Origin of the sequence: Zhengella sedimenti, assembly GCF_046506625.1 — a bacterium.
In the GTDB taxonomy this organism is placed as follows: domain Bacteria; phylum Pseudomonadota; class Alphaproteobacteria; order Rhizobiales; family Rhizobiaceae; genus Zhengella; species Zhengella sedimenti.
Window position 1 is genome coordinate 1 of record NZ_JBKFFP010000010.1, and the last position, 56608, is coordinate 56608.

The 56608-nt window shown below is 61.4% G+C and carries 53 protein-coding genes and 1 pseudogene (1 of these 54 cut by a window edge); 22 read left to right on the top strand and 32 right to left on the bottom strand.

Annotated features, from left to right (window positions below; genetic code table 11):
* Positions 1 to 290 precede the first annotated feature (290 nt).
* The 5 genes from ACLB6G_RS19215 to ACLB6G_RS19235 all read left to right on the top strand — a co-directional run bounded on the left by ACLB6G_RS19215 (position 291) and on the right by ACLB6G_RS19235 (position 3853).
* A complete protein-coding gene (locus ACLB6G_RS19215) occupies positions 291 to 602 on the top strand; it encodes a DUF736 domain-containing protein (RefSeq protein WP_154386590.1) in 312 nt (103 codons plus the stop codon).
* An 81-nt stretch (positions 603 to 683) separates the two neighbouring features.
* Entirely contained in the window at positions 684 to 878 is a 195-nt protein-coding gene (locus ACLB6G_RS19220) for a hypothetical protein (RefSeq protein ID WP_185910478.1), read from the top strand.
* A 158-nt stretch (positions 879 to 1036) separates the two neighbouring features.
* Positions 1037 to 1327, top strand: coding sequence for a hypothetical protein (locus ACLB6G_RS19225; protein WP_154386589.1), 291 nt, complete (start codon positions 1037 to 1039; stop codon positions 1325 to 1327).
* Entirely contained in the window at positions 1327 to 2712 is a 1386-nt protein-coding gene (locus tag ACLB6G_RS19230; protein WP_154386588.1) for a Fic family protein, read from the top strand. The genes ACLB6G_RS19225 and ACLB6G_RS19230 overlap by 1 nt, the downstream gene beginning before the upstream one ends.
* Positions 2713 to 2989: 277 nt before the next feature.
* A complete protein-coding gene (locus ACLB6G_RS19235) occupies positions 2990 to 3853 on the top strand; it encodes an exonuclease domain-containing protein (RefSeq protein ID WP_154386587.1) in 864 nt (287 codons plus the stop codon).
* Between the two features lie 571 nt (positions 3854 to 4424).
* Here ACLB6G_RS19235 and ACLB6G_RS19240 read toward each other — a convergent pair.
* The 4 genes from ACLB6G_RS19240 to ACLB6G_RS19255 all read right to left on the bottom strand — a co-directional run bounded on the left by ACLB6G_RS19240 (position 4425) and on the right by ACLB6G_RS19255 (position 9332).
* Positions 4425 to 6455 carry a DEAD/DEAH box helicase gene (locus ACLB6G_RS19240; RefSeq protein ID WP_154386586.1) on the bottom strand — a complete coding sequence of 677 codons (2031 nt, stop codon included), beginning with the start codon at positions 6453 to 6455 and terminating at the stop codon, positions 4425 to 4427.
* Between the two features lie 493 nt (positions 6456 to 6948).
* A complete protein-coding gene (traG, locus tag ACLB6G_RS19245; protein ID WP_154386585.1) occupies positions 6949 to 8880 on the bottom strand; it encodes a Ti-type conjugative transfer system protein TraG in 1932 nt (643 codons plus the stop codon).
* Positions 8801 to 9091, bottom strand: a complete 291-nt coding sequence (gene traD / locus ACLB6G_RS19250) for a conjugal transfer protein TraD (protein ID WP_154386584.1) — start codon at positions 9089 to 9091, stop codon at positions 8801 to 8803. Before traD ends, traG begins: the two co-directional genes overlap by 80 nt.
* Entirely contained in the window at positions 9084 to 9332 is a 249-nt protein-coding gene (locus tag ACLB6G_RS19255; RefSeq protein WP_154386583.1) for a TraC family protein, read from the bottom strand. The genes traD and ACLB6G_RS19255 overlap by 8 nt, the downstream gene beginning before the upstream one ends.
* Positions 9333 to 9579: 247 nt before the next feature.
* On the opposite strand from ACLB6G_RS19255, the gene traA reads away from it, so the two are divergent.
* Genes traA through ACLB6G_RS19280 form a run of 5 tightly spaced genes read left to right on the top strand, consistent with a single transcriptional unit; the run spans position 9580 to position 15553 of the window.
* Positions 9580 to 12882, top strand: a complete 3303-nt coding sequence (gene traA, locus ACLB6G_RS19260; protein ID WP_185910479.1) for a Ti-type conjugative transfer relaxase TraA — start codon at positions 9580 to 9582, stop codon at positions 12880 to 12882.
* A complete protein-coding gene (gene traF / locus ACLB6G_RS19265; protein WP_154386581.1) occupies positions 12879 to 13412 on the top strand; it encodes a conjugative transfer signal peptidase TraF in 534 nt (177 codons plus the stop codon). The genes traA and traF overlap by 4 nt, the downstream gene beginning before the upstream one ends.
* The gene (locus ACLB6G_RS19270) at positions 13333 to 14556 is read left to right on the top strand and encodes a conjugal transfer protein TraB (RefSeq protein ID WP_154386580.1); all 1224 of its coding nucleotides are present in this window, start codon (positions 13333 to 13335) and stop codon (positions 14554 to 14556) included. The genes traF and ACLB6G_RS19270 overlap by 80 nt, the downstream gene beginning before the upstream one ends.
* 11 nt (positions 14557 to 14567) lie before the next feature.
* Positions 14568 to 15170 (top strand): TraH family protein, encoded by a 603-nt coding sequence (locus ACLB6G_RS19275; RefSeq protein WP_154386579.1) that lies wholly within the window; start codon positions 14568 to 14570, stop codon positions 15168 to 15170.
* Positions 15167 to 15553, top strand: a complete 387-nt coding sequence (locus tag ACLB6G_RS19280; protein ID WP_154386578.1) for a thermonuclease family protein — start codon at positions 15167 to 15169, stop codon at positions 15551 to 15553. The genes ACLB6G_RS19275 and ACLB6G_RS19280 overlap by 4 nt, the downstream gene beginning before the upstream one ends.
* Positions 15554 to 15637: 84 nt before the next feature.
* Here the strand turns inward: ACLB6G_RS19280 and ACLB6G_RS19285 are convergent, their stop codons facing one another.
* The 23 genes from ACLB6G_RS19285 to traI form a co-directional block, all read right to left on the bottom strand.
* Positions 15638 to 18796: a DEAD/DEAH box helicase gene (locus ACLB6G_RS19285; protein WP_154386577.1), complete on the bottom strand. Its 3159-nt coding sequence runs from the start codon at positions 18794 to 18796 to the stop codon at positions 15638 to 15640.
* The gene (locus ACLB6G_RS19290) at positions 18793 to 21738 is read right to left on the bottom strand and encodes a DUF1156 domain-containing protein (RefSeq protein ID WP_246670855.1); all 2946 of its coding nucleotides are present in this window, start codon (positions 21736 to 21738) and stop codon (positions 18793 to 18795) included. The genes ACLB6G_RS19285 and ACLB6G_RS19290 overlap by 4 nt, the downstream gene beginning before the upstream one ends.
* A complete protein-coding gene (locus ACLB6G_RS19295; RefSeq protein ID WP_154386576.1) occupies positions 21735 to 22214 on the bottom strand; it encodes a DUF7680 family protein in 480 nt (159 codons plus the stop codon). Before ACLB6G_RS19295 ends, ACLB6G_RS19290 begins: the two co-directional genes overlap by 4 nt.
* On the bottom strand, positions 22211 to 25234 hold the full coding sequence (locus ACLB6G_RS19300) for an ATP-binding protein (RefSeq protein WP_246765470.1): 3024 nt from the start codon (positions 25232 to 25234) through the stop codon (positions 22211 to 22213). Before ACLB6G_RS19300 ends, ACLB6G_RS19295 begins: the two co-directional genes overlap by 4 nt.
* A gap of 88 nt (positions 25235 to 25322) precedes the next feature.
* Positions 25323 to 25457, bottom strand: coding sequence for a hypothetical protein (locus tag ACLB6G_RS19305; protein WP_256438744.1), 135 nt, complete (start codon positions 25455 to 25457; stop codon positions 25323 to 25325).
* A gap of 205 nt (positions 25458 to 25662) precedes the next feature.
* On the bottom strand, positions 25663 to 26487 hold the full coding sequence (locus ACLB6G_RS19310) for a hypothetical protein (protein WP_154386573.1): 825 nt from the start codon (positions 26485 to 26487) through the stop codon (positions 25663 to 25665).
* Positions 26484 to 27656 (bottom strand): DUF4417 domain-containing protein, encoded by a 1173-nt coding sequence (locus ACLB6G_RS19315; protein ID WP_154386572.1) that lies wholly within the window; start codon positions 27654 to 27656, stop codon positions 26484 to 26486. The genes ACLB6G_RS19310 and ACLB6G_RS19315 overlap by 4 nt, the downstream gene beginning before the upstream one ends.
* Positions 27650 to 27997, bottom strand: a complete 348-nt coding sequence (locus tag ACLB6G_RS19320; protein ID WP_154386571.1) for a hypothetical protein — start codon at positions 27995 to 27997, stop codon at positions 27650 to 27652. Before ACLB6G_RS19320 ends, ACLB6G_RS19315 begins: the two co-directional genes overlap by 7 nt.
* Before the next feature lie 5 nt (positions 27998 to 28002).
* A complete protein-coding gene (locus tag ACLB6G_RS19325; protein ID WP_246670854.1) occupies positions 28003 to 28572 on the bottom strand; it encodes an STAS-like domain-containing protein in 570 nt (189 codons plus the stop codon).
* 310 nt (positions 28573 to 28882) lie between these two features.
* Positions 28883 to 29095 carry a DUF6894 family protein gene (locus tag ACLB6G_RS19330; protein WP_154386570.1) on the bottom strand — a complete coding sequence of 71 codons (213 nt, stop codon included), beginning with the start codon at positions 29093 to 29095 and terminating at the stop codon, positions 28883 to 28885.
* Between the two features lie 181 nt (positions 29096 to 29276).
* Positions 29277 to 29903: a hypothetical protein gene (locus ACLB6G_RS19335; protein ID WP_154386569.1), complete on the bottom strand. Its 627-nt coding sequence runs from the start codon at positions 29901 to 29903 to the stop codon at positions 29277 to 29279.
* Entirely contained in the window at positions 29903 to 31210 is a 1308-nt protein-coding gene (gene trbI / locus ACLB6G_RS19340; RefSeq protein WP_154386568.1) for an IncP-type conjugal transfer protein TrbI, read from the bottom strand. The genes ACLB6G_RS19335 and trbI overlap by 1 nt, the downstream gene beginning before the upstream one ends.
* 10 nt (positions 31211 to 31220) lie before the next feature.
* Positions 31221 to 31682 (bottom strand): conjugal transfer protein TrbH, encoded by a 462-nt coding sequence (trbH, locus tag ACLB6G_RS19345; RefSeq protein ID WP_154386567.1) that lies wholly within the window; start codon positions 31680 to 31682, stop codon positions 31221 to 31223.
* Positions 31683 to 31684: 2 nt separating this feature from the next.
* A complete protein-coding gene (gene trbG / locus ACLB6G_RS19350; protein ID WP_246188832.1) occupies positions 31685 to 32506 on the bottom strand; it encodes a P-type conjugative transfer protein TrbG in 822 nt (273 codons plus the stop codon).
* Between the two features lie 41 nt (positions 32507 to 32547).
* A complete protein-coding gene (trbF, locus tag ACLB6G_RS19355; protein WP_154386565.1) occupies positions 32548 to 33210 on the bottom strand; it encodes a conjugal transfer protein TrbF in 663 nt (220 codons plus the stop codon).
* 29 nt (positions 33211 to 33239) lie between these two features.
* A complete protein-coding gene (gene trbL / locus ACLB6G_RS19360; RefSeq protein WP_154386564.1) occupies positions 33240 to 34415 on the bottom strand; it encodes a P-type conjugative transfer protein TrbL in 1176 nt (391 codons plus the stop codon).
* A gap of 3 nt (positions 34416 to 34418) precedes the next feature.
* Positions 34419 to 34679 (bottom strand): DUF2749 domain-containing protein, encoded by a 261-nt coding sequence (locus ACLB6G_RS19365; RefSeq protein ID WP_154386563.1) that lies wholly within the window; start codon positions 34677 to 34679, stop codon positions 34419 to 34421.
* Positions 34680 to 34683: 4 nt separating this feature from the next.
* A complete protein-coding gene (gene trbJ / locus ACLB6G_RS19370; protein WP_154386562.1) occupies positions 34684 to 35472 on the bottom strand; it encodes a P-type conjugative transfer protein TrbJ in 789 nt (262 codons plus the stop codon).
* Positions 35450 to 37885, bottom strand: a complete 2436-nt coding sequence (locus ACLB6G_RS19375) for a conjugal transfer protein TrbE (RefSeq protein WP_154386561.1) — start codon at positions 37883 to 37885, stop codon at positions 35450 to 35452. Before ACLB6G_RS19375 ends, trbJ begins: the two co-directional genes overlap by 23 nt.
* A gap of 3 nt (positions 37886 to 37888) precedes the next feature.
* Positions 37889 to 38188: a conjugal transfer protein TrbD gene (locus ACLB6G_RS19380; RefSeq protein WP_154386560.1), complete on the bottom strand. Its 300-nt coding sequence runs from the start codon at positions 38186 to 38188 to the stop codon at positions 37889 to 37891.
* Positions 38181 to 38552 (bottom strand): TrbC/VirB2 family protein, encoded by a 372-nt coding sequence (locus ACLB6G_RS19385; protein WP_154386559.1) that lies wholly within the window; start codon positions 38550 to 38552, stop codon positions 38181 to 38183. The genes ACLB6G_RS19380 and ACLB6G_RS19385 overlap by 8 nt, the downstream gene beginning before the upstream one ends.
* On the bottom strand, positions 38542 to 39525 hold the full coding sequence (trbB, locus tag ACLB6G_RS19390; protein WP_154386558.1) for a P-type conjugative transfer ATPase TrbB: 984 nt from the start codon (positions 39523 to 39525) through the stop codon (positions 38542 to 38544). The genes ACLB6G_RS19385 and trbB overlap by 11 nt, the downstream gene beginning before the upstream one ends.
* A gap of 28 nt (positions 39526 to 39553) precedes the next feature.
* On the bottom strand, positions 39554 to 40183 hold the full coding sequence (gene traI, locus ACLB6G_RS19395) for an acyl-homoserine-lactone synthase (protein WP_154386557.1): 630 nt from the start codon (positions 40181 to 40183) through the stop codon (positions 39554 to 39556).
* A gap of 210 nt (positions 40184 to 40393) precedes the next feature.
* On the opposite strand from traI, the gene ACLB6G_RS19400 reads away from it, so the two are divergent.
* Together ACLB6G_RS19400 and ACLB6G_RS19405 are read left to right on the top strand one after the other, a co-directional pair.
* Entirely contained in the window at positions 40394 to 41098 is a 705-nt protein-coding gene (locus ACLB6G_RS19400; RefSeq protein WP_185910480.1) for an autoinducer binding domain-containing protein, read from the top strand.
* A 252-nt stretch (positions 41099 to 41350) separates the two neighbouring features.
* Positions 41351 to 42580: a Fic family protein gene (locus tag ACLB6G_RS19405; protein WP_154386555.1), complete on the top strand. Its 1230-nt coding sequence runs from the start codon at positions 41351 to 41353 to the stop codon at positions 42578 to 42580.
* A 160-nt stretch (positions 42581 to 42740) separates the two neighbouring features.
* Here the strand turns inward: ACLB6G_RS19405 and ACLB6G_RS19410 are convergent, their stop codons facing one another.
* The gene (locus tag ACLB6G_RS19410) at positions 42741 to 43001 is read right to left on the bottom strand and encodes a WGR domain-containing protein (RefSeq protein WP_154386554.1); all 261 of its coding nucleotides are present in this window, start codon (positions 42999 to 43001) and stop codon (positions 42741 to 42743) included.
* Positions 43002 to 43616: 615 nt separating this feature from the next.
* On the opposite strand from ACLB6G_RS19410, the gene repA reads away from it, so the two are divergent.
* From repA to repC, 3 genes are all read left to right on the top strand, one after another.
* On the top strand, positions 43617 to 44804 hold the full coding sequence (repA, locus tag ACLB6G_RS19415; protein ID WP_154386553.1) for a plasmid partitioning protein RepA: 1188 nt from the start codon (positions 43617 to 43619) through the stop codon (positions 44802 to 44804).
* A gap of 75 nt (positions 44805 to 44879) precedes the next feature.
* The gene (gene repB, locus ACLB6G_RS19420; RefSeq protein ID WP_154386552.1) at positions 44880 to 45890 is read left to right on the top strand and encodes a plasmid partitioning protein RepB; all 1011 of its coding nucleotides are present in this window, start codon (positions 44880 to 44882) and stop codon (positions 45888 to 45890) included.
* Between the two features lie 166 nt (positions 45891 to 46056).
* Positions 46057 to 47373 carry a plasmid replication protein RepC gene (gene repC, locus ACLB6G_RS19425; RefSeq protein WP_154386551.1) on the top strand — a complete coding sequence of 439 codons (1317 nt, stop codon included), beginning with the start codon at positions 46057 to 46059 and terminating at the stop codon, positions 47371 to 47373.
* A 37-nt stretch (positions 47374 to 47410) separates the two neighbouring features.
* Here the strand turns inward: repC and ACLB6G_RS19430 are convergent, their stop codons facing one another.
* Together ACLB6G_RS19430 and ACLB6G_RS19435 are read right to left on the bottom strand one after the other, a co-directional pair.
* Positions 47411 to 47617 (bottom strand): hypothetical protein, encoded by a 207-nt coding sequence (locus tag ACLB6G_RS19430; protein WP_154386550.1) that lies wholly within the window; start codon positions 47615 to 47617, stop codon positions 47411 to 47413.
* Between the two features lie 115 nt (positions 47618 to 47732).
* Positions 47733 to 48656 carry a recombinase family protein gene (locus ACLB6G_RS19435; RefSeq protein ID WP_154386549.1) on the bottom strand — a complete coding sequence of 308 codons (924 nt, stop codon included), beginning with the start codon at positions 48654 to 48656 and terminating at the stop codon, positions 47733 to 47735.
* A gap of 162 nt (positions 48657 to 48818) precedes the next feature.
* Here ACLB6G_RS19435 and ACLB6G_RS19440 point away from each other — a divergent pair, with 162 nt between their 5' ends.
* A complete protein-coding gene (locus ACLB6G_RS19440) occupies positions 48819 to 49208 on the top strand; it encodes an MbcA/ParS/Xre antitoxin family protein (protein WP_154386548.1) in 390 nt (129 codons plus the stop codon).
* Positions 49205 to 49723 carry an RES family NAD+ phosphorylase gene (locus tag ACLB6G_RS19445; protein ID WP_185910482.1) on the top strand — a complete coding sequence of 173 codons (519 nt, stop codon included), beginning with the start codon at positions 49205 to 49207 and terminating at the stop codon, positions 49721 to 49723. Before ACLB6G_RS19440 ends, ACLB6G_RS19445 begins: the two co-directional genes overlap by 4 nt.
* A gap of 41 nt (positions 49724 to 49764) precedes the next feature.
* On the opposite strand, the gene ACLB6G_RS19450 is transcribed toward ACLB6G_RS19445, so the two are convergent.
* On the bottom strand, positions 49765 to 50784 hold the full coding sequence (locus ACLB6G_RS19450; protein ID WP_154386547.1) for an LLM class flavin-dependent oxidoreductase: 1020 nt from the start codon (positions 50782 to 50784) through the stop codon (positions 49765 to 49767).
* A 118-nt stretch (positions 50785 to 50902) separates the two neighbouring features.
* Complete coding sequence (locus tag ACLB6G_RS19455; protein ID WP_154386606.1) at positions 50903 to 51967, bottom strand: site-specific integrase; 1065 nt, start codon at positions 51965 to 51967, stop codon at positions 50903 to 50905.
* A 362-nt stretch (positions 51968 to 52329) separates the two neighbouring features.
* Between ACLB6G_RS19455 and ACLB6G_RS19460 the strand changes: the two genes are divergently transcribed.
* The 5 genes and pseudogenes from ACLB6G_RS19460 to ACLB6G_RS19480 form a co-directional block, all read left to right on the top strand.
* Positions 52330 to 53913 carry a Mu transposase C-terminal domain-containing protein gene (locus ACLB6G_RS19460; protein WP_246765472.1) on the top strand — a complete coding sequence of 528 codons (1584 nt, stop codon included), beginning with the start codon at positions 52330 to 52332 and terminating at the stop codon, positions 53911 to 53913.
* The gene (locus ACLB6G_RS19465) at positions 53910 to 54833 is read left to right on the top strand and encodes a TniB family NTP-binding protein (RefSeq protein WP_263008167.1); all 924 of its coding nucleotides are present in this window, start codon (positions 53910 to 53912) and stop codon (positions 54831 to 54833) included. Before ACLB6G_RS19460 ends, ACLB6G_RS19465 begins: the two co-directional genes overlap by 4 nt.
* Positions 54833 to 55252 (top strand): annotated as a pseudogene (locus ACLB6G_RS19470) (TniQ family protein); the annotation flags it as partial. The gene ACLB6G_RS19465 and the pseudogene ACLB6G_RS19470, both read left to right, overlap by 1 nt.
* A 245-nt stretch (positions 55253 to 55497) precedes the next feature.
* Positions 55498 to 56004 carry a hypothetical protein gene (locus ACLB6G_RS19475; RefSeq protein WP_246670852.1) on the top strand — a complete coding sequence of 169 codons (507 nt, stop codon included), beginning with the start codon at positions 55498 to 55500 and terminating at the stop codon, positions 56002 to 56004.
* Positions 56005 to 56373: 369 nt separating this feature from the next.
* A protein-coding gene (locus ACLB6G_RS19480; RefSeq protein WP_093037009.1) for a DUF1403 family protein crosses the window boundary here: on the top strand, positions 56374 to 56608 show its beginning. It continues 806 nt past the right edge of the window; only the first 235 of its 1041 coding nucleotides appear in the window; the start codon lies at positions 56374 to 56376; its stop codon lies off the right edge, out of view.

Genomic DNA, 56608 nt, shown 5'->3' on the forward strand with positions numbered 1-56608 from the left:
TTCATTCCGGTTGTTTCTGCTACGGGCACGCCCAACTGCGTCCTCGATGTGGCTGGTCTGACCGAAGGCCGATCTCGCTGCGCTCGGTCTCGCTCTCATCCCCGCAACGGCTGGTCTCGACTTTCTTCCCCTGACGGCTTCGCCGCCATTCCGCGCGGATCAAGAAAGTCTCATCCTGCCGCCCTCCACTGACGTTCCGGCCCGTTGGGTGCCGGTCGATCGCCTCCGGTCTGTCGACCGCCATCGAGGTCGCGGCGGTCGCGGCCCGAGAAATCAAAGGAATGAGACAAATGGCTACCATCGGCACCTTCACCTCCACCGGCACCGGCTTCAACGGCGTCATCAAGACCCTCAACCTCAACGTCAAGGCCAAGCTGGTCCGCGTCGAGAACCCTTCCGACAAAGGTCCGCACTTTCGCATCTTCGCGGCAGCCAACGTCGAACTGGGCGCCGCCTGGCAGAAGACCTCCAACGAGGGCCGCGACTACCTTTCGGTCAAGCTGGACGATCCGAGCTTCCCCGCTCCGATCTATGCCACCCTGGTTGAGGTGGAAAGCGAGGAAGGCCTTCAGCTGATCTGGTCCCGACCGAACCGGGACTGAGGCTCCCGCCAGAGGGCTCCGCCGCAAGGCGGGGCCTTCAGCCTTCCACCGACGAGCAGCCACAACCGAAAGGAACCATACATGACGACTACCAACCGCGCCGAAGCGAAGGCCCTTCATCCTCAGGACATCGCCGTCTGGCCGGACGGAACATGGGCCGAACTCGGCGACGTCTGGAACGGCGAATACGGCTTCATGTCCGACGACTACGAGGTCGTGCCGCTCGAGGACCATGCCCGTCTGAAGGCCCTCGGCATCGACGGAGAGGTGCTGTGACCGGCGCCACTGCACGCCCTCGCCGCCCCGGAGCGGGGCCTTCTGCTTGACGCCACGGTCAAATGGAATGGCCAGCCTTAGCGGCGAAAGGACTGCCGAGACTGGCTTTCGAGCCGAATTTCGGCTATACAAAAGAGCAAGTTACAGGAGCCTGAAACATGACCGCAACGCTAATGGAAAGCCCCGTTGTCGCGGATCGAGCACACGCGTTGCGGCTTGCCAAACAGGTCATCAAGACCCTCGACCCGAAGCCGCTTGAGCCCATCGTCGCAGCGATGCTGACCGACGGCCACAAGGCCGCGCTTTCGGCAATGGCCGTGTCGCGAGATGAGCCGAACCTGTTCGAACAGTTCCTCGTCCTGTGTGAAGAGGCCGGGCGGTTGAGCGAAGCGGATTGCGATCAGCTGGGCGAAGCCTATGTCGAAGCGAGGCGTGCCCGTGCCGCTTGATGAGTGACCCCTATCTTTACCCGGGCACAACAGTCCTCATCAATCATTTCAACATCAGGGATCAGGCCAAACTCGACAGCAAGGAGCGTCGGGAGACCCTGAAGACGTTGAAGGGTCTCTACGACAATCCGGTCAAGGGCGAATTCGACCTCGCGCACCTGCTGGAAATACACCGGCGCGTCTTCGCGCCGGTGTATCCGTTCGCCGGCGAAATCCGCCGCATCGATATGGTCAAGGCCGAGGAGAAACTGGGCGGCGGCAGTGTCGAGTACGCGCCGTTCCATCTGGCGCGTCTCCAGGCCGAACACTGCCTGAAGCAACTCAATGCCCGCGACTGGTCGGGTCTCATGGACCTGTCGCGGCCGGAGGACATGGCCTCATTTGCAGGCATGGTTGTCGACCTCTGGAAGGTCCATCCGTTCCGGGAAGGCAATACGCGCACGACCATGACCTTCATGCACCAGTTTGCGGCGGCCAAGGGGTTCGCGCTCGACCGTGAGTTGATCCGTACCAATGCTGAATATGTCCGCCATGCGCTGGTGGTCGGCACCCATGGCGAAACTCATTATCTGACACGCATCCTGACCGACGCGCGCCAACGCGAACATGCGCGCGAGCAGAGCCAGGCGCGCATGGGGAACCAAAGCCGCACTGACATTGGACAGTCGGAGCGGGCTGTACTGCTTCCCGGCCGTACCCTTGCCCCGGAAGTTCTCAAGGCCGAGCTGCAAGAACGGATTGCCGCTTCCGAAAGCGCCACCGAGGCTATGAAACGCCTTATCACCACGGCAAAGGCGGTATTTGCCGACCACGGGCCGGTGGTGGAAATTATCCGGAATGCCGCTCTTGAGGGCGAGATCGGCAATCGGCAGGTGATTTCGGAGTTGCGGGATGCTCCGGAGCGTTTCGGGCCGCTTGCCGGAAGGGACGCTATTCTTGCGAGCCGGCAGGAGCGGGAGGCACACCGGCAAGCGATCGCTGCAAAGCGCACGCTTCGCGGGATCGCCGAGAGTTACCTCAAGATCGTGTACGGAATCCGGCAGACGATGCAGCAGCAGCGTCATGATGAGGTGCGGCGGGCCAGCGTGGAGGTCCGGCGGCCAAGCGGCGAGCTCCTGAGCGCGATTGATAGGGGTGATGCGCTGTCGCCCGAGCTCAAGGTCGAGCTGCGGCAGACCACGAGCGCATTCGAGCGCCGTTTCGGCGATGATCTGGCCGCATTGCGCTCGGGCAAGAATCTCGGTCCACTTGCCACCAGGCACGGCGTCGACGAGAAACGGCTCGAGGAAGCGACAGGCGTACTGAAGGCGCTCGACCGAGCCCAGGCTCAGGAGTGCACCAGGGCACAATTACGGTCTCTCGATAGGCACGGCCCCACCCGATAATCCCATGCCGTCTGGAACGTGGCATTCAGCTGTGCCGGCCGGCCCGCCGAGCGCGGTCGTTCAGCCCTCTTTGGACCTCCCCTTGTGGGGGACATCTGTCGTACGTTTTCTCGATCTGAACGAGCAGGCAGCGCCATGCGCCGTTTCTCCACAACCCAACCTTTGCGCTGCAGCTGAAGTCGACCGTTTGCGGACCAAGACAGCGGAGGATTACCGGAATTCCGTTCCATGACGCCGGACTCTAAGCTAAACCTCACCAGAGGGCGGGAGGACGAAGATGATGGTGGGGTTAGATTTTGTCGCACTAGACGTAGAAACAGCGGATAGCAGCTTTCCAGAAAGTATCTGCCAAATGGGCTTCGTGATTGTTCGCGAAGGGCGCATCGTCGAGACTTTTACGCAGACCGTAAATACACATCATCGGTTCGGGTGGTGGCAACAAGCCAATTTGTCGATCACCGAAGAGGACATTGATCGAGCTCCGCCGTTTTCTGAGATCGCTCGATCGATTGCGCATCTGATGTGTGGGGCGGTCTTTAGTCATACACCCTATGACCGTTTCGCGGTCGGTCGCGCTTGCGACGCGTGCGGGCACAGCTTCGCAGAGACTACTTGGCTTGATAGTGCGCAAGTCGTGCGACGAGCATGGCCGGAAAAGTACGGGAAGACGGGGTACGGATTGAAGAATGTCGCGGCCGATCTAGGCATTGAATTTCTGCACCATGACGCTGGCGAAGATGCGCGGGCTGTGGCGGAAATTGTCATTCGAGCGAGCCTAGAGTGCTCACTAGATGTAGCCGGATGGGCAGAACGGGTCCGAAGACCAATCTTAGGCAATTCAAGCGCAAAAACCGACCTACGTCGGGACGGCAACATTGATGGACCGCTGTATGGCGAGGTTGTCGTCCTCACAGGGGGCTTCGATTTGCGGCAGGAAGAACAGGCCAATTTGGCCGCCTATGCAGGCTGCGAGGTGGAAAATAGCGTTACCAAGAAAACGACGTTGGTCGTCGTGGGTGATGATCGTTTCGCGCGTGGGGAACGTTCCGGCAAGTGGAGAAGGGCCGAGGAATTGGCGGGCCAAGGCATTCCTATTCGGGCCATGTCTGAATCCGATTTCCGCGCGCTCATTGCAGATTGAACGGCACACGCCTTCCGCAAGTCTTGAATCGGCGTGGGCGAGGAAGAGGACGACGGGGTTCAATGACCGCACGCCACCCCGAGCGGCCGTGCAGCGTCACGCTGGTGCTAAAATTTAGCGTACGAGCTCGGCGGTTTAATGGCCCAGAAGCTGACCTTTGACCGGTTCGGTGTTGACCTTCAGGTTCCGACTGATATCCGCCCCCTTTGGTCGGCGCTTAGAATCTGCCGGCCTGTGCCTGCTTCACACGATTGATCATACGCAGCGTGTCAGTATGACCGGCGTCGGCGGGAATACCGCGGCAACGGTTGACTCCATTTAGCCCGAAGCGTCTACGGATGAGAGTTTCCTGATCTCGGCAAGGTCATCGTCTGTCTTGCGCAGAATGAGTTGGAAGCACGCATCGCACACACGCCGTTCAGTCGAATAGGCCTGCCCAAGCTTTGGAATCTCGATGCAGGTTGTTCCCATGACGAGGTCGTCGTGGCAGCGATAGCATTTGCTGAGGCGTTTGACGGGAGTCCGCTTGGGGCGGCCGTTCGTGCCTCCAATCAGCGAAGGCGTTGGCCCTCTAGGATTCGATTTTGTCATACTCCGCCTTCGCTTTGCGAACGCGCCTGACAAGCACTTGCAGCAGGTCGTCCAGGTTATCGAGGACAGAACGGAATTCTTCTGTTGTCGCCTGCTGCCTCTCTTTGCCCAGGCGTTTTTGCATTTCCTTGTTCACCATCATCAGCGCACAGATGTAGTTGTTCCTGCCGGTGAGCTTCAAGGATTTGTATTTGTAGACCATCTCATTGCCGGTCTGTTTAAGCTCAACATGATTCAGCAACACGTTTGCGAGGCGTTTAGCCTGCTCCTGCATGCGCTTCCTGGCCTCTTCCCACTCACGCTGTGGCTGGACCATGAAAGGTGCCGTGGCCGACCTCTTTCGCATTGGAGACTGCTGCGCGAGCCGAACCATTTCCTCAGCCTTGCTGTCGTCGAGGCCGAGGAGCTTCAAACGTTCCCGTAGGTCCGCGACGATCTGCGTGTCCTCGACCGACGTGAAATCTTCTTCCCACAAGGAATCGACGACCTCACCGTGGACGACGACCTGGTCGCCCGCACGAAGCCGCGCGCTACCGTCGAGCACCCCTTGCGGTACCTCCGGTTCGTCGCCGCCAATGACCTTGTCCCAGAACGCCTGGTCGTCGTTCTCGAACTCCTTGAATTCCTTCAGGCGTGCGTCGAGGTTCATGCCCAGATGGGTGACGATATGGCCGACATTGTCTGGATGACCCGGATCGTTCTGCACAACGACCCGCATTATGCGCCCGACAAACTGGATGTAGGGCGCCAATGACCGGAACGGGCGGAAGATCGCTGCAACGCTCAATTTGGGATGGTCGAACCCCTCGCCAAGCATCTGCACCTGGATGATACAATCGAGTGAGCCGTTGCGCAGTGCCGCAAGAATGGCCGCCTGCTCATCCTCCGTCTGCTTGCTATGGATAACGTCGGCGTTGAAGCCGCGCTCCTGATACAGCGAACGGATTTCCCGCGCATGATTGATGGAGCACGCGACTGCGATGAGCTGGTGCTGCGTCCCGCTTTGTCTAAGCTCATCGAGCTTCTGCAAACTGCTATCGACGATGTGCTTGTTGCACAGCCTAGCAAGCGCCACGCCGCGGCTGAACCATTCTTCCTCCTTGAGCTTCAGCACCTCGTCCAAGGTGTACGTTCGCCCGCCGGCGTCGGAAAATCCGAGCTCAATGGTCGACGGAGCGACGTAACTTGCCTTGAGGCGCTTGATATAGCCTTTCAGGGTGGCGTTGCGGAATGGATACCGGAACACCAATTCGCCATCGAGTTCCTGGCGATCGCCCCGGAATGGGGTCGCCGTAAGCAGGATGACCTTGGCGTTTGGAAAACGCTCGATGACTTTCTGCCAGCTAGCGGCCGCGCTGTGGTGCGCCTCATCAACTATGATCATGTCGAAAAAGTCATCGGGAAACTGGGTCAGCCACTTATCGACGTTGGTCGCGAGCTGATGGACGTTCGTGATGACGATATGGGACTTTGTTGCTATCGAGATGTTGCCGCTATCCAGCGTACATGCCAACGGACCAGACAACATCTGGTCAGCGCTGAGCACACCCGCTTTCCGCCAGAAGCATTTCTGCCGGTTTGTGATGTCCATCGCTTCGTAAAGCCCGTCCTTGATGGTGAGGTTGGGCGCGATAACAATGACCCTGCCCTCGGAGAGTCCAAACGGCAGGAGAGAAGCCAGGCCGGTCTTGCCGCATCCGACCGGAACCTGGAGGATCGCCTTATTCTTTCCCGCCCGGAAGAATTCATAAGTGCGCAGATAGCCTTCGCGCTGTGGGTCGCGGAGGTGGTCGTTCCCGTCGATGACGAATTCAGCGTCCAGGAAGAACGACTGCAGGGGGCGGGCGGTGCGTACCCACTGGTCGAGCCCGCTCTTTTCGAAGATCCATTTCTTGCCGATCTTCCGCGCCGGGATGCGGTTCTCGCGCGCCATCGCATACAGCGCGGTCTTGCCCATTCCTAAGTAGATCGCGGTCTCTTCAAGAGAGAGCCAACCGTCAGTATCCGTCATACATCCTCACAATCTGATATCTAGCGATAGCAAACGACAGATAGAATTGCAAAGGAAATCGGCGGTGGTAGTTGTCGCCCGCATTTGAAGGCGCCACAGTGGGTTTTAGCCTGGGCAGGAGCGCCACTTGTGCCCAACGCCTGGTTTCGAGCCCCCGGATGAGTGGCATTGGATCATGGGTCACGTTGCTGGCCGTTCGACAAAGGTCAGCAACTGTCCGAATGCCGAAATCCGAGTCCTTGCCGGGACCCAGCCACGTCGGTTTTTGTCGTGATGCTTGAATGATGATCCCCCTTCGTCAGCGAGAATAGTTGCGTGAACAGCCGCCCGTCATGCGGCCAAGGCACAGAGTCCCGTGCCGTCCCTGTTTTCCACCCCGCCCAAGGCGGGGCGAAGCGAAGCGGAGCAGGCGAGGGGGCTGAACGCGCTTCCCACATTGCGCCGAAGAGAAGCCCCCGAGCTTGTGGTAAACGGGGGCGGGACGGCTGCCGTTTCAGGATCCAGCTGCTCCCGTCTTCGGTTGGAAATTGCTCTTGCCGACGAGCGCCGCCATTTCCGGACGGCGGAAGTAGATGGCGCGACCGCAACGTAGCGGCGGATTACCGCCGGTGAGGATGATCTGCTCATCGGCGCGCATCTGGGTGACTTCATGCGGCAGGATCAGCGGGCGTTGCGAGAGCTGTTGGGAGCGGGTGCGGGACGAACCCATGTCGCGCGAGGTGCGGCTGACGTGGTTCACCTCTACCGTGGTCATCCCGCAGCGCTCGGAAATGTACTTCGCCGTTTCCGGATCATTGATCGCCGAGAACGACACCCAGGAAGCGGACTCGAACCATTTGCTGGTCGCGTCGCGCCCACCAAAGGCCTCCCGCATCTGCCCGAGCGACTGGAACAGCATCAGGAGTGTGATGCCATATTTGCGGCCGGCGTCGCGGGCGGTTTCGACGATGCGCATGTAGCCGAGGCGGGCGGCCTCATCGAGCAGGAACAGGGCGCGCTCTTCGAGATCGCCATTGCGATTGTAGATCGCCTTGAGGAACGCTCCGATGACGACGCGAGCCATACCGGGGTGATTTTCCAAGGTAGACAGATCGACATTGATGAACACCGTCGTGCGCCCATTGGCGATGTCGTCCGTCCTGAAAGTGTTGCCCGACACGATGGCCGCGTAGCTGTCGTAGGAGAGCCAGTGCGTCTCCTTGGCGGCGGTCGCATAGACGCCGGAGAAGGTTTGCGGCGTCATGTTGATGAAGGGGGCGATGACCTCTTTGACGAACCGGGAGGTCGAGCTTTGATAAAGATCGGCGAGCTTTTCCTTGAGCGTTTCTTCCGGCTCGGCCAGTCGCGCGCGGACGATGCGCAGCGATCGTTCGCGCTTGGTATCGTCCGGATCGGACAGCATCACGTCGGCGATGACGCCGGTGATGAGCTGTTCGGCCGAGACGCGGAAGAAATCGTCGGCGCCGGAGGTGACGCGTGGTTTTTCCGACATCAGCCACGCCGCCACGGAGGCAATGTCTTCCTCCGGCGCATTGCCGAAGCGGCCGATCCAGTCGAGCACGTTGAACCCGATGTCGGGTCGTTTCGGATCGAGAATGAGCACGTCCTGACCATGCGCTTCGCGATGGGCGGCGACCATCGGCGCAATCTCGGTCGAGGGATCGAGGATGATCATCGAGCCCTTGAACTTGAGCGCCGTCGGCACGACCACGGAGGTGGTCTTGTAACCGCCGGAACCAGCAAAGACGATGCCGTGCGTCGAGCCAAATCCGCAGTCGAAGCAGACGAGCGGTGATTTTCCGCCCTTGCCCCACGTCTCCTTGCGGCGCGGATCGAAGTTGACGCCGGCGACGGAATCCTCGTCGACGCGATAGCGCTCACCGATGACGATGCCACCGCTTTCGGGAAAGAGTCCTGCGATTGTGGCGCTGTCCATCCAATGGCTATCGCCATGGATGGCGCGACGGCCGGAGAGCCGTTTCGGACCCGTCGCGCCAAAGACGGCATTGCCGCGCAGCGCAACCCGCAATCCGAACATGCCGGCGACGAAGGCCGTCGCCGCGCCGCCGATAGTGTAAAGGTCAAGTAAGGAAAACAGCGTTCCTTGCGGCACCTGGCTGGCGAAATCGGACAGGCGTAGCGTCTCCGAAATGGCGGCGAACGCGGCGGCGGCAACCCCGCCGATCAGGACGCCGAGGCCGGCCGACTGAATGGCAAGTGAGCCCTTGGCGGCAAAGAGGAAAATGACGCCGATCGCGGCCGCGGCGGCGTAGGGGACGACAAGGCCGCCGCGCCCGAGGGTCTGGTAGCTTTCCGGCGAAGTGCCGAAAGCGGCGAGCCAGGACTCAATCCCCTGGAGCCCCAGAACGGCTCCCAACATCATCATCGCCGGTGCGGTCAGCAGCATCAGTTTCTTCGCTGTCATTATCGAATATCGCCTTTCCGATTGCGGCCAATCGAGCGCGCTCGGTTGCGTCGCTGAGCCGCGCAGCCGCATCGATGAGGGCGCCGAGAATGACGGCGCGATCCGCACTGCGAAGTCCCGCCTTCACGACGAGACCGCCGAGCTGGATCTTCTCGCGCGCATCCTTCTTCCGGGCTTCCGTTTGTGACGCCCGGTAGCGGCGCTCATGCATCAGGAGCGCCCGTTTGAGAGCGAGCAGCCGGCCCGGAGGTCTTCTGTTTCGTCCCCGCTTGAAATCGCTTTGCCATCTCTTCGAAGCCTGTGACCAGCTCTGTGTCGGATGCGTTCACTTCGCCTAATCCGGCCTTCAGCGCGAGCCGGCCGATGCGTTCGGCCTCCTTGGTTTCGGCAAGCTTCAGCTGCTCCTGTAGGCGTTCGATTTCCTCGCGGATACGGGAAGAGGGTCGTCTCATCGGCGGGGTTCTCCGGTTTCGTAGATGGTCATTGCGATGCGGAGAATCGCATTTGACGTGCGCGCAGCGCACCCTGCGAAAAACCACAGGTAGGCGAAGCCTATGCATTGCGGGAAGAATCCCGCCGTTCGGAAGAACGGTCCAAGGGCGCAGTAATACGTTGCTAGCAACGTTCCCGCGTCCGGCCCTGGATGGGCCGCGCTCGACCGAACAGCATTCGCGTTCGGATCGAGAGAGCACCTGCCCTGTGGCGATCACGCACTTCACACCCCAATTGATCAGCCGCGGCGAAGGCCGCAGTGCTGTTGCGGCGGCTGCGTATCGCCATTGCGCCCGCATGGAGAACGAGCGCGAGGGCAGGGTGGCAGACTTCTCGCGCAAGCCCGGAATGGTCCATGAAGAGTTTGTGTTGCCGGGCGATGCGCCGGACTGGGCAAGGGCGCTTATTGCCGATCGCTCGGTTGCCGGCGCGTCCGAAGCCTTCTGGAATAAGGTGGAGGCGTTCGAGACCCGCAAGGACGCTCAGCTCGCCAAGGAGTTCATACTGGCGCTGCCGCGCGAGCTGACCGCCGAGCAGAATATCGCAATGATGTGCGAGTTCGTCGCGGAACATGTGAGCACGCGAGGGCTGGTTGCGGACTGGGTTTACCATGACGCGCCGGGCAATCCGCATGTGCATCTGATGACGACATTGCGCCCGCTGACGGAAGACGGTTTCGGCGGCAAGAAGGTGCTTGTCATCGCAGAGGACGGACGGCCGGTCAGGTCGAAATCCGGCCAGATCGTTTACAAGCTCTGGGCCGGTGACAAGGCGGACTTCCTCGCTATGCGCGAGGCCTGGTACGCCGCGCAGAACAAGCATCTGGAATTGAACGGCCATGACATTCGCGTCGATGGCCGCTCCTATGCCGAGCGTGGCATCGACCTTGAACCGACTTCGCATATCGGTGTTGCCAGCAAAAACATTCAGCGGCAAGCGGAGGCTGAAGGGCGCGCGGCCAGGCTTGAACGGCTCGCATTGCACGAGGAAACGCGGCGCGAGAATGCGCGCCGGATAGAGCGCCGGCCGGAGATCGTGCTGGAGGCGATCGCGCGCGAGAAGAGCGTCTTCGACGAGCGCGATGTCGCCAAATATCTGCACCGCTATGTCGATGATCCCGGCCAGTTCGCCAACTTGCTGGCGCGCGTCATGGGAAGTCCGGAGGCCGTGAGGATTGAAGTCGAGGGCGTCGATCCCGAGACCGGCGAGCGATTGCCGGAGCGTTTTGCGACGCGCGACATGATCCGCATTGAGGCCGAGATGGGGAACCAGGCCGAGCATCTTGCGACGAACGGCCGGTTCGGCGTCTCAATCAGCGCGCGCGCCGAAGTCGTTGCCGGCCATGCGCAGATTTCCGACGAGCAGAGCTTCGGCCTGGAACGCATCACTGGTAACGAGCGCCTCGCCATCATCGTCGGCCGCGCCGGCGCCGGCAAGACGACGATGATGAAGGCCGCGCGCGAAGCATGGGAGGCTTCCGGCTATCGTGTTGTCGGCGGTGCGCTCGCGGGCAAGGCCGCCGAGGGGCTGGAGAAGGAGGCGGGCATTGCGTCGCGAACGCTCGCGTCCTGGCAGCTCCAATGGGAGGGGGGCCGCCTTCACCTGGACAACAGATGCGTGTTCGTCATGGACGAGGCGGGCATGGTGTCGTCGCGCCAGATGGCCGACTTCGTTTCTGCTGTTGCCCATGCAGGCGCCAAGCTCGTTCTTGTCGGCGATGCCGACCAATTACAGCCGATCGAGGCGGGCGCTGCGTTCCGCTCGCTTGCCGATCGCGTCGGTTATGCCGAGCTCGGCACGATCTACCGCCAGCGTGAGCAGTGGATGCGCGATGCCTCGATGGATCTTGCCCGAGGCAAGATCGGGGCGGCGATCTCCGCCTATAAGGGGAAGGGACGCCTGGTCGGAATGGAGTTGAAGGACCAGGCGGTCAGCGCGCTCATTCGCGACTGGATTGCCGACTACGACCCGAACCGGTCGAGCCTGATCCTTGCGCATCTTCGCCACGATGTGCGGACACTGAACGAGCTGGCGCGTGGCGCGCTCCTCGAGCGCGGATTGATCGAAGACGGCCATGCCTTCCGCACGGAAGACGGCATGCGGAACTTCGCGGTCGGCGACCAGATCGTGTTCCTGAAGAACGAGGGTTCGCTTGGCGTCAAGAACGGCATGATCGGCCGCATTGTCGAGGCCGAGACGGGCCGTATCGTGACCGAGATCGGAGACGACAGACGGCGCGTCGAGATCGACCAGCGGTTCTATCGCAATGTGGATCATGGCTATGCGACCACCATCCATAAGTCCCAAGGCGCCACCATCGATCGGGTGAAGGTGCTGGCGACCCTCTCGCTCGACAGGCATCTGACCTATGTGGCGATGACCCGGCACCGGCATGACGCAAAACTCTATTTCGGACGACGCTCGTTCGAGAAGGCGGGCGGGCTCATTCAGAACCTGTCGAAGCGCGGGGCCAAGGACACGACGCTCGATTTCACCGGATCGAAGCTCTACGAGCAGGCGCTTTCCTACGCCAACAGCCGCGGCCTCCACGGCGCGCGCGTGGCGAAAGCCCTTGTCGAAAACCAGCTCCGTTGGATCAGGGAGCAGCGCGATCGGCTCGAGACGGCCGCCGCCAGGCTCGCAAGCTTCATCGGGCGGTTCGGCCGTGCCGCCGATCGTCAGGCAGCGGCTGCCGCGACTGCCTCTCCCGTTTCCCAGCCCTGGGTTCGCGGCCTCGCGACCTGGGCGCAATCCATCCCGCAGCTCGTGGAGGCCAAATTGCAATCAGACGCCACACTCACCCATGCCTGGACCCAGCTTCGAGACCGCGTCACTCAAGTCTATGAGAAGCCCGATGGCGCGATCGATGCGATGAACCTTTCCACAATCATGAGCGCCAATGTAGCGGAAAGGCAGGCAGCGCAAAGCCGCATCGTCGACCAGCTCGGTCGCGATCCGGAAGCCTTCGGCGCGATGCGCGGCAAGACCGGCATGTTTGCCTCATCGGACGCGAAGGCCGAGCGGCAGCGGGCCTTGAACAACGTTCCGGCACTCAAGGACAATATTGCCCGATATGTGCGGCTGCGCGCCGAGATCGGAGATCTTCGCACCGTCGAATTGTCACGCGAGCGCGATCGCAGCCGGGTCGACATTCCTGCATTGTCCGGATCGGCGCAGGGCGTGCTTGACCGCATCCGCGATGCGATCGATCGCAACGACCTTTCGGCCGCGCTCGGTTTTGCCCTTGCTGACAAAATGGCGAAAGCAGAGATCGACCAGCTCAACAAGGCGCTCGACCAGCGGTTTGGGGAACGGGCATTCCTTGGCTCGAAAGAGGCCAAAGGGCCGGCCTATGATGCAGCCGCGGCACAAGTCGCCGAGGGCGACCGCTCGAAACTGGTGGCAGCCTGGCCGAGCTTCAGTGCCGCCCAGCGCGTTGCGGCCTATGAGCGGGCGCAGAAGGAGACGCGGGCTCAGAGCCAGGTCCGCGATCAGGGCATGAGCCGATGACGAGACATTGCAGGGCGCTTGCGATCATCGGCGCCGGCGCCGTGCTTCTCGGTTCGATGGCGGCAGCCTTTGCATGGGGCGGCTATCGCGTGAACTTCACGCCCTCCTATCCGCTTGGCCTTTGGCAGATAGAAACGCTGGACCGCCCGGTTGCGGTCGGCGACAGAGTGTTCATCTGCCCGCCTTCCGGTCCTGCCGTCGATCTCGCCCGCGAGCGCTTTTATCTGCCCAGAGGTCGTTGCCCGGCCGGAACAGCGCCGCTCATCAAGACCGTGGTCGCATTGGCCGGACAGTCCATCCGCGTCGAGGGCCAGGTCATCATAGATGATGTGCCCTTGGCAGCTTCGACCGTTCACGCACAGGACACCGAGGGGCGGCCGATGAAGCCCTGGATGGGCGGCATCGTGCCCAAGGGCGAAGTGTTTCTTCATTCCGATTTCGGTGGTTCCTATGATTCAAGATATTTTGGGCCGCTTCCTGCCGACGGCATCCTCGGCCTCGCACGGGAAATCCTCACCTTCACGCCGTAGCCTTCTGCAGGCCATTCTATTCGCCGCCGGCGGCGCTGCCACCGGAGCGATAGGGTGGAGTGGGCATCCGCTCACCTTCGCCCTCGGCATAGCCTTCCCTGCGCTTTGGGCCCTCGCTCCGTCGCGCACGGTCGCGGCCCTGGTCGCGCTGGCGCATTTTCTCGGCGCATCGCGCGGCCTGCCGGAGGGCGCTTCGATCTTTTTCGGGGCGCAGCTCACCATCGGCCTTGGCCTCTGGCTTGCCGCCTCGCTCATGTTCGTTGCCGTCCACACTGCACTCTGGACGTCGCGTGGCGGCTGGCGCCAGCCACTTCGCTACGCGATAGCGGCCGTCCTTATGAGCGTGCCGCCGTTCGGGACCGTCGGTTGGGCACATCCGATCACCGCAGCTGGAATTCTCTTCCCGGGCTGGGCCTGGTTCGGCCTTGCCGCAACCGCCGCCCTGTTGATCACGATGACGACCCGCCTATGGCCGATTGCGGCCGGCGTTGCAGCCCTCGCCTTCGCCTGGTCCGCCTTTAATTGGACGCTTCCGGCCGAGCCGGAAGGCTGGCGGGGCATCGACACCAGGTTCAGGTTCGAAGCTTCGGGCCAGTATGCCGACTACCGTCAGCAGGTCTCGACGATACAGCTGGTCGAGGCCGCCGCCAGCGACGGCGCGCGTGTCGTGATCCTGCCGGAAAGCGCCATGGGCTTGTGGAGCGCCACCACAGAGCGGCTTTGGACCCGCGAGCTTTCCAGCCTCGACATCCTGGTCAATGGCGGTGCGGCGATCGTCGATCCCGTCGGCTACGACAATGTGATGATCGGGGTTTCGGGGAAGGGCGCGGATATCCTTTACCGCGAGCGCATGCCGGTCCCGGTCTCCATGTGGCAACCCTGGACGACCGGCGGGGCGCACGCGCGGTTGTTCGCCAATCCGGTCTTCGAGTTCGCCGGGCTGAGGGTTGCGCCGCTGATCTGCTACGAACAGCTCATCATCTGGCCCGTCATCCAGTCGATGCTTTTCGCGCCGGACGCGCTTGTCGCAACCGGCAACGCCTGGTGGACCGGCGACACCAATATCGTCGCCATCCAGCGGTCGAGCGCGCAGGCGTGGGCTTCGCTGTTCGGCCTGCCGCTGGTGATGGCGTTCAACGAATAGGATAGGGAACCATGATCGATGCCGAACTGATCCAGCAATGTGCCGATCCCAGCCTCAAGGTCGAGATCGTGCAAAAATTCATCGAGGAGGCCGGCGGTGCCGACCATCTGACCGTCACCGTTAGGGCAGGGGAGCGCATCATCCTTGTACCGAAACCATCGACCGAGTACGAGGCGATGCAACTCATCCAGCAGAATTTGGGTCAGTCGATTGTCAGGGTAGGAGTGACTCAGTACCCGGCCGGCCTCGGCATTCAGGACATCTCCGAGCTCAGCCCGGACCTACTCGATTCCTGCAAGAACATTGGCATGGGCACCGCGCTCTTTGCCAAGGTCTATCGCATCGTCGCCAAATGGTATGGAGCACCCGCCCAGGAGGTCCTTGAGGAGGCGATATTCGCCTACAAGACCGGGTGGTTCGACGGAAAGCAGGTGTTCTATGAGTCCGACCCCGGCGAAACCGAGCTTGCCGAGCCGCAGCCAGCGGAGCAGGGCGCTCGGGTTGCGGCAGAGAGCACCGGCCCATCGGAGCCGCCTTTTTCGGAGGAAGATCCGAACAAGGCCGGTATCCGCATCGATCTCTCCGGAATTAGCAGCAACAATAAAGAGCAATGAGTATCCACGTCGTCGTCACCATCATGCTTTGCGTACTGTCGTGCGAACCGGCCGAAATCCGTGTCTGGGACGGGGACTCCCTGCGGCTCGGGATGACGCAGGAGTCCGAGGCGATCCGCATCTTCAACATCGATGCGCCGGAGATTGAGGGGCAGTGTGCCTATGAAAGCGATCTGGCGCAGCGTTCAAAACATCGACTGGCGGAGTTGTTGCAGGGTCAGCGCGTCGAGGTCCTGCGCCAAGGCACGGACCGCTATGGCCGCACGCTTGCGAGCGTGAGCGTCAACGGCAGGGACGTCGGCGACATTCTCGTCAGTGAAGGCCTCGCCAGAATCTGGAGCGGCCGGCGCGAGCCGTGGTGTTTAGGCGATGCTGGCGGGTAGCCAGCCGAGCTCTCGCGGATTTCGCAGTCAGTCAAGATGCGCCGCTAATGTAGGACCATCCGTAGATGACCGCATTTAGGTGAGTCAGCGCCGATAGATATCCAAATCCGGAAATGTTGGACTGCCAGGGGTCCAGAACTCCACGCTATCGGCGTGCATCTCGTAGAATTCGCGGTCTACGGTGATACGCACCGCATGCGGTAAAAATCCATCGACGAGGCGGTAATCCTTCTCGTCGAGATGAACAGCTTCTGTCCCGAGCGGCAGCAATATCGGCCTGTCCAAAACGGCACGGAGATTGGAAAGCGTTATGGCCGGATCAAGACGGACCGGCACCTCGAGGTCTTCATCCGCGAACTCATCGAGGTTGAGGGCAGAATCGTCCCCTGCAGATATCGCATTTTCGAGCGCCTGAAGAGCATCATTGCGCTTGGCGTCAGGGGCGTTCGAGGTGGACAAGACCGATTCTTCGATGAGCCGTGGCAAGCGCGTGAGGATTGGTTGAAGCCCGCCTACAACCTTTTCGAAGATCGAAATGCGACTGCGCAGCGCGCGATAGACGTCGGCCTCGACCGTATCTTCGTAGTGCAGGTTGATGATCCGAATATCAGAAAACCGCTGACCGAGGCGATCAATGCGCCCGATCCGCTGTTCAACGCGCATCGGATTCCAAGGCATATCGTAATTCACCAAAGCACCACAGAACTGGAAATTCAGACCTTCGGCAGCTGCGTCGGTGCACACCAGGACTTCGGAACGGCCTTCCTTGAAGCGCCGTTTGACATCGTCGCGCGTGATCAACCTCCAAGTGCCATCGGTGTTGCGCACTTCACCGCCGCGACCGGAAAAGCACATCACCGAGTTTCCGGCGCCGACAAGCAGGTCCCGAAGATAATCCATCGTGTCCGTGAACTGGGTGAACACCATCACCTGCGGATAGCCGCTGCCCTTGAGCTCGGCCAGAACCTTCGAAAGCTCGATGGCCTTAGTGTCGGTCGGCAGCAGTGTGATATCAGCCACGATAGTTTCGATGGTCGCGATCTCTTCGAACGCGAGGGCGCGTCGCTCGTCCTCTGACACAGTTTCGATATCTATTTCTTCGCCGGCCTCGACTTGGTCGGCGACGTCCTCATCGATCCTGGCTTCATCGGCTGCGGTGAGAAACCCTCCTACACCACCTTTTCGCTTCTCCATCGTCTGCCGAAGGGCATGGAAACTTGACGCAAGGCGCCGGCGATAGATCGTCATCACGAATCCCACGGCGTTGCGGGCATCAGGCGCCGCGGCATTGTATGTCTCGGAAATGTAGGTTTCGACCTGCTGGTAGAGGTCGCCTTCCTCTACCGACAGCGGAATGAAGCGGTCTTCGACTTGCCGCGTTGCGATGGCAGCCGACATCTTGCCGGCCTTGAAGTATTTGCGCAGCAATTCGCGTGTGTGGCGCGAAACGAGCGCGCCGACCGGTGTCGATCGCTTGATGATCGCAATCGCCGTGCGGCGTTCTTCCGGCGAAAGCTGCCGGCGCGGTATCGAAACCAGATCGCGCAGCGCTTGGAGGACTTTCCGGGTCTTCAGTCCGCTCAGCCGGGTCTGCCGTTCCGCATCCGCCCGCGAGACTTCTCCAAAATGGGCCTCGTTCGCCCGGAAGAGCGCCGAAAGCCAATCGAGGCTTTCGTTGGTTACAGGTTCCTTCGCGACTTCTGAGAAGAAGCGGACGAAGGCATCCGGTGTCCATTCAGGCGGCAGGCCTAACAGGTCGAGCAAATCCCAGAGTTCCGTGGCGTGGACCTGCAAGGGTGTTGCGGTAAGGAGGATTAGCCCGTCCGTTCGACGCCGCAACGACCGCATCAATTGGAGAAGCCGGTTCGGGCCTTTGGCTTGCGGCGTTCCAGCGCCCTTCGTTCGGGCGTGATGCGCTTCATCAAGGACAACGAGATCCCACGGATCGGCCGCTTCCAGAATTTCGCGTTGTCGATCCTGGCGCCTCGCGAGATGGCTCGACATGATCACGAATGGCTCACGATGCCACGCCTCGCGAGACACCGGCTTTTCGAAATCATGATCCCGCGCCGGCGACCGATACCACGTCAATTTCTGGCCATCGTAGATCGGCCAATTCAGGTTGAACTTTTCGCGTAGTTCGATCTGCCATTGCTTGCAGACGTTCTTGGGCGCGAGGACCAGCGCGCGCTTGATCCTGCCCGCCAACCAAGCTTGGCGAAGCAGCAGCCCGGCCTGAACCGTCTTCCCGAGACCAACTTCATCGGCAATCAGAAGCTTCGGCGGCCAGTTGTCATAGAGGCGATGATAGGCGCGGATTTGATGCGGCCAAGGCACGACCGCGGAAGTCGCTTCGCCCACGCGATCGCCGCCGATGGCTTGAACGGCAGCGTTGGCGATCTTTTCCCAAACGGCCTGGCGTTCTTCATCGATCGAAACACTTGGCCCCGGCCCAATAGTGATTGGCTCATCATCATGGGCCGGTCCTTGAGTCGGTCTGGGTGCCGATGGTCCCGTCGATTGGTCGTCGTGTTCAGCGAGGCGCTTAGGCAATTTTTCGGGGTCGGGCAGGAAGGTCAGCAGTTGCTCGCGCAGCGCCGTTGGCACATCAAGCGTGATCGCCCGGCGGGCGCGGTCAGCCCAGAGCTTCGCGAAGCTTGCTTCTTCTTCGTCAACGCGCGGGCCGTCATTCCACGACGTGAAGGCGTTGAAGCTTTCCCAGTTCCGCGTCCAACCGAATTCGGTTTCGTTGATGCTACCGTTGAAGGCCATCCGATCGCCGGTCTTGTCCTCGATGATGCCGGTCTTTTCGTGAAAGATGCTGTCGTCGCGGATCGGCCGGCGGTCGAGGTCGCAGGGCACGGCAAGCTTCACATCGAGAAAGCTGTTGGCCACCATCCAGGCGACAAGTTCGAGGGCATCGATCGTCCGCGGATCGGCCGTCAAGATCGGCATCTTGATTAGCGTCCGTTCAACGGCGTCGCGGAGAGATTCGCCGCGCTCGATGGCCGCAACCTCTTCTTCGCCGAGAGTGCAGCCGACGATCAGGCGCATCCGCCCATTATTGACGATTAGCCCTTCGACGCCCCGGGCAGCAAGCGCCAAGGCGCGTGCCGAGAAATAGCCTGTAAGGCGATCGTATCGAGTGGCCGAGCGCAACGCAGGCACATAGAATAGCCGGACGAGGTCACCATCGTCCGGTGTATATTTGAGGCGCCATGCGGTGTCGCGCAGAAGCGTCAAGCAGCCTCCTCTGTGAAGAGCGATAGCTGTTGGGGCTCATCAACCTTGTCGGAGAAGGCGAGACGACGCAGCTTCTCAAGGGCGTCGAAATCATCGGCCGCCGATTTTGCATCGCCGGTGGCAACATCGAAGCCGACAAAGTTACGCGAGGGTGGCAGAACTTCCAGCACGGCTTCGAGAGCGGCCAGAAATTGGGAATCGCCATCGATCCCCGCATCCTTGAGAAGATCGAAAGCCGCTTCTAGGGTTCGCGTCCTGCCACGATGGGCGGCATGGTGGATCGCGTCGATCATGGCGCGCGATCCGTCGGCGGGGCCGAGTGCATTTTTGGCAGCGCGCGTGGCGCTATCCCAGAGCTTGATATCCGAGCCCTTCTTTTCGCAGACCTTGCCAATCAGTTGGCCATCGAGATCGGCGCCCACTGCACGGGCGAGCCGCAGGCCTTCATCGTAGCTAAACACCGGCGCCTTAAACGCGTCCCAGGCCAGCACAAACCACGAGGTGGTCGCATCGAGATCGCCACGTCCCTTGGTATGGGTGAGCTGGTTCAACCGCCACGTCTTGACCTCGCGACGTGCGGCATCGAGCGCGTCTTCCGGCGTCACCGCGTAGGGATCGAACTCTTCCTCGAATAGTTCGGCCTGCTTGCGGCGTCTCTTCGCCAGCGGTTCGGGTCGCGGTGTCCCGCGCTTCAGCGGCCAATGGCGCGAGAATTCTTCCAGCGCGGGCCCGAAGGACGCGAGATAGAGATCGACGCCGGTAATCCCGGCCTTCTGGAATTCTTCAACCCGGGTGCGGACGGCCTTGGCCACCAGCGGCTCGACATCTTCCCAATAGGTCGTCTCGTCGCCCTGATCTGCCGGGCGCGGGCGGCAGACGAGGAAGATTGTGGAGTTGGCGGCGGCCTTGTCCTTGATATGGAGAGAGCCTTCGGCCTCGGTATTCACCGGCCAGGAGGCGGTGATAATGAAGCCCGCTTCGATCAATCCCTTCGTCAACGCATCCCACGCACTTGTGTCCTTGTGCGTGAACATCACGGTCATGATGCCGTTCGGTTTCAGCACTCGCCGGCTTTCCGCGAAGATCGCGGCCATCTTTTCCTGATAGTCGCGGTTCGCGAGCGCGTCGGCGCCCTTCTGGCCTTTGAAATGGGCCTTGTTGGCGACTGCTTCGGATTGCTTGTCGGTAAGGCGTCTTGTGAAAAGCTCGGGCGCAACTAGCCCCGCGGTGCGCTTCAGCCACACATAGAAGAAGTCGGACAGCTCCGCATACATAACGTTCGCGCCATAGGGTGGGTCCATCACGACAGCATCGACTGAGCCGTCGGCAATGTGATCAAGAGAAGAGCCGGACTTTGACGAGATTACAACTTCGGCCGGCGCTACCTTTTCTCCTCCAAAGAGTGGTCCATCTTTGGACCCTGTAGGTGTCGATAGCTCTACAAGCTCCTTGATACATTTCGCGGTCTGTTCGATAGCCCAATCATAACCAACACTATCCGTGGTAATGACCATTTCGGCATACGACCATTTGAACGCAAAATCATGGCGATCAAAGGTGTTGACCATGATTTCGCGATTGCCGTGCCACCGTGTCATTCGAGAGTTGTAGTCGCGGAGTTTATCGAGGCTGAAGCTGAGATAGATGTAGGCGGCCCGGCGAACATCAGTCAGACGACCGGCGAGTCTGTCTTCCTCAACCATGTCACGAAAAATCTCGGATGCCAGTCCATGACCAAGAAGCTGGCGTGGCGAGAACATATCCCGCCAAAGCGGCATACCATACTGACGTGGTCGATCGTCATTTGTGTCCGAAGGGAATGCTTCGCTTGGGATGACATCAAGCGCCTCCCATTCTGGAAGCTTCCTATCTATTTGGGCGGCAATATCCGCCTCGATGCTGTCTTCCGTGCGAGGAGCTCGATAACCCCTTTCCCATCTCGGCTTGCCAAGCTTCCCAGACTTGAGCCTAGTTTCGATGCGCCGCTTGAATACGACGGTGAACAGTTGATCGCCCATTCCTTCGGCTTGTGCCTGGCGCTTGACCTCGTCGCCATCGATAACGCGGGCGCAATCTGGAAAGGGACAAGTGGCGTCGCCATCGGAAACGGTTCCAGCCGAATGCTCTGAAATGTTAGTCACGATCTCGAATGAGCAGAAGCGACCAGTGGTCCCTGGTCCAATGCCCAAATGGGGCTTCAATCGAACCCCAAGGCCGGCCCCATTCAAGCGCCAGTTCGGAGAGAGCGGTATCGTTCCCGCGCAGTACGGGCAGGAGATCGTGCGTGCCCAAATATAATTGGTCGCAACGCAGTTCTTCTCCGGCTCAGGCGGGTATGCCGAACGAAGGAGGACCTCGCGTCGCGCGACGAATTTCTTTGAGATTTCATCAAACTCGTCCAGAAGTTTCACGCCGAAACGCTGCGGAGTTTCTACTGTCGCCTTCAGAATCGTAGCTGCTACTGGGTTGAGATCGTTGGCATACGACTTAAAGCCCATCCGACTGCTCTCGAACGGAATACTTCCGCCGCCCGCCGTCGGATCGAGGACAGATATGTTGCTTCCAATCTGCCTTCGGATTGCAGCCATTTCCGATGGAGAAGGTGAATATGAGAAAGCGCGCTTGTAAGTGTAGGCCTCGCCTTCAAATCGTTCGCCAATCCGCTTTGCCCGGTCGATCCGTCGGCGCGACGCCATTGGATCACCGTGAATGCCCAGAACATGGAGAAAGGCATCGTGGTCGGCATTGGCTGGCAACAACGAAGCCAACACGGCAGCCCGGGACGCAACCAAAGGGCGCCTCGCCCACCAGACGTGCAAGCGGTTGGGAGCAGGGAACGGCGTCATTGGCGTGCGTTCCCGAAGACTCTCAATGCCTATTTCAGCGATCGGCAACCAACGTTCAATCAGCCGCACATCCGACATACGCTCATCTTCCATCATTTCGCTGGGTCAGTGAGCAGGATGCGGAGCGCAGTCAGCACGCGGCGCGGATTCTTGCGGTGAACCGACATGCCGAGCCAATAGCCAGCTTCTTCCTTGCCCATTACCTCGATGCCCTCGGCGACGAGGCGCATGTTGTCGCGGTTACGCATTGGGGCGAGCGTCCGGAACAGCAGCGCGAGGCGCAGCGCGGTTTCTTCCGACAAAGCCGATCCCATGCCCTCGATCGGCAGGAGATCAAGGCGGATGCCGCTTTCCTTCAGGCGCTTGAGTACCCGGTGTTCAGCCAGTTCGAGATTACGTCCGCGAAGGCCCGCAAGGCGGATCGGAGCGGTGATCTGTGGAGTCACAATCGATGGCAGTTGCCAGACTTCAACCTCGGTATCGCCAGGGCCATGGCGACGGGCGCGCAGTTCGTAAACGGGCTGGGTTTTCGACACCATTATGAATTCGTCCTTGCGGCGCGGCACATTCATGACTTCACCTCCGCCGTTGCTTCGACATACGCAGCCGCGCTCGCAAAGCGCGTCAGCTTTTCGATGAATTTGTCCGCGGCATCCCCATCCAGCGCGAGCCCGTTTTCGAAATCAAACGAAATACTGGTTTGCAGATCGGTCTCCTTCGCCGCCCTGAACTGAGGTTCGAGGTAGTCCTTCATCGTCGACGCATCTTGCGCCACGCCGCTGAATTCGAACTGCATCTCGCTGTCTTGCGTTGTGATGAAGCTGCCCGTGAGCTTCACCGACCGTTTTGTTCCAGCGACGGTGTTTGCGATCGGGATCAGCTTGAAGGCGTCACCATATTCGAACAGGCGGATCACCACGCGATCTACCTTTTCGAGCTTCGCGGTCTTGGCTTGTTCGATCACCTTCCGTAGTGCTTCCTTCAAGACGCCCTCGGCGGTGAACACTTTGGCATTTGCGACGGCAGCTCCATCCGGGCCACCTTGTGGTCGTTCGCCGAAGCCGACCGCCGAGCCTTCGCCCGGTGCTCCGCCGATCGGCGGGAGCGGCTCGCCCGAAATCGAAGCGCCAGTTCCGGCCGATGCGGGTTGGGCCGCCGACGCGGGCGCCGGCCGAGGCCACACGCCCTTGGTCTTGGCGAAGTCCATCGTGAAGATCGTCGTTTCTTCATCGATGTTGATCGACGGCATCGGATCGCCTTGCCCGGCCAGGAGATCGCCGCGCTTGTAGACATAGACGCCTTCCTCGATGCCCTTTCGGACCGCCTTGCGGAACACGTCATCCGACAGGAGGATCGAGAGTGAGGGGTCGCGGCGGAATTCGTCGCGAAGATCGCGCGTCGTCATCTGCCCTTTCTTCAAGGGTGTGCGGTCGCGGATGTAGGAGGGGGAATCGGGCGAGTCGGAAGCGTCTCGAACCTTGTTCTGACTTTGCAACTGGCGAACGACCTGAAGCTGGCCTGATCCTGGGCGCTCGGAGGCATTCTGAATATCGATGACCGAATGCGCTAGCTGCACCGAGCCCGTGCCGCTCAGCGCATTGCGCGAGGGGTAGAGGATGTGGCGATAGCACTGCTGGATCGCTATAGCCGCCTCTGTCTCGGACTTCTTCTCGAGTTCGAAGACCTTAGCTTGCTGGTGCTCGGCAAGTTCCTTGACGCGCTCGGGCCGCTTAAGCTCCTGAAGGGCCAGGCGGCGCACGATCGCGCGCTTCATCTCGTTCACTTTGGTTTCGTCCGCGACGACAAAAACCAGATTGTTCCGCAGGGACCGCAGGCCGTTGCCGTCGGCGCCCTTGCGCTCAAACATGCGTCCCACGATCTCGGGCATCTCGCGAAGATCGGCGCCGATTTCCAGCGCGTCGTGAGAAAGCAGCACAAGCCGCGGCTTGCCGTCCGATACGTCGTCCGGGACATCCCATGGCCCGCCGGGGAAAGGCACGAGGTCGAAGGATTGGCCGCCGAAGATCGCCTTTGCCCTGTCCACAAGCTGGGTGCGCGCCTCACCGGGATCGATGTTCTTCTCCTCCCGACCGATGACCTGCGTTAGGTTGGCTTCGGCGTTGAAGCGCAGCGGTGCGTTCGGCCGATCATCGAGATAGGCGGATTCCGCGCGAAATTTCGTCCTCGCATCGTCGATGAAGGAAAGGTCCGCTGCAGGGCTGAGGATCGAATAGCGCAAGTGGTCGGCTGCGACGCCCTTAAGGTCGTTGTTGAACGCGAGGGTGTGGATGAAGATTGTGCGGGCGACGTAGGTGCCATAAGGCAGCAGGCCCTTGAAGTTTTTCGCGTCCAGCTCTTGGGCCAAAGCCAGTTTCTCGGGCGGCCCAGCAATGTCATTGAGAATCGCCGGCACAAAGGCGCCTTGCTGCAGCCGCGTCGTGAATTCCCGGCGAATGACATCCGATCCCAGATCGACGTGATGCAGGTGGATCGCGGACGCATCGGAAGGACGGCTTGCCCAGACGGTCGCAACGGTCTTTGCCAGAATGCGCAGCATTCCACGCACGCGTTGAAAGCCGCCGAGCGTGGCCGTTTTCCCGGTGAGCGTATCCAGAACGTCCGGGTGAAAGGGATAGGTCTGCGCGAATTCTGCGCTGGTGGTCGAGCGCCTGGCTTCTTCCGATAAAATGTCGCGATGGATGCTCCAAAGTTCGCGATAACCGTTGATCACTTCCGTCGCGCGGGAATCGTCAATCGACGCAAACAAGCGGCGTCGGATGACCTTTGCGGTTTCATCATCCCGTGTCGGATTGAGGTTGGTCGCCTTCCGGCCGGAGACGCTTTCGAGTTCCGACATGGCGCTGGCGAGGAATTCGTTCTCGTCGGCGAAGGCGTCCACGCCCTTGCCGTCGGATCGAACCGCAAGGGTATACACGATTGCCGCGTGCGGGGTGCTCTCGATCGCGGTCAGCAGCGCCTTGAGGAAGGCGGTCAGTTGATCGCGCCCACCCATGCCTTGAACTCGCCGAAGGTACTCGCCCAGCTCATCGAGAACGACGAGCACTGGATCGGAACCGAATAGTTCCTTTATGGTGTCGGCACCCGGAGCAATTCGCTGCTCGTCTGATCGGCGCACGATCTCGTATCCAGCCTTCCCAGCCAGCTGGTAGGCGATCTCGCCCCAAGGCGTGTGGGCGCGGATTCCCTCGCCCATCGGCCGACCGTTCGCCGGATCGGCATTCTCGCCATCGAAGGCTGCAACGCGGACGGCCTGGGTTGGCACGAGGGTTGGATCGAGGAATTCCGCGGTATTCGAGACACCCTGCATCCCTGCTGCTGCGTGTACAAGGGCAATCAGGCCGTGCGTCTTACCGCCGCCGAACGAGGTATCGAGGCGGAAAACAGCTGACACGCTTTCCCCGCGGCCAGACAGTCGGCCACAGACGTTGACAAGAAGCTCTTTCAGCCCCTCGGTGGGATAAGTGTTCGTGAAGAACGTTGGAGCGTCGGTGTAGTCGCGCGAGGCGCGACCGGTCAGGACATTCGCGAGATTGGCCGCATAGTCGCTGTCAGCAATTGTTCCCTTTTCCACGTCCTCGCGAGGCCTGCAAAGCTCAAATACATTTGGAATTGTCATGCCTACCCCAACCCCGATTTGACCGCCGGCTTAGACCGATCGGTCACCCTCCGCGAAGCTCGTTCTTCTTGAGCCAAGTCTCGATCGCTTCATTTGCGATCGCCGATGCCGTCGATTCGCGATCAACAGCAGCTTTTTTCAGATCCTTGATCACGTCGCTGTCCAGATGAAGCAGCATTTGTCGCTTCTCTTTGATGATGGGCTTGCTAGTACGTGCCTTTATGCGACCCGTCATCCCGTTCACCGCGCTATGATAGGAACCTATCACCTCAGTCTAGAGTGACGGCCTATCTAAAACAATTGTCGAATTGCTCGGGACAGCCTTGCCAATCCGTTTTCACGCTGTGTTCCACCGAAATTCCCAGCAGCATGCCTGGTGATGATCAGGCGCCGTGTCGAGGATGGCCGTTCACCGCGCAACTTACCGACACAAAGAATCCTCTCAATTGGGGCTTCTGTGCCGGGCGAGCCGTCATAAGTGTGGGCTGTTTGCCGTCGATCAGTAGGGCATGGTCGCCGGAGCGGAAGCGCAGCGCGCCGTTCAGGTTGGCAAGGCCGATGAATAGCGGCCGAAAACCGTGGCCGCGTTCCGCCTGGTGTTCGTACCGCGAGATGCCGTCGGTGAGCGTCAAGCGCAGCGCTTCGCCGTGATCATTGAGCCTAGCATAGGCCGCGTTGCTGCGCAGGCTATTCAGAACTCCGATGCCGCGATCGGATGATATGAACTCAAATTTTCCCTTTGAGGCGCGGAACGCGACGATGCCGCTCTGCGGCTCTTGCGCATGCTCGTAGATGTTGCTGTGAAGCTCGCCCATGGCGGCAGTGAGCTGGGCGGCAATGGCCTTGGGAAATCCTTCCGCCGTTGCAGCTTGCTGGGCGGCTAGACCGAAGGTCGTCCATGCGTTGATGTCGTGCGGCGTGGCGGTGCTTAGGAAGCCCGCGCGCCGCGTTTGCGGGCAGACCCACTCTCGCGTGCCGTGCCTGATGGCGTCCAGCATCGGACCAAAAAGATTTGTGGTCAGCCAGAGGGCAACGTGCGGTGCGGGAAGTAAGCCGTCGTCGGCAAGGTTCGAGAGTTCGAAGAGCGGGCCGATCTCGGACGCGGTGAGCGCGGGAATGGCGGCCTCGTTCAAGCGGCCCCGCGCGGCCGCGAAGGCCAGCCCGTCGAGCATCCTGAAATCCAATATCGCGGGCTCGGTTTCCGTCATCCGGCCATCGGCGCCGATTCAGCCGAACGTGAGGAGGCGATCAGATCGCCAATCCACGCGTCGGTCGCCTGCCAGTTCGCTTCAAGCAGATGGTCGACATGGGCCCCCTGTGCTGTCGGCGCGCCTCGCCAGCCAAGGGCAGCGTTGCCCTTGGGATAGGCCTGCTGGCGCATCATCGTCTTCATGAACACTGACGTGTCGAGAACGGTGATCCCCGAAAATGCGCGGGCAATCACCGGCAGGACGTCGGTGCCTCCGCGTACGATGATGTGCAGCGGGCGGCCGACGGCCCGGGCCAATCCTGCCAGCCAAGCCGCGTGCTGCTCGCGCCGCCCGGACCAGCCGGTGCCCGTGGTGAACTCATAGGCGATATGGGTGACCTCAGGCCGGGCGGCGAGGAAGGCGATCCAGTGGGCAAAGTCTGCTTCAGTGCGCCCGTTGACATGGAGCGCGGCCGGCAGGCCCTCGCGCAAGAACTCTTCATGGACGATCGCGATGCGCTTCATCGCGTGCAAGTCGTCCCACCGCGGCCGGTCGATGAACAGGCTGTAGTTCGGCGTCGTCACCATGCCGACGCCGGCGGCGATGAGGGCTTGGATGATCGGCCGGCGGCCGGCTTCGCCGAGCCCCCACCAGCGCTCGAGCGGGCGGTCGATGTCAGTACCGGTCAGCATCACCGACGCCTGATGGCCAATGCCGAATGCCTCGCCGAGCGCGTCGCGGCTCACAAAGCGCGGTAGGCCGGTACGCCGGTCGAACATACGGTAAAGCGGAAGCGCTACGGTCGCGGCAGTGGGCGGCATGCTGCGCGCGGTGGGGTGATAGATGACTGGGACAAGGCGGGGCAGGCCAACCGCATTGAGCAAAGGGGCGCGTGGCACGCTATAGAGGTTGAAGCCGCCGATTTCACGGTAGCGATCGGCGAAGTCAGGATGGTTGCGGCAGACGCGGTCGCAACCTTCCGGATTGCCGCAGCAGAACTGCAGGCAGTCCATGAAGGGCGTGTTCAGCCGCAGCCCGCCGCAAATCTCCTTCTCCGGGCAGGTGGCGCAGCCGAGGGCTGCGCTCGCCACTTCGGGATCGTGCCAGAGGCGGCGCTCGCGACGCGGATTGCGCCGATGGCGGGGTGCCTGCGGCTTGACTTTAGCGGGATCGGAACGGGTCAGCATAGTGAGATCTCCGCGACCCCTGCGATGGGATGAACATCCAGCACCGTGCCCTTGGCTATGCCGCAGGAGGCGGCCACGGCCAGTACGAGTTCCGGCGCGGGATTGGTGAAGCGCGCGACATCGCTCATGCCTCGTCGGGCGATCAGCGTCCCGTTCTTGTTTTCGACGGTAAGCTGGTCCCCGGTGCTGAGCCTGGCGTTGCCGATGATGTCGGCTTCCGCCGTCCTTGCGGCGCTATCGGGGACGCGTGTGAACAGGTCGGCCGTCGCGAGCTTTACCCGTGCGCGGTCCCACGCCTTCTTGAAGCTCGGCGCCGCCTTTTCGATGAATTCAGCCCCCATGGTCTCTACACTCCTTCAAACAGCGGCCGATAGCGCTTGGCGCGGCCCTGGCTCGTTTCGATGACGAGGCCAAGAGATGCGAGGGAAGCCAGCCGGTTATTCCAAGCCGTCGTGTGTTTTACCCCCTCGCTCTTGCCGTACTCGCGCATCAATGCGCCGGCGTCAGTCTCGCCGTGCTCGTGAACAAGGTCGAAAGTGAGCCTTTGCTTCGGATCAAGTTCACCGAGCGGGGCGGCCATTGTTACTGCGTCCGCCTCATCCAGCGCGCACAACATCAATACATCTCCGCGGGGCATCAGCAACTCCAGCAGCTCTTCACGCACTGTATCATTGGCATTGGCGACCACCGGATAGAATTTCGAGCGTCGCCCCCTGACAATATCGCGGAAGGCAAGAACGCTCTCGCGCAGAAAGCTAGCCGTCGCGACCTCGATGCCGGTGAAATCGAGAAAGACCGGCTCCGGGTTTGCTGGTTCGGCGGCCGACGTATTCAAAAGCTCGTTCAGCGCCGACCTGCCGTTCAGCGCCCCGGCGAGGACGTCGCTGCCACCAATGGCCAGCATGTCGATCTTCATAGAATCACGTTCCTCACGTTGTTCACGTGAGATAGATAGTGAGTGCTGCATTCGGAGTCAATGGTCCGGTGGAATGCTGCCTACCCGCGTGTTTTTGGGGGCAAGGTGTGAGCAGAAATTGCTATGGTCGCATCACTCGAGGATCGTCCGCCGCGACGACGAAGGCAATTTCAGGCGGCGACAGAGAAACCAAGTCAGGAACGGTTATTCGGCGAAGCAATCGCGGTGGACGTCGAGATTTATGACCGGAACGGGCGGCGAAAGGTTCATAGGTCGACGCCTAAAGGCACTTTGACAACTTGCTGCGTCGCTATTTTAGGCCCTTTATATCGACCGTTGCGACCGCCCGTCCATTTCGGCCAACCACTTTTACCTCGATCTCGCGATGCTCCGGTTCTTCGGCGATTTCTGACACGATCTGGCGTGCCATGGCGATCGCTCGAGCGTCGTCATCGTGGGGCTCACCTTTTCGGTCGGGATATTCCACGTCGTCGCTAAAGATGTGGAAATAGTAGCGGGGCATTCATCCTCCTTCGCGGCACGCGGGGTCATCGAGCCATGCGCTCGCGTCGTTGAAATATTCGCTCGCGATGACGGTGCGCAGAAATTTTAACCGGTCACGGTAGCGGCCCGCCTTCGCGGGCCCAAGCACGCTCTCCATGGATGTTAGAGCATCGGGATGTTGAAAGGACTTTCCTCCCGTGTCAGTCAACAGCGGGGTTGAACTTGAGAAACACGCGGTCATCCCATGACGAGATGTTCCAGCGATACGCTCCACCGAAGAGCCCGGGCGTTTCGTCGGCATTGGTCTCAATGACCGTGCCGGACACGGTCACATTCAGCGTTCCGTTGGGCACAATGGCGATCTGATCGAGCTCGGCGCGGGCCCGGTCCGGGATCTCCGGGGTACTGACTTCAATGGTTGCGTCGTCCATGCGCCGAATGCTCAAGAAATTGTCGGCTTGCGACTTCGCCCGCGTGTTGGGGACGCCGATTGCGGACCCGTTTGCATCCAACTCACCGGTGAGATTGACGATGAGATCGAAGCGCCCTTCCCCGGCGTAGGTGAAGCTCTCAAAGCCGGGCATTCGAGCCGCCTTGCGCTCTTCCGCCCGCATCCGGTCCTCTTCCTGTTCTGTGAGCACGTGGCCGTCGGCAAGCGCCTTAACGACACGGGGATCAGCGAGGCGGGTTTCGACACGCATGTCGTACTCGTACCCCTCGAGCACGATGGTGGCGTCGATGGTTTCCAGCACGAGGCAACCGGTCAGAAACACTCCAACCGCGATAGCCGCGGCGGCATTGCGGGCGAGCGAAAACAGCTTCGCCATCAGCGATAGGCTCCCGGGAAAATGATGTCCTGCTCCACAATTATGTTGAACCCATAGCCCGGGCGGATGGTGAGGGTCGGCTGGACATTGAGATTCCGGGAAATGGTTTGATCCGCTACCCGCCCGAAGCTTTCCGCGAAATTCCTTCGTGCCGCATCCGAGGCGGTGTCCTGCGTCGCAAGGGTCGAGCTTTCCGGCACGGCCATGTCGATGCCCGTCCCGATCAATGCGATGAGGATCGCCGAGCCAAAGGTCTGCAGGTATTTGTTGTCGACCTGGTCGCGGAAGCCGCCATAGCCTTGCGCGTCGACGCCGGCCATGCCACCGATCTGCAGTGTCGATCCATTCGGGAAAATGAGATCGGTCCAGATCACCAGCACGCGACTTTGCCCGAACGAGACATTGGAGTCGTACCGGCCGAAGAGCTTGGCCCCTTGTGGCACCAACAGCCGGTGGCCGGTCGCACTGTCATAGACGTTCTGGCTGACCTGGGCGGTGATACGGCCGGGAAGGTCGGAGTTGATGCCGGTCACGAGCGTTGCCGGGATCACCGAGCCGCGTTTGAGCTCAAAGGGCGACTGCTGCGGTACGACGCGGTTCGGCAGGTAGCCGAGATCGGCAATGTTCTGATTGAAGAAGTCTGCCTTTCCGGCCTGATTGTTCGGATCGGCCTGTTGCCCGGCGCCGCCAGCGCGCAGCGCAGCCGCATAGAGATCGGCCATGCCGGCGCGATCGCCAAGCGCCCCCTGCCCCGTTGTCGATTGTGGCGTTCCCGTTTGTGCGGCTTGCCCTACGTTACCGATATCGATCGCGATTGGGCTGTCATAGGCGGCATCGTCGGCCTGGAGCCGGGCCATACGCTGCTGATGCAGCAAGCGAAACATCTGCTCGTCCTGTTCCCTTTGCAGCCGCTCTCGCCAGTCGGCTTCACTTTCGACCGGCGTCGCCTGTTGCTGTTGCGGTGTTGTCGGCTGGCGCTGGAAAGGATTGGTGGATTGCGGCTCGTCTTCCGCCAGTTCGACCGGCTGCACCACCTGGATCTGCTGCGCGGGGCGCGGCTCCTCGATCACGCCATCCGAAACGCCGCGCTTGAGCTGGTCGGCGAAATCGGTCGCCGGCGCGCCGGTCGAGGTATCGAGCGGGCCCCCACTCCGGTTGAGGCCGCGGATCGAGAGGCCCCAAATGATAACGCCGAAGAAAAGGACGACCAGGCCGATGAAGAGAAAGACCGGCAGCTTGTTCAAGCGCCGGATTTTGGGCTTCTCGTCGCCGCCTTCGGCGCCGGGAGAGAGATCGAGCGAACTCATGGCTCCCCCCTCAGGTCGTACGCTGCATGACAGACAGCGGGCTTGTCGGTGTCGCGCCGGTCGCCGACATCGCATAGGAGCGGGTCAGCTCCACCGAAGGCGTCGAAATCCGGGTCATGACGGCGCCCTCGAACGTGTCGATGACATAGGCGAGCGGGATCATCGTGTCGCCGGAGGCCTCCTGGTTCGAAGCAACGGCATAGCCCCAGCCGCGCAGCGACTCTTCGAGCGCGAGGCCGAATGCGGAATCGTCGGGCTTGATGACGATCGTCCCGGTGCCCGGGCCAACATGCTCGGCGAGCTTGGAGACCATGTCGCCGGCGACGGCCGCAGCCGCGGCCGGCGATAGATCGGCGGCATCGGCACTGACGGTCGGCGTGAAGTATCCTCCCCCCGTGGTGGTGCATCCGGTTGTTGCGCCGGTGAGAAGAACGAGTGCCAGAACACGGGAAAGTCGGTGGATGGCGCGCATGATCAGCCCCTCCTCGAAATGGTGATCTTCTGCTGGCGGGAGCCGACGCCGGAAAGCAGCACGGCGCGATCGAACACATAGTCCACGATCATCATCGTGCCGTTGAGCCGGTAATTGACGATACGGTTTTCGCCGCCCGAGACGACGAACAGCACCGGCGCATCGCCGCTCATCATCTGGCCGGGGAACTGAATGTAGGTCTTGGCGCCATCGGTGTAGACGCGGGTCGGGCGCCAGCGGGCCTGTCCGCTGATAGTGAAATTGAAGCTCAGGTTTTCGGCCGGGACGCCGGCGCCGGGAATGATGCTCGCCTCGACGCGCGCGTTGAGGGCATCGAACTTGGCCTGCACGTCCTCGGGATATTCGAAGGCAACGCGGGCCATGTAGTCGCGATGATGCGACCTGAGCCGGATGTGGTAGGTGCGCCGCGATGTCGTCACCACCATGGACGTCTCGAGCCCGGGTTCCGAAGGCTTGACGATCAGGTGGATTTTCTGGCCTTCGGCCGAGCCGGAGGTTGCCGGCTCGACCTTCCAGCGAACCGTGTCGCCCACCAGCACGTCACGCACGGCTTCTCCGGCCTGCAGCTCGATTTCGCAGAGCTGGAGGGGCGAGCAAACGACGGACGGCTGCGTTTGGCCGTAGAGGTAAATGACCTTGCCGTCCGGCCCCCGCGTCATCACCGCGGCCGTGCCCTGCCACTGAGTGGAAAGTCCGGTTCCCCGCGCTTCGTTGCCGCTGAGGCCCTGCTGATCGGCCGCAACGGCGACATTGAGGGCGAACGTGCCCAGCAACAGGGTTGCCGCACACACGCCCGCGTGCATTTTCTTGAGGTTCAACATTACTCTTACTCCGCGAGCGTTTCTCAAAGCTGGGCTGTCCAATCGAAATCCTCGAGGTAGAGGCCGATCGGGTTCAGACGAATGACCGCCTCGTCCTGGGGCGGCGAAAGAGTCACGGTGGCGATGCCGCGAAAGCGGCGGGTGCGTAGTTCCTTGCCCGCGCGGTCGCGCTCGATCTCGCTCCAGTCGACCTGGTAGCTCTGGTTCGAGAGGGCGACGACGTTGTTGACCTCGATCGAGACCGTCATGGTGCGGGCGCGATCGAAAGGCGAATTGTTGCGGAACCAGTTGTTGACCTTCTCGGTCGCCGGGTCCTGCTGCTTCAGCATCGCGTAGGTGCGGTCGATATATCCCTTCTGCACGGTCGCATCCGGGGTGATCGACCGGAAGTTCGACACCCAGGCGCCGAGCATCGAGCGCACAACGCGCTCGTCGGCATATTCGATCTGCGCGGGGAAGCCGGCCAGGACAGCCGCGCCGAGCTTGTCGACCTCGACCACATAGGGAACGAGCTTGACTTGTGTCGACTGATAGAGGGCATAGCCGAACCCGATCACCGCCATGCTCATCGAAAGCAGGCCGACGGTGCGCCAGGCCGAGGCCGCGCGCATGTAGCTGCCGTAGCGCTCGTTCCACTCATAGCGGGCGGCCAGATACGGATTGTCGGGGTATTTTCGCTTCGCCATCTAGCCTCGCCTGATACGGCCGGCCGACCTCACGAGTCGGCGTCCATCTTTTTGTTTGAACTTCTGGAACTGGTGCCCGGATTGGTGCCTTGGCGCAGCTTGTCGTTGGCAAGGCCGAGGGTCGAACCCATCTTGGCGCCGGGGATGCCCATCAACTTGTCGGTCGCCGCGGAGCCGACCGCGCCACCCGCGGCTTTCAACCCGGCCATTGCAGCCGCGCCACGCGATGCGCCGGCTTGCGATGCCGCCGAGGCGGCAGCCATCCCACCTTTGACGACGCCGGCGCCGCCGGCCGCCATGCCAGCACCGACCGCCGCGAACCCGGCAACCTGGACACCGCTGCGGATGGCTTCCATGCCGTTGCCGACGGAAACGCCCTGGACGACGCCCTGAATGATGTTCGGCACGTACATGGAGATCATGAAGACGACGACCGAAATGCCCGCGATCGTCAGGGTAGTGAGGAATTGATCGTCGGAAGCCGTATCGTTCGAAAGGCCGATTAGCACCTCGGAGCCGATGCGCGCGATCATCACGAGGCCCATCAGCTTCATGCCGACTGAGAAGGCGTAAACGAGGTAGCGGACTGCGAAATCCTTGGTAAAGGACGAGCCACCAAGGCCAAGCATGATCATGCCGGCGAGCAGACCGACATACATTTCGACCAGCACGGCCACGAAGATCGCCGCTACGAGGGCAAAGCTGATGACAACGACGATCATCGCGAAGACCGAGGCCATGGCGAGGGCATTGTCCTCCCAAAGGCCGAACCGGGCGTTTTCCGAGAGTTCGGATGCCACTTTGACGCCGGCATTGAAGACGTCGGCCGGCGAAGCCGAACCGCCATCCGCGCCGATCTGGAACAGGCTATCGACAACCGACTTGGCCAAGGCCGGACCCTGCTGCAGAACAAAGAGGAAGAAGCCGATGAAGAGAATTCTCCGCACAAGCTCTGCAAACCATGTGTCGAGCGATGGCGCCTGGATCGCGAGCCAGATCGCCGCGATACCCACTTCTATGCCGGCCAGTATCCAGAACAGCGAGGTTGCCGCATCGATGACGGTGTCCTGCCAGCCCTGCGATGCGCTGGCGACCTGGTTTTCGAGATCGGTCAGGATCGAACCGTCCTGCGCAAAGGCCGGATCGACCATGGCAAGCCCGGCGATCATCAGCCCAGCCAATCTCAAAAGCATCGAAGCGCGCATGACTCAGTTGTCGCCCCAGCGGGGCGCCATCTGCTGGCCTCCCGACGTGGGGTAGTCGTCGGGATTTGCGTTGAAAAAGTCCTTTGCCCGCTCGGCGGCTTCCTCGCGTGCCGCCGCTTCCTGCTCGGCAAGTTCGACCTGGCGCTCGAGGAGCGCCTTCATTTCCGGATCGGCGTTCGGGATGAACACATAGGATGCCGCGCCGCCCGCAAGGGCGGCAACGATCGCGATCGCGACGACGACGGGGAGTTTGAGCGTTGCCATGGGGTCACCACCGAGGCTGCATTTGTTGGCCGCCGGAGGTGGACGGAGCGGTAGAGCCGAAAAATGCGTCGCGGCGAGCCTGAGCGAGATCCTTTTCAGCCTGCTCCGACTGATACCAGGTGCCCATCATGGTCATCTGCTGGGAGACGAGGCCGCGAAGCTTCTGCATCTGCTCGACCTGCTGCGTCGCGATCTGATGCCCGACCTGCAACGCCTTCATCTGGCCATCGGCGGACTCCGATTGGGAGCGCAGTTGCGCCATGGTGGATTCTTCGGTCGCAAACTGATCGGCCGTGAGGCCAGCCGCCGCCAGTGTTCCACCGATGGTGTCACGGTTGGTGTCCGACCAGGACTGATAGCTCGACGAGAAATCCTGCCCGTTCGGAAGACCGTTCTGGAAATCGGTATAGCTCTGGAAGCGCTGCTTGAGCACATCGTCAAGGTTGCCCATCGAGAACGCCATGCCCTGCCCCTGCTGCACGATGCCTTGCAGGTTGGCGAGGTCCTGTTGAGCCTGCCCCCACACATGATCGGGAAGCTGCATGGTGTTCTGCAGCATGTTCTCGTAGATGCGAATCTGGTTTGCGATCTGCTCCACCTGGTTGGAGATCTGCGTCACCTGATTTGCGATCTGCTCGGCGTTCTGTCCGCCGAGCGCGATCAGTTCCCCATTGTTGAGGATCTGCGTAAACTCGGTCGCGCCGGTGAGCGCCCCGCTGGCTTGGGCTGGCGCGGCAAGGCTGACAGCGATCAGGACGCTTGCGAGAGAACTAGGCAAGAAGAGCTTCGGCATTTTCGATACCTCTTTGCTTGAGCCAGTGGACGGGCCATTCGTCGCCGTGGTGGACGCGCAGCTCATCGATGCGCTTGATGTCGTCCTTTCCGGACGCGCCGACGAAAGACAGGGTGATTGGCCCGAGGGCCATGTCGAACAGACGCCGCCCGTCAGGCGAAGCGACGTAGTATTCGCGCTTCGGAAGAGCGGTTGCGACGATCTCGATTTGCCGCTCATTGAAGCCAATACGCTCATAGAACTCGCGTGTGCCGCTTTCGCGTGCCGCGCCATTGGGCAGGCAAATCTTGGTCGGGCAGCTTTCCTTGAGCACGTCGATGATGCCGGACTTTTCCGCGTCAGAAATCGACTGCGTTGCCAGAACGACGGCGCAATTGGCCTTGCGCAGCACCTTCAGCCATTCGCGGATCTTCTCGCGGAACGCTGGATGGCCGAGCATCAGCCAGGCCTCATCGAGGATGATGAGGCTGGGGGCGCCGGTCAGGCGCTTTTCGATGCGACGGAACAGGTAGAGCAGGACCGGCACGAGATTGCGGTCGCCGAGGTTCATCAATTCCTCGATCTCGAACGTCTGGAAATCCGAGAGGGTCAGGCCATCCTCCTCGGCATCGAGCAGATGCCCCATGGGACCGTCGACTGTGTAATGACGCAGCGCGTCCTTGATCTCCCGCATCTGCACACCCGACACGAAATCGGAGAGCGACCGGCGCGTCGAGGCGGCCATGAGCGCGATCTGTCTGGCGATCGCGTTGCGATGATCGGGGGTGACTTTCACACCCTGCAGCTCGACAAGGGTTTCCAGCCATCCGGCCGCCCAGGCCTTGTCGCCATCGTCGTCCAGTTGGGAAAGCGGGCAGAAGGTCAGCGCCTCCCCTGCTCCAACATCGTAGTGATCGCCGCCAACAGCCACCGTCAGCGGGTACATCGACTTGCCCTTGTCGAAAGCGAAGAGCTGTGCTTGCCGGTAACGGCGAAACTGTGCCGCGATCAGCGCCAGAAGGGTCGACTTGCCCGATCCGGTCGGACCGAAGATCAGGGTATGACCCACGTCGCCGGAATGGAGGTTCAGGCGGAACGGCGATGATCCGCTTGCGACCTGCATCAGCGGCGGCGAGCCGTCGGGATAGAACGGGCACGGCGCAACCGGTGAGCCCGACCAGACCGAGTTGAGCGGCACCAGATCGGCAAGGTTGCGGGTATTGATCAGCGGTTCGCGGATGTTGGCGTACCAGTTGCCGGGCAGACTCCCAAGGAACGCCTCGGTGACGTTCAGCGTTTCGATGCGAGCGGCAAAGCCTTCGGCCTGGATCAGCCGGCGCACGCCTTCGGTCTTTTCGCGAAGGCGCGCCTCGTCGTCGTCGAACATGATAATGACCGGCGTATAGTAGCCATAGGCGACAAGCTGCGAATTTGCCTCGGCAATGGCGTCTTCCGTCTCCGCCACCATCAGCGCAGCGTCCTGATCGATCGCCCCCGAATTGGTCTGGAAAAGCTGGTCCATGAATGGCCGGACCTTCTGCAGCCACTTCTTGCGCGTGCGCTCGAGCCTTTGGCGGGCCTCGATCGGATCGAGAAAGACGAAGCGGCTCGACCAGCGATAGGTGAGCGGCATCAGGTCCAGAGAATTGAGAATCCCTGGCCAGCTCTCGGCCGGAAAGCCGTCTATCGCCACGACCGCCAGATAGCGGTTGTCGACCAGCGGCGAGAGACCGTGATGGAATTCGGCCGTGACGACGAAATCGAGATACATCGGAATGTCGGGCAGGCGGACCGGATGGTTTTCGCCGACAATGCAGAAGCGGGCGAACTGCAGCAGATCGTCATATTTGGCGGTACGGGTTCCGCCGCGTTCCTCGGTCTCCTGTGTAACCATGCGGCGGATCGAGACGACGTTTCCCATATATTGCTCGAACTCGCGGATCGAACGCCGGAAGTGATCGAGCGCGCGATCGGCAAAGGTGGTCGCGCGGGACTCATCGTCGGAATAGACATATTTGACGAGGCCGGACTTGCGCTTCTCCGGTTCGCGATAGGTCAGGATGATGGCGTGCTGGCTCTCATAGTGCCCGTCCGCCGCCTCAAAACGCTTGCGCCGTTCCTCATCGATCAGCGCACTTACCTTGTCGGGGAAATGGCAGTTGTCCCGGGCCGGATAGGCCGTCGCCGGCACGCGCACGGCCTCGACCTGGATCATCCAGCCCGATCCGAGCCGGGCGAGAATGGCATTGATCTGGCGGCTGACCTCGTTGCGCTCGAAATCGGTCGAGCTTTCGTTATCCGGACCGGCGAAATACCAGCCGGCCATCAGGCTCCCGTCCTTGAGCAAGAGCGTGCCGTTATCGATCAGGGCCGCATAGGGCAGCAGGTCGGAGAAGGACGGGCCGGAATGACGAAATCGCTTGAGTGCAACCATAAGTCAGAACGTCCGCCAGGGCGTGGAGGTCGGCCGGTAGTAGGGGCGGTATCTGATGTGGCGCAGGTAGACGCGGCGCATCAGGGGATCGGCTTTCGCCATCATGCGCAGTAGCCCGACAACCACGATCCAGATGACCGTGCCGAGCAGCGCCGATACGGTCGTCAGGATGACGAAGACGAGAATGACCGCGGCGAGCCCGGTCAGAAGCACGAGCTCACGGTCAGCCCCAAAGAGCAGCGTCGGACGCGAAAGGGCACGGTGTATCCGCGCCGTCGCCAGCCGGCTTTCCCTTTCAGCCATGCGGGGCAACCACCGGCTCTTGTTCGTGCGCCTCCAGCGGGACGCCGATGGACGAACCGCTGGAGCCGAACAGGCCGACGATTTGCGTTGCACCGAGCAGGATGCCGGCGACGAGTACGATGTAGCAGAGCCTCCGCGCAAAATCGTTCAACTCGCCGCCGAAGATCAACATGCCGCCGGCAATGGCGACCGCGGCGAGCGCGATAGCGCCAGCGACCGGGCCGGTGATGGATTCCTGAATCTGTTCCAGAGGCCCTTCCCAGGGCAGGCCCCCTCCCCCGCCGCTGGCGAGCGCCGGTTCGATCATGACGAGCGATGCGGCCGCGAGGCCGAGCAGGAGCGTGAAAGCCTTCTTAGACGACATGAAGATTTCTTCCCTGGATGGATTCGGATTTCGACGCGCCGACCGGCGAGGTGAGGTATCGCCCGTCGCGAAAGCCTTCGACCTTCAGGATCTCGCGAACGGTTCGCCCGCCGGGCGCGCGCTCGATCGAGACGATCAGGTCGACCGCCTCTCCGATGACTTCCGGCATAGGCTGGGAGCTGACTTCGGCAACGAGCTGTTCAAGACGGGTAAGAGCGGCGCCGGCCGAGTTCGAGTGAACCGTCGCGATGCCGCCCGGATGGCCGGTGTTCCATGCCTTCAAGAGAGTGAGGGCAGCGCCGTCGCGAACCTCGCCCACGATGATGCGATCCGGACGCAGCCGCATCGTCGACTTCAATAGACGGCCCATATCGACCGTGTCTGTGGTGTGCAGGATCACATGATTTTCCGCCGCGCACTGGATCTCGGCAGTGTCTTCCAGGATCACCAGCCGGTGCTCCGGCGTCGTCTCGACCAGCTCCGCCAGGATTGCATTGGTGAGCGTGGTCTTGCCCGTTCCAGTGCCTCCCGACACTACGATATTGAGCCGGTTCACGATCGAATCGCGGATCACATCAACCTGCTCGGGCGTCATGATGCCGTCGGCGACATACTGATCGAGGCGGATCAGCATCGACGCGCGCTTGCGGATCGTGAACATCGGCGCAGGCGCGGCCGGTGGCAAAATCCCCTCAAAGCGATGTCCGCCAAGGGGCAATTCCCCGGAAATAATCGGTCGGTCCTGGTCGACTTCGGTCTTGAGGGCGTGGGCGACTTTGCCGATGACGGTCTCGGCGTCATGGGAGGCCATCCGCCCCGCCGCCGCTATCCCCTGCCCTACCCGCTCGATAAATAGATTGCCGTCGGGGTTGAGCATGACCTCCACAACGTCGGGGTCATGGAGCGCTGTCGTGACCGTGGCGCCAAGTGCGTCCTGCAGACCGAGGATCAGCCGTCGTTTCGACTCGCTCATGAACCGCCCTCCTGCCCGGCTGCTTTGGTCAGGCCGCGGCTTCCACAGCGGCCGGGAAGAGGGAGACGTAGCTCGACGGCCGCACCAGCTCGAGACTGGGTTCGTCGGCAGATAAGAGGCCCGCGACAGCAATGGTATTGCCAATAGGATGTGGAGACCCGAGCCGCTCCAGTGGCCACTTCGCTCGGCTGAGAATGCGCTCAAACCGAACGTCCGTCACCGTGACGATCCGGTCGTACCCATTGGCCATCGACCATTCAATGATGCCGGCGAACAAGGTATGCGTGGCGTCGCGCAGTCCGCTCGCGGAGACGATTTCGCTGCGTTCGGTGTCGATGCAAAAGCGCGAGCTCTCGACGACGCGGCTCGATTGGGGCATGCGAGCAGCGCCCGCCAGAAACGGAAATATCTGACCGAGCATCGTCGGTCCGGTGGACGAAAGGAGGCGGGCGCAACCGATCACGTGACCATCGTTGCCGACGAGCACGAGATAGGTCGGATCGAGCCGGTCGTACTCGTCCTTTTCCTGGTTGTGCTCTACGTGGACGTCCCAGTCTAACCTGTGTTTGAAGACCCTTGCGCGCAGTTCGTGCATGCGCTCGAGCAGACGTTGCTCACTACTTGTAGCCCTCGTACGGCAAATGGCGACGACGCGCATGACCCAATCCTTAACCCATTGAATTGCGGTCTCTTGAATCCCGTACGGCCGCGCACCACCAGCTGTGAAAAGTCACAGGGGATCGACAGTCGTCGCCGTGATAGACAGGGGGGAGTGCCGAGGGGCCGTTGCCGCATTTATGGCTGAATTGCGATGCAACGCGAAATTGCGACTACCCGAATTGAGGACAAAAACACCCGGAGAGGATCGTTGCCGAGCAAAGCCTTCGACCAGTTGCGAGACGCACTAGAAACGGCCCATGGGATGGCGCCTGTCAAAGCCGCGGTGAAGGAGTTCGCCGGCCAATTGGGGTTTGACTGGTTCGCCTATCTCTCGGTTTGTGGGCCGGAGATCGACACGTTTTCGACGTACCCGCGCGCATGGCAAGGCCACTATATCAACAAGAAATACGCGAGCATCGATCCCGTCGTGCAGGAAGCCCGCCGTTCTGAACGCTGCTTTGCGTGGTCCGAACGCGACATTGCACGGGCATTATCGCCGGATCAGGTGCGCTTCCTCGGAGAAGCCGGGGATCATGGTATCGCATCGGGGATATCTGTGCCCGTGTCGGCCGGGTTCGGCCGGACTGTGTTATTCACGCTTGCGTCGTCGAACCGGTGTGACAATTGCCTGGTAGAATGCCCCTTCCTTGCCGCTTCGATTGCATCGCACGTGGATGTCTATGCGCGGCGCTGGATGCTCGAGCCAATGCCTGCTGTCACCGTCAAGTTAAGCCCTAGAGAGAGGCTCTGCCTGAGCTGGATGGCAAAAGGCAAGCGCATGTCCGAAATCGCGCAAATCGTCGGGACGAAAGTCCGGACGGTCGAGTATCACCTGCAAAATGCTCGGCGGAAGCTCGATGCCACCAACGTCACCCACGCCGTCGCGCTTGCAGTGCGTCAACAGTTGATCTGATCCAGGCCGGTCGCGGGAGGGCCTTTCCGCCTCTACTTCGTGTTGTGCTTGCCGGCGGCAAAAGAGTCATCCGCGATGGCGCCGTCGCCCCCTACCCTGCCCGGCTGTTTTGAGGCTTATTCGGCTTCGCGTCCTGATCGGCGGCCGATATCGGCAGGGAGATCGGCAACTAATATCGGCAATTGTGCTGACTTATTGCGTCCAATGCCTTACATTGCAATCCGTTGAGGCACCATTGAGATCGGCAAAAGAATGCTTGAAACCCCTGCCCGCATCGAGCCGCTGTTTTTTGACGACGCGGTGCCGACCGTTCTGGCCGATCTTGCGATCGAGCTGCAGAAGGCCGCCGATGAACTCGGCCGAGGCCTGCATCCGGAGTCGGCTGACGAATTGGCCGATCTCGTACGAGTCATGAATTCTTACTATTCGAATTTGATCGAAGGCCACAACACACGACCTCGAGATATCGAGAGCGCCCTGGCCGGCGCCGAGATAGATCCCGAACGTCGTCCCCTCGCCCTCGAGGCGAAGGCCCATGTCGAAGTTCAGAGGATGATTGACGGCTTCGGGTTGCGCGGCGAGCTGCCGAGCCCGACTTCGATCGATTTCATTCGGTGGGTTCATCGCGCCTTCTACGACGAGATGCCCGAGGAATTCCGGTTCATCGACAAACCTGATGGCGCCAAGGCCGAGATCCTACCCGGCGAGTTCCGGACGTCCGCGGAACATGATGTCGCTGTCGGGCGCCATCAGCCGCCATCTTCTGACAGGGTGATAGCTTTCATGGAGTATTTCCAGAAGCGGTTCGCCATGGCCGAAAAGCAGGCCAGCCTGCGGATCATCGCGATTGCGTCAGCTCATCACCGCCTCAACTACATTCACCCGTTTCCAGACGGCAACGGCCGCGTCAGTCGCTTGATGTCTCACGCCATGGCGCTCAAGGCCGGTATTGGAGGCAACGGCCTGTGGTCGATATCTCGTGGCCTCGCTCGTGGCCTGAAAGATCGTGGCGAATACAAGCGCATGATGGATCACGCCGACAGTCCCAGACAAGGCGATCGTGATGGACGAGGAAATCTTTCGGAATCGGCACTCAAGGATTTCGTCGAATGGTTCCTTACAGTCGCGCTCGACCAGGTGCGGTTCTCGACCGCAATGTTCGACCTCGGGCGGCTCGATGCTCGCTACCGCGCCCTAATAAAAGATGTCGTCGACGATAAACGAGCACCTGATCTGGTGGCGGCCGTGTTGCGGCACGGCAGGTTGCCCCGTGGTGAAGCCAATTTCGTGCTGAAAACATCCGAGCGCACGGCACGGAGCACGCTGTCGGATCTTGTCGAGCGCGGTTTTCTGAAATCTGAAACTCCGAAGGCACCGGTACGTATTGCCTTCCCCCTCGATTTCAGGGAACGGCTGTTTCCGAATCTCTTCACCGATGTCGAACCCAATGTCCCGGAACCGCCTTCACTGTCTTTCAGATGAGTGGAATTTCAGGAGTGACAACCGGAATGACTCCGGCCGTCCCCGCTCAGAGAGTAGAACACTGCCTTCGGTCAGCCGAATATCGACAATGCCGGTCCTATGCTGCTGTGCAAGCCCGTTGTAGCCGCGGCAACAATTGCCGTGATTATGGGCCCCTGGACTAGAATGTGACCTTGGCAGTGACGGGCGTGTAGCCCCGTCCGACCCTACGGGCGAGCCAGGCCTCGAGCGCTTCGCCGGCTTCAGCGGCCGACGCATAGAGGTCAAGGCGTTGTCGGCCGAGCGAGCCGATCCGCCCCCACGCGCGCATAAGCGCCGCATCACCGTACAGTGACGGTTCTATCGCGAGTACATAAAACCGCGCAACGTTGCGAGCGCAATCGCGGCGTTGAAGGACAACTTGAAGCTTCGGCTCGACCATGTCTGATTGTCATCGACTTCCGGTACCCACGTCCAATTCATTGGCTGAATCGTTTGGGCGTGAGGGATTCACGTCGGTGATAATTGCCTCTCTGACGGGAAAGACGATCGACCGGAGGGTTGTCTAGTTGCTTCCGTTTCCCGTCGGCCCATGGACTTGTGGCAGCCTGACAAACACGCGTTGGGCAATTTTGAGCCACCACGCTGGGCGCTGCATAGCCGGCTAAGAGTCATCTGTTCATGGGTGAAGGTGAGTCGCCCCAAAGGAGCGGCGGTCACGCCCACTCACTCGGTTTGACGCCATCCACCACTGTGAAACTTCTCAGGGTGCTGCATGGACCGAGCCAGCGGCATGTGGCATTGAAGGTTCTCGCGGATTGACCAACCGCGGAGAAACTAAGCGATTGAAAAATCGATGGAAAATGTACGCGCCGACGCCGCGATTCCGGACTGTGAGGCTCCGCTGAGTGATCTTGTTGGCGTGGACCTGGGCATGTCGTTAAGGTTTCGTTAACCTAAAATCCCTTGCCAGAGAACGGGAATCGCTCATACTGGCGCCAGATTGGCCGAAAGGTCGAATATGGCGCTATTTTCTCGTTTGGGGGACAAAGCGGAGATGGCATTTCTCCCAAGTTTTGAGTTTGACGACAAGATCCTTGCCCAGGGGGCCGAGATCTCGCGCAAGCTCGACCAATTGCGCGTCGAGAAGTTTCCGACCGAGGGGCAGAAGACCCTTCGGCGGTTCTCGATGGCCGAGGTCGCCCACTATCTTGGTATCAGTCCGAACAATCTGAAGCGCCTCCATCTTGAAAAGAAAGGTCCTGAGCCTTTCGTCGGTGCCGGCGGACGGCGCTTTTACGCGGCCGAGCAGATGACCGAGCTTCGGGACTATCTCGACAAGCACGGGCGATCGGATTCCAAGAAGTATGTGCCCTACCGCAAACCTGGCGAGAAGCTGCAGGTCATTGCGGTCGTCAACTTCAAGGGTGGATCGGGAAAGACCACCACCACGGCGCACCTCGCGCAGCATTTGGCGCTCACCGGTCACCGGGTCCTGACGGTGGATCTCGATCCGCAGGCTTCGCTTTCAGCCCTCCATGGCTTCCAGCCGGAGCTCGACAAGAACCCCTCGCTCTACGACGCGATCCGGTACGACAACCCCGCCCCGGCCGAAGATGTCATCCGCAAGACGAACTTCCCCTTGCTCGATATCATCCCGGCGAACCTGGAGCTGCAGGAATATGAGTACGAGACTCCGCTTGCCATGCAGTCTCCGTCTCAGGAAGGAAAGCGGTTCTTCACGAGGGTCGCCCGGGCGTTGGATTCGGTCAGTGAGCGCTACGACGTCGTGGTCGTCGATTGCCCTCCACAGCTCGGCTATCTGACGCTGTCGGCACTGTCGGCCGCCACCTCGGTTCTGATTACCGTCCACCCGCAGATGCTGGATCTGATGTCTATGAGTCAGTTTCTGCTGATGCTGGGCAATATCATGAAGTCCATCAAGAATGCTGGCGCGAAGGTCCAGCTGGACTGGCTGCGCTATCTCATCACCCGATACGAGCCCACGGACATTCCCCAGGCACAGATGGTCGGCTTCATGCAGTCGATGCTTGCCGAGGAAATTCTGAAAAGCCCAATGCTCAAATCCACGGCGATTTCTGACGCCGGCCTCACCAAGCAGACGCTCTATGAGGTCGAGCGATCGAACTTCAATCGCGATACCTATGATCGGGCGATCGACAGCATGGATGCCGTGAACTTCGAGATTCAGGGACTGATCCACCAGGCATGGGGGCGGTTGTGATGTTGACTGCCGTCAAAACCACCAAAAAAACCCACGGTTTCAAGCGCATAAGCCGCTTAAGGGGGTGCTAGTCAAATGGCGCGGAAAAATCCCTTTGCCAGCATCATGGACAACGGCGACGCTCCCGCCGAGCGCCCGGTCGCGCAAGACTACACCTTCAAGGGGGCATCACGCTCGCTCATAAGCTCGATCGACGAAATGGCGGCTCAGGCAGGCAAGCTGCTCGAGGGCGAGACGATAATCGAGGTTAACCCCGACCTGGTGGACCAATCTTTCGCCAACGACCGGCTCAACGTCGATCAGGAAGATTACGAGGCCGACTACGCTCAGGTGTTGGAGTCGATCCGTGGTTCCGGCCAGAACTCCCCGGCGCTCCTTCGCCCTCACCCGCAGCGGCCCGGCCGCTACATGCTGGTCTTCGGTCGCCTCCGCTGGCGCGCCGCAAAAGAGCTTGGTCTCAAGCTTCGCGCTGTCATCAAGGATATCTCCGAGCGCGATCATGTGATCGCCCAGGGACAGGAAAACAACGCGCGAGCGAACACGTCCTTCATCGAGAAAGCACTGTTTGCCGCCGACATCGTTGAGCGGAAATTCGACGAGGACAACGCCACAGCCCTCGCCGCAATCGGTGTCGATCGGCCGACGCTTTCAAAGATGCTCTCTGTCGCCTCGATGCCCAAGGAACTTCTCGAGGCGATCGGCCGCGCGAAGGCTGTCGGTCGTGATCGCTGGTATGAGCTCAAGCTCCTCCTCGACAAGCCGGGCAATCTCGACACTGCCCTGGCTCTGGCATTGAGTTCCGATTGGCATGGGATGCCAAGCGAAGCGCGGTTCGATGCGGTCGTCACGAAGCTGAAGGCATCCAAGCCGCGCCGCCGTGCCGCGCAGGCGCCATCCAAACGCAACTGGGCGCCGTCTGATGGGCGTATCGCCGCGGAGATGGTGGCCAGTGGCAAGAAATTCACCATCGCCCTCAAGGCGAAGGGAACCGACGCAGCAGCGTTCGGTGACTACCTCTCGGAAAATCTCAGCGAGTTGTATGAGGCTTTCCGTCGGGAAAAACGAGCAACCACGAACGGAGATTGAGCGCAAAAGAAAAAGGCCCCCGAAACGGCAATTCCGGAAGACCTTCTCTTTAAGTTTGGCGACTGAGAGAATCCCACTTCCGCGAATCATAGTCAAGACCATTCAGGTCGGTTTGAGCGCCGATTCGGCGAGCAGGTTTCTTTTGCCTAGCAATAGGTGAAGGACAATGCAGACGCATACCCCAACGACGCCCTTTGGGCGGCGAACGATGTCACTTGGCATGATGGCAAGCCAGGCTGTGGCAAAATCGGCACCGGCTGGCGCCCAGGTCCAGAAATGGAAAGTGTTCCAGACGATCCGGGAAGCGCGCGAGCTGATCGGCGCTACGGACCGCGCACTCGCCATTCTCAACGCGCTGCTCTCGTTTCATCCGGAAACGGAGCTCACAGGCGACGGCGAACTGATCGTCTGGCCGTCCAACGAGCAACTCATGGCCCGTGCGAACGGAATGCCGGCGACGACGCTACGGCGCCACCTGGCCGTCCTGGTCGACTGCGGGCTGATCATCCGCAGAGATAGTCCGAACGGCAAGCGCTTCGCCCGCAAGGGCAGGGGAGGTCAAGTCGAACAGGCCTACGGGTTCGACCTGGCGCCGATCGTTGCCCGGGCCGGGGAATTCAAGGAGCTGGCGGACACCGTCCGGGCCGAGAAGAACGCCCTTCGGATCGCCAAGGAGCGTCTCACGCTCCTGCGCCGCGATATCGTCAAGCTCATCGAGACTGGCATCGAGGAGAACGTTCCGGGCAATTGGGGCAGGGTCTACCAGACCTATCAGGCCATCGTCTGCCGCTTGCCGCGCTCAGCGCCGAGGCAACTCATCGAGGATATCTGCTGCGATCTTCACGGCCTCTACACGGAGATCCTCGAGGTATTGGAATCATTTGCAAAAACACAGAATCCGGACGCCAATGAGTCCCATTCTGGTCGCCACATACAGAATTCAAACCCAGACTCCATATTTGAATCTGAAGACCGCTCTCGAAATAAGAATGAAGCGGGCGGCAGCGCCGCGGAAACCGACAACGTACGGAGCTTGCCGAAGCGAGAATTGCCTTTGGGCATTGTGCTGGACGCCTGCCCCAACCTGCGAGAATTGACGCAAGGCGGGGAAATCCGTCACTGGCGCGACTTTCTGGCCGCGGCGGAACTGGCCCGGCCGATGCTGGCAATCAGTCCCAGCGCGTGGCGGGACGCCTGCGAGGTCATGGGCGAACAGCACGCGGCGATCACCCTTGCCGCGATCTACCAGCGATCAGACCAGATCAACAGCGCCGGCGGCTATCTGCGCAGCCTGACCGACAAGGCAAGGGACGGCAAATTCTCGACCTGGCCAATGATCATGGCACTGCTGCGCGCCAAGCTGGACGCCGACAAATCGGCGGAGAAAACCGGCCACGAACCGCGAAGCGGCGGTGAAAGCGGGGAAGGGCGGCTCGAAGTCTCGGAAGCCCTTCTGCGGTCGCTGAACAAGCCCAGATCGTGATGATTGATAGATTTGAATTCCGCGGGCGGCAACTCGGTCAGTCTCTGTCGTCGTCGATCAGACCGTCAAAAGTTTCGAGCAGTGCATCGATGATCGATTGGCCAAGGGCATTTGCAGCTTCGCCCATCCGGGCATCGTCTCCGCACCGCGCCGCAGAAGCGAGCTCCGAACCCTGCTCGGTCAGGATCGACTTGGTTCGCTCGATGGCCCATTGGGCGAAATCGTCGCGGCTGTTGACGGTCATGGCTTCCACTGCTGCGCGCTCCGGAGTTTGCGGACTGTTTGGGTTGTTCTGGCTACGAACGAGCTCCGCGAATTATACGGCGTAGGCGCCACAAAATCAGTCCTCGGTTGCGTATTCAGGCCGCCTCGAGCAAGCCGCTACGCTTTGCCCGGTCGATGAGGTTCTTGACGGACGAGGGCGCCCATTTCGTACCGCCACGGGGCGTACGCTCACGAAGTCGCTCGAGCTGGTTGGCGATTTCGCGCAAGGTCAGCTCCGGATTGGAGGAATGGATGCCCGCCACGAGGGTCATCAGACGATCCTCAGCTGGCCGAGGCGGCGACTTCCTCAGAAGCGACTTGTCGGCCATTCCCTCGCTGACAATCCATTTCACCGCGCGCCGTAAACGCTCAGGAGTCCAATCGAGACCACGTTGCCTGAGAACGCGGGAGATATCGTCCCATGTGTGGTCGGGTCGCATGCGCCGCACAATGGGAAGCCACTGGTTCGCGGATGACTGGAGACGCGCTCCATAGGCTGCCTTTTGCGCGGCCGTCATCTTGGCCAGCGCGTCCGGCCGACGTTCGCGGATCCCTGGATTGCCCGGCATCCGGCCTTTTGCTCTGGCGGCTTTGATGCCTGCCTTGGTCCGTTCGGAGTTGAGAGCCCGCTCCAGCTGGGCCACGGCGCCAAGAACCTGCAGGGAAAACATGCCTTGCGGCGTCGTGGTGTCGATCGGGTCGCTGAGCGACCGGAAATGCGCACCTTTTGCCGTCAGGTCCTCGATGACATCGAGCAGATGGCTTACCGAGCGCGCCAGGCGGTCGAGCCGAACGACGACAAGCGTGTCGCCAGCGTCGATCTCGCGGACAATCTTGGCAAGGGCAGGGCGGGCTCTTGAGGCCCCGGAGCCGTGCTCCCGGACGATTGTCTCACATCCGGCGGACCGCAACTCCATCTCCTGGGCTTCTGTAGCCTGCTCGTCTGTCGAGACGCGCGCATAGCCGATTTGCCGGCTCTGTGGTCGACGGGAGGAGTGGTTGTGCGGTGTTTTGGCCATTTGGAGCGCCTGAGAACCGTATCGGAGACGAAATTACAAACGTAGAAGATACAGATAACCGATCGGTTGGAGACGCATCGGCTTCCGAACTTGAAAATAGCCGAGGAGTGTCATATCTTTTGCACAGTAAATGCGACTATGTGTATGACAGGATGGAATCCTATGGGCCAGGCCCTCAAGATACCCGTGCAGAATGAACCTTTGGTTTTGTCCTATATGGACCGGGCCGGGAAAATTGCCATCAACCAAGTGGCGGACGGCTTTGGAATGTCCAAGGGCCAATTGGCCGAGACGGCCGGCCTTGCCCGCGAAACCCTCTATCGGTTGGAGCGCAGCCGCACGATAAAGACCCAGGGGCGTCTACGTGAAATGCTCGAGATCATCAGTCGCGTGACGGAATGGGCGGGCGGAAAGGAACAGGCGATGGCCTGGTACCGAGCCCAGCCGCTGCCGGCATTCGGTGGTCGCACCGCCGAAGCCCTCGTGAAGGAAGGCAAAGCCGCTGCCGTTCGCGATTATCTGGATCATATGGCCCTCGGCGGCTTTGCGTGAGGTTCGTCAGAACCTGCTATAGGGCACATGATCCGCGTTGGGCCTTCAAGCCGACTTCCGGTGAGGGAGCCGCGATCAGGGGTGCGCGCTTCAATCCCAAAGGTGTGCCAGCGCTATATCTGGGGCTCACCATCATGACGGCGGTCAAAGAAGCCAATCAAGGCTTTGCGCATCGGATCGACCCCTGTGTGCTGTGCTCCTATGAGGTCGATTGCGAGGGCATCGCAGACCTGACGACCGAGCAGGGGAGGGGAGAATTTTCCGTCGCGCTCGAGGACATGGCCTGCGCTTGGGCAACGGTCCTCAGCGACGGCGAGCGCCCTGCATCCTGGTCCATCTATGACCAACTGCGGCTTCAAGGCATTGCCGGTATTCTGGTTCCGAGTTTTGCTCCGGGTGCCGAGACAGAAGATCGCAACCTAGTGCTTTGGGACTGGGGTCCGGATCTTCCGCACAAGGTGACTGTATTCGACCCGAGCGGCCGGCTGCCGAAGGACCAGTTGTCCTGGCGATGAAGCAATTGCGGAAGGACAGAGGGAGCTTTCGGACGGAGGCGTCAGCGCCAACCCAAGGCCGGGGCGACGTGGGTCAGGATCGCCTCGATGACATGCGCATTGTAGTCGACACCGAGCTGGTTGGGGACGGTGAGCAGCAGCGTGTCAGCCTCGGCGATGGCCTCGTCGCCCTTCAACTGCTCGATAAGGACGTCCGGCTCGGCGGCATAGGAGCGGCCGAACACGGCGAGCTTTTCAGGCTCGATGTAACCGAAATGATCTTCGCTCTCGTTGCCGCCGAAATACGCCCGGTCGCGATCGTCCACCAACGCGAAGATGCTGCGGCTGACGGAGACCCGCGGCTCGCGCGTGTGACCGGCCGCCTTCCACGCCTCGCGGAAGGCGCGAATCTGATCGGCCTGCTGGAGATGAAAGGGTTTTCCGCTCTCGTCGAACTTGAGTGTGGAGCTCTGCAGGTTCATTCCCAGTTTTGCTGCCCATTCCGCAGTTGCGTTGGTGGCGGCGCCCCACCAGATGCGATCACGCAAGCCCTCCGAATGTGGTTCGACACGCAGCAGGCCAGGCGGGTTCGGAAACATCGGGCGCGGGTTGGGTTGTGCAAAGCCTTTGCCGCGCAGCACGTCGAGGAACACGTCGGTGTGCTGCCGGGCCATGTCGGCATCGCTCTCGCCCTCTTGCGGAACGTGGCCGAAGTAGCGCCAGCCATCGATCACCTGCTCTGGCGAGCCGCGGCTGATGCCCAGTTGCAAACGCCCTCCGGCGATCAGGTCGGCGGCGCCGGCGTCTTCGGCCATGTAGAGCGGGTTCTCGTAGCGCATGTCGATGACCGCCGTGCCGATCTCGATGCGGCTGGTCTTGGCGCCAATCGCCGCCAGCAGCGGGAACGGCGAGCCAAGCTGGCGGGCGAAGTGATGCACGCGGAAATATGCCCCATCCGCGCCCAGCTCTTCGGTAGCAACGGCCAGATCGATGGACTGCAGGAGTGCATCGGATGCAGACCGTGTCTGCGACTGGGGCGAGGGCGTCCAGTGTCCGAACGACAGAAAACCGATCTTTTTCATGAGAATGCCACGTCAGAGTGAAAGGCGCTCGCGTTATCTAGTTATTGAACCGCTGGCGCGCCACGCCGAATTCGCCCACCAGATGTGCGAGAAGGGCAGGGGAGGGGGTTTTTTGTCCCTACAGCCCGCTTGCCTTGGTGAGATTGACTCGAAACCGATCGCGGCGCCGCTGATATCTACGGGTCATCTCGGCGGAGGCGTGGCCGAGCTGCTTTTGCACGTAGCGCTCGTCGACCTCGGCCGACGAGGCAAGCCCGGCGCGCAGCGAATGCCCCGCGAACTTTTGTTCTCGTTCGCCCTCGGAAAGATCGCCGCGTACGCCGGCCGCCAGCGCTGCCCGCTTGACCAGGCGTGCCACCTCCTGGTCGTTGAGCCGCTCGCTGCCCACCTTTTTGCCTTGCCCCGTCACCCTTCGGAACAGCGGCCCGTGGGCAATGCGCGCGAGCTTGAGCCAGGTCTCCAGCGCCACGACCGGGCAGGTCGTGTCGGACGAGCCCCGGCCGATCTCGACCTCCCGCCAGCCGGTCTTGCCGCGCAACGTGACGAGCAGGCCTTTTTCGAAGACCTCGATCCAGCCGCGGCCGTCCTCGGTTTGGTCGCGGCCGACGTCCAGGCCGACGATTTCGGAACGACGCAGCCCGCCGGCAAAGCCGAGAAGCAGCATGGCACGGTCGCGCAAGCCGCGCAGGGTACCCCGATCGAGGGTTTCCAGCATGGCCATGAGATTCTCGGGCAGGATGGCTTCCTTCTGTACTGGCGGTTTTGCGTGGCTGTTGCGAATGCCGGCCATGACGGTGGCGATGTGCCGGTCTTTCCTGTCCAGCGGCTGGCCACGCTGTGCATAGTTCCACGTCAGCGAGGAGAGGCGCCGCTCGATCGTGGATACGGAGTTCGGCTTCTTGTCGCCGGTCGCCTTTCCTGAGGCGCAGGCGGTGATGTAGAGGCCGACCAACTGCGGATCGGGCGGGAACACGTCCAGACCTTGGCGGCGCGCCCAGGCGCAAAAATGCTTCCAGTCCGCAGCGTAGGCGCGGCGGGTGTTGGCCGAGCTCGCCGCCTCGACATAATCGCGCGCGCGATCGGCCAACGCGTCGAGATGCGCCGGCAGGCGCGGATTGGCGACGGCCGGAAGAGGGGAGGGGGCTTCGGCTGACAGTTCTTCCGGGGCGCGACCCATCTCCATGACGACATCGATGATGTCGGGCAAATCGTCCGCAGCTTTCGCCTCCAGCCCGGCCGACGACCGCAGACCTAAAGCATCGTCCTGCGCCCCCGTGCTGTGGGGCGGTGCGGAGGGTCGCGCGAGGCGATTTTCGGGCTTCTGCTCGACGATTCGGGCTGTCGCTCGCGTTTGGTCAACGGACGGCAAGTTACTGATCTGGCGCGAATCATCTTCGGAGTTCATTGGCGGATTCTAGCCGAATCAGCGGATTTTTCGTAACATTCGAGCGGACGAACTTTACAGCGAGGGTGGCTGTGGTTCATGGGCCCGACAAGGAGACGGTTGATGATGCCGCCTGGAATGAGGCGGTTGCAAGGGAGGCCGTGATCCGCAGACTGGTCTCGCTCGACTGCCCCGGCCGGTCCGATTTCTTCCGGGCTTGCCGTGAACTCGGCCTCAAGCGAACCCGGCTTTACGAACTGATCAGGGCTTATCGGGAGCATCCGGTCACGAGTTCGCTGCTGCCGCGCCCGGGCGGCACGAGACAGGGCAGCCGCCGGTTGCCGGATGAGACCGAAGCGGTAATCGCCGAAGCGCTCCGGGACTTTTACAAGACACGCCAGAAGCCGAGCATCAATCGACTGCACAAGGAGATCCGCGGGCTCTGCCGCTCGCGTGGCGTGCGCGTACCGTCCTGGCATGCGCTGAAGGCGCGGATCGAGGTCATAGACCCCGCCGAACTGACCAAGGCACGGGAAGGCTCGAAGGCAGCGCGTGATCGCTTCCACCCAGTTCCGGGAGAATATGCCGCCGAGTGCGCGTTCAACGTAGTCCAGATCGACCACACGCTGGTCGATGTCATTGTCGTCGATCGCCGATGTCGGCGGCCCCTGCAGCGGCCGTTGCTGACGCTCGCCATCGACATCGCAAGCCGCATGGTCGCGGGCTTCTACCTGACGCTCGAGGCGCCGTCGACGGTTTCGGTCGCACTCGTAATCCAGCATGTCGTGCAGCCGAAAGAGGTGTGGCTTGCCGGACTGGGCATCGATGCGAAGTGGCCGGCCTGCGGGTTCCCTGATGCCATCCACCTCGATAACGCCAAGGAATTCCGGTCGCGCGCCCTGCAGCGGGGCGCTGAGGAATATGGCATCGAGCTCATCCATCGTCCGATCGCCACTCCCCACTATGGCGGCCATATCGAGCGGCTGATCGGCACCATGATGGGCGCCGTCCATCTTCTGCCGGGCACGACGTTCAGCGACATCGACGAGCGTGGCAGCTATGATTCCGCCGCCCATGCGACGATGACTCTGGATGAACTGGAGCGGTGGATGGCGCTCGAAATCACGCGCTACCACGCCGATCGCCATGGAACGCTGGGGATTCCGCCGCTTGCGGCATGGCACGAGGCTGCGGCCCGCCGCGTTCGGCCTGTGCGTCAGCCCCACGATCTCGCCGGCTTCACGATCGATTTCCTGCCCAGCGCCGACCGGCTGGTGCGGCGTGACGGCATTCACCTGTTCGGTCTCCGCTACTGGGATGACGTGCTGAGCATATGGGCCGGTCGGCTCGATCGTGCGTTGCGCGTTTCCTACGATCCACGCGATCTTTCGAGGGTTTTCGTGCGCGCTCCGGATGGTACGCGCTGGCCGATCCGCTTTGCCGATCTGCGGCGCGCGCCGATCACACTTGGCGAACATCGCCGCGCTCGGACCGCCCTGCGGGAACGCGGTCTTTCGCTGGTCGACGAGCAGCTGATCTTCGAGACCATTGAGTCCCAGCGCGCACTAGTCGAGGACGCGACCAGGCGCACCAAGGCAGCGCGTCAGCTGGCGGAGAGGCGCGACCGAGCGCTGGAGGCTGCCGCGTCAAACGCGCTGGTTGCGGCCGAGCCGGCGCAAATCGAGGATGAGCGGCCGATCGACTGGAGCAAGGTCCCCGTCTTTCCCGTCGAGGAATGGTCGTGAGAGGGGAGGGGACTTTCGAGCACCTCGACGACCGCTACCGCCGCTATGCCGCTTTGCCCGACGAAGAGCGCATTGCCTGGATCAAGGCCGACCGCTGGATCGGCTTCGACCAGGCGCAAGCCGCACTTGTCCGCCTGAACGCGTTGCTTGCCTATCCCCCACGTGACCGTATGCCCTGCCTGCTGATCTATGGCGACACCGGCATGGGCAAGACCAAGATCGTCCGCAAATTCGAGCGGGCGCATCCGCCCACATTGTGTCAGTCGACGGGCGTGACCAACAGGCCGGTCGTCGTGGCCCAAGTACCCTCGGAGCCGGTCGAGCGCGACCTCTATCGGGAACTGCTGGCCAGCCTGCAGGCTCCAGCGCTCGTCGGCGGCGCGCTTGCCCGGGAGAAAGACATCTGCCGCTCGCTGCTGCGCACCGTCGGCGCCAGAATGATCGTGCTCGACGAGGTCAACGGCATGCTGGCGGGGACCTATCGGCAGCAACGGATTTTCCTGAATGCGCTGCGGTTTCTCGCAAACGACCTCAGAGTGCCGCTTGTCTGCGCCGGTACCGACCTGGCGCGCCAGGCCTTGCTCACCGACGCGCAGCTTGCCGAGCGCTTCGAGGCGTTTCATCTCAAGCTCTGGAAGAACGATCACGCCTTTGCGCGGCTCTTGAAAAGCCTCGCTGGCATCCTGCCGCTGCGCGCTCCGTCCGATCTCGAAACGGACGCGGTTCGTGAAAGGATCCACACGCTCACCAGCGGCGTCACGTTCAGGATTTTCCAGCTGATCGAGACGGCAGCCGAGGAGGCGATCCGGTCGGGGAAGGAACGGCTCGACCTGATGAGCTTCGGCGATGATCTTGTCCTTCCGCTTGTGTCGATGACGCAATCGGCACGCCGGCGGATGCCGCAGCCGGCGGCCGGGTGATGGAGCCGGATCGTCTGCCCGTGGCGCCGCGGCCCTTTCGCGACGAATTGCTGTCCTCCTGGATGGCGCGGGTGGCATGCCGCTACGGCCTTACGGCGCAGCAACTAGCCGGCTATTTCAGTGGCCTGTCGTCACCCCTGCCGATAGACGACGGGGCTCCGGCGGCCGGGCAGACGAGGGTTTGGGCACAGATCTGCAGTGTCGACCCCGATCGGTTGCATCGCCTGTCCCTGAGCTGGCGCTACCCGCGACGCGCTCGAGCCTGGTACGTAAGCAGGGGACCGGAATGGACGCCGTCGGCGATGTCCGGGTCTATCCCAGTCTGTCTCGCTTGCTTCGCTGCCGATCGCGCTGCGGGCCACGACGCGCATCTTCGAGCCGGCTGGATGCTCGCCGAACGCTGTATCTGCCCAACTCATGGCGAGTTGCTGCACGATCACTGCGTATCGTGCCACTGGCGTCTTTCCGTGGCTTTCCACCTGCACGACGGAAGCGCGCGGCCTGTCTGCAGCCATTGCGCGCGGCTTCTCACCGATAGGGGAGGGAGGGCGGTCAGCCACAGGATCCCGCCCTCCTGGCGACGGCGCTGGCCACCCAGCAGCGGATCACGGCAAGCGTCAACGGTGAAAATCCCGAGGGCGACAGGCTCGAGAAGGCGCTCTCAGTGCTCTGGGCGCCGCTCGACCATCCGGCAGCAGCGCGGCCGGTGCTGGCGCTGTGGTTCAACGAAGCCGGCTGGCGCTGTCCCTATGAAGCCAGGCATGCCGTCGGCGCCAAAACTCCGCTCGGCCAGTTGCCGGTGCGCTGGCGCTTCCTGACGCTGCTGGCTCTGGACGACGTTTTCGGTACCGATCCGCGCGTGGACGGTGCAATGCCGCCTGTCGCCGCTCATCTCGCCCGGCGGGCCGCGCCACGACCGATCCGCCTCTCAAGGCCAAGCCGACGGCCGCACGTCCAGCTGCTGAAGCGCTCGGCGGCCGAGTACGAGCGCCTGGCACGTCAAATTCTGGCTGATCCGAACTGGACCGCAGCGGAAGAGCTGCCCCCGCGAAAGCGAGAGCGTGTCCGGGCTCGGCTGATCGATGCTGCGCTTGCCGGGAATCCGGCGTCACCCGGGGCATGGTTGTCGCCCAAACTATCGAGCGACGAGCAGGCGATTCAGAAATGCTGAGACTGCGTGCTGCGGGGCGTAGTCTCACGAATTTCGATTCATCCGGCCGTACAAGGATGCACGAGATTTCGTCCGCAAGCCCGATTGACGTCGATATCGGCATTCTGCTCGACGAGAGAGGCTGCCCGCTGCCGCTGTCCGGGGATTAAGCGCAAACCCGGTCCGCTCAATGAACGCGAATTCTCGTCGATCTGACGCCTAAAGGAGACTGTCCGCCGGTGAAAAGCGAGCCACAAGGCCATTTTTTAAGGGGTCTCACAAAACGAGCGATAATGCAAGATTATCATTCATTATTGTTTGCCGACAGGCAGGGCGCTTTAGGCATATTATCGTTGTCAAAAGCGCCGCCGTGATTCATCCTGCTTTTCGATGATTCTGCGGCCCAAACTCCTCTCGCGCCACCCCGGCAAGCTTCTTGACGCGGTGGCCGTCGCTCCGGTGGCCCTGGTCCCGGCCTGGCTGCGCCGGGCAATCCCGGATGCGCAAAGCGTTGCGGGAAAGGAAGTTGAGGAGGTCGCGCTTGCTGCCGGTGCTGCTATCGGCGCCCTCGATGCGGTAGTCCGCCGGCAGGAACGGTGGGCCGGGGTCTGGCGGCAGCGCCTGG

What these genes read in the sequence shown, in the direction of transcription:
- ACLB6G_RS19215 (WP_154386590.1), top strand. Translation starts at nt 291, where the DNA reads ATGGCTACCATCGGCACCTTCACCTCCACCGGCACCGGCTTCAACGGC.
- ACLB6G_RS19220 (WP_185910478.1), top strand. Translation starts at nt 684, where the DNA reads ATGACGACTACCAACCGCGCCGAAGCGAAGGCCCTTCATCCTCAGGAC.
- ACLB6G_RS19225 (WP_154386589.1), top strand. Translation starts at nt 1,037, where the DNA reads ATGACCGCAACGCTAATGGAAAGCCCCGTTGTCGCGGATCGAGCACAC.
- ACLB6G_RS19230 (WP_154386588.1), top strand. Translation starts at nt 1,327, where the DNA reads ATGAGTGACCCCTATCTTTACCCGGGCACAACAGTCCTCATCAATCAT.
- ACLB6G_RS19235 (WP_154386587.1), top strand. Translation starts at nt 2,990, where the DNA reads ATGATGGTGGGGTTAGATTTTGTCGCACTAGACGTAGAAACAGCGGAT.
- ACLB6G_RS19240 (WP_154386586.1), bottom strand. Translation starts at nt 6,455, where the DNA reads ATGACGGATACTGACGGTTGGCTCTCTCTTGAAGAGACCGCGATCTAC.
- traG (WP_154386585.1), bottom strand. Translation starts at nt 8,880, where the DNA reads ATGACAGCGAAGAAACTGATGCTGCTGACCGCACCGGCGATGATGATG.
- traD (WP_154386584.1), bottom strand. Translation starts at nt 9,091, where the DNA reads ATGCATGAGCGCCGCTACCGGGCGTCACAAACGGAAGCCCGGAAGAAG.
- ACLB6G_RS19255 (WP_154386583.1), bottom strand. Translation starts at nt 9,332, where the DNA reads ATGAGACGACCCTCTTCCCGTATCCGCGAGGAAATCGAACGCCTACAG.
- traF (WP_154386581.1), top strand. Translation starts at nt 12,879, where the DNA reads ATGACGAGACATTGCAGGGCGCTTGCGATCATCGGCGCCGGCGCCGTG.
- ACLB6G_RS19270 (WP_154386580.1), top strand. Translation starts at nt 13,333, where the DNA reads ATGATTCAAGATATTTTGGGCCGCTTCCTGCCGACGGCATCCTCGGCC.
- ACLB6G_RS19275 (WP_154386579.1), top strand. Translation starts at nt 14,568, where the DNA reads ATGATCGATGCCGAACTGATCCAGCAATGTGCCGATCCCAGCCTCAAG.
- ACLB6G_RS19280 (WP_154386578.1), top strand. Translation starts at nt 15,167, where the DNA reads ATGAGTATCCACGTCGTCGTCACCATCATGCTTTGCGTACTGTCGTGC.
- ACLB6G_RS19290 (WP_246670855.1), bottom strand. Translation starts at nt 21,738, where the DNA reads ATGATGGAAGATGAGCGTATGTCGGATGTGCGGCTGATTGAACGTTGG.
- ACLB6G_RS19295 (WP_154386576.1), bottom strand. Translation starts at nt 22,214, where the DNA reads ATGAATGTGCCGCGCCGCAAGGACGAATTCATAATGGTGTCGAAAACC.
- ACLB6G_RS19305 (WP_256438744.1), bottom strand. Translation starts at nt 25,457, where the DNA reads ATGCTGCTTCATCTGGACAGCGACGTGATCAAGGATCTGAAAAAAGCT.
- ACLB6G_RS19310 (WP_154386573.1), bottom strand. Translation starts at nt 26,487, where the DNA reads ATGACGGAAACCGAGCCCGCGATATTGGATTTCAGGATGCTCGACGGG.
- ACLB6G_RS19315 (WP_154386572.1), bottom strand. Translation starts at nt 27,656, where the DNA reads ATGCTGACCCGTTCCGATCCCGCTAAAGTCAAGCCGCAGGCACCCCGC.
- ACLB6G_RS19320 (WP_154386571.1), bottom strand. Translation starts at nt 27,997, where the DNA reads ATGGGGGCTGAATTCATCGAAAAGGCGGCGCCGAGCTTCAAGAAGGCG.
- ACLB6G_RS19325 (WP_246670854.1), bottom strand. Translation starts at nt 28,572, where the DNA reads ATGAAGATCGACATGCTGGCCATTGGTGGCAGCGACGTCCTCGCCGGG.
- ACLB6G_RS19330 (WP_154386570.1), bottom strand. Translation starts at nt 29,095, where the DNA reads ATGCCCCGCTACTATTTCCACATCTTTAGCGACGACGTGGAATATCCC.
- ACLB6G_RS19335 (WP_154386569.1), bottom strand. Translation starts at nt 29,903, where the DNA reads ATGGCGAAGCTGTTTTCGCTCGCCCGCAATGCCGCCGCGGCTATCGCG.
- trbI (WP_154386568.1), bottom strand. Translation starts at nt 31,210, where the DNA reads ATGAGTTCGCTCGATCTCTCTCCCGGCGCCGAAGGCGGCGACGAGAAG.
- trbH (WP_154386567.1), bottom strand. Translation starts at nt 31,682, where the DNA reads ATGCGCGCCATCCACCGACTTTCCCGTGTTCTGGCACTCGTTCTTCTC.
- trbG (WP_246188832.1), bottom strand. Translation starts at nt 32,506, where the DNA reads ATGCACGCGGGCGTGTGTGCGGCAACCCTGTTGCTGGGCACGTTCGCC.
- trbF (WP_154386565.1), bottom strand. Translation starts at nt 33,210, where the DNA reads ATGGCGAAGCGAAAATACCCCGACAATCCGTATCTGGCCGCCCGCTAT.
- trbL (WP_154386564.1), bottom strand. Translation starts at nt 34,415, where the DNA reads ATGCGCGCTTCGATGCTTTTGAGATTGGCTGGGCTGATGATCGCCGGG.
- ACLB6G_RS19365 (WP_154386563.1), bottom strand. Translation starts at nt 34,679, where the DNA reads ATGGCAACGCTCAAACTCCCCGTCGTCGTCGCGATCGCGATCGTTGCC.
- trbJ (WP_154386562.1), bottom strand. Translation starts at nt 35,472, where the DNA reads ATGCCGAAGCTCTTCTTGCCTAGTTCTCTCGCAAGCGTCCTGATCGCT.
- ACLB6G_RS19375 (WP_154386561.1), bottom strand. Translation starts at nt 37,885, where the DNA reads ATGGTTGCACTCAAGCGATTTCGTCATTCCGGCCCGTCCTTCTCCGAC.
- ACLB6G_RS19380 (WP_154386560.1), bottom strand. Translation starts at nt 38,188, where the DNA reads ATGGCTGAAAGGGAAAGCCGGCTGGCGACGGCGCGGATACACCGTGCC.
- ACLB6G_RS19385 (WP_154386559.1), bottom strand. Translation starts at nt 38,552, where the DNA reads ATGTCGTCTAAGAAGGCTTTCACGCTCCTGCTCGGCCTCGCGGCCGCA.
- trbB (WP_154386558.1), bottom strand. Translation starts at nt 39,525, where the DNA reads ATGAGCGAGTCGAAACGACGGCTGATCCTCGGTCTGCAGGACGCACTT.
- traI (WP_154386557.1), bottom strand. Translation starts at nt 40,183, where the DNA reads ATGCGCGTCGTCGCCATTTGCCGTACGAGGGCTACAAGTAGTGAGCAA.
- ACLB6G_RS19405 (WP_154386555.1), top strand. Translation starts at nt 41,351, where the DNA reads ATGCTTGAAACCCCTGCCCGCATCGAGCCGCTGTTTTTTGACGACGCG.
- ACLB6G_RS19410 (WP_154386554.1), bottom strand. Translation starts at nt 43,001, where the DNA reads ATGGTCGAGCCGAAGCTTCAAGTTGTCCTTCAACGCCGCGATTGCGCT.
- repA (WP_154386553.1), top strand. Translation starts at nt 43,617, where the DNA reads ATGGCATTTCTCCCAAGTTTTGAGTTTGACGACAAGATCCTTGCCCAG.
- repB (WP_154386552.1), top strand. Translation starts at nt 44,880, where the DNA reads ATGGCGCGGAAAAATCCCTTTGCCAGCATCATGGACAACGGCGACGCT.
- repC (WP_154386551.1), top strand. Translation starts at nt 46,057, where the DNA reads ATGCAGACGCATACCCCAACGACGCCCTTTGGGCGGCGAACGATGTCA.
- ACLB6G_RS19430 (WP_154386550.1), bottom strand. Translation starts at nt 47,617, where the DNA reads ATGACCGTCAACAGCCGCGACGATTTCGCCCAATGGGCCATCGAGCGA.
- ACLB6G_RS19435 (WP_154386549.1), bottom strand. Translation starts at nt 48,656, where the DNA reads ATGGCCAAAACACCGCACAACCACTCCTCCCGTCGACCACAGAGCCGG.
- ACLB6G_RS19440 (WP_154386548.1), top strand. Translation starts at nt 48,819, where the DNA reads ATGGGCCAGGCCCTCAAGATACCCGTGCAGAATGAACCTTTGGTTTTG.
- ACLB6G_RS19450 (WP_154386547.1), bottom strand. Translation starts at nt 50,784, where the DNA reads ATGAAAAAGATCGGTTTTCTGTCGTTCGGACACTGGACGCCCTCGCCC.
- ACLB6G_RS19455 (WP_154386606.1), bottom strand. Translation starts at nt 51,967, where the DNA reads ATGGAGATGGGTCGCGCCCCGGAAGAACTGTCAGCCGAAGCCCCCTCC.